Raw genomic sequence first — 55117 nt, forward strand, 5'->3', positions numbered from 1 at the left:
GCGGCCTGTCCCCGATAGAGTTTGAACGGCAGTACGCACTAAACGGCTGAAGAGTGTCTACAAAAGCCTGGGCGATTCAACCCGAAGTGGACGCCGGTTGGATTTCTGCACTAAGTTGAAAACCATATGCATCAGCAGCTGCAGGCGCTTGGCGTATCACTTGGCGTCCGCTTGGGGTAGAAGGATTGGTGGTGCGGACGCACTGGCTCGCACTTGTGGCACCAAAGGGAAGGTATGCAGCGTGATATGAACGGATGGTCGGTAATGGTGCTGGAGGATGAGGAGGAGCTGCGGGAGAAGTTCCTCATTCCAGGACTTAGAGATGAGGGTTTCGAGGTGGACGGTGTGGGCAGCGCATTGGCCCTGTACAGGGCCTTGAGCCTGCGCTCCTACGACGCGTTCGTTGTGGATGTCGGCCTTCCGGACGAGAGCGGCTTCGCGGTGACGCAGCATCTGCGCAAGTTGGGCAACGCGGGGATCGTCATGCTCACCGGACGGCGCGGTGCGGACGACCATGTCCACGGATTGGAGCAGGGCGCGGATGCCTATCTTTCCAAGCCCGTCGGAGTTGTAGTGCTCGCCGCGACGATACGCAGCGTCATGCGGCGAACGTCTTCAGCCGCGGCACTGCCGCCAGTGCGGGAGCCGAATACGACCGGTTGGTGCCTGACTGCCAATGGGTGGCGCATTGCCACGCCTTCCGGCGCCGATGTCGGCCTATCAACAGGTGAACGGCTGTTCCTGACGGTGCTGGCTGCCGCCGAGGGTGCAGTCGTGACGCGCGAGGCGGTCATTGGGCACCTCGGCCGCGATGAACAGGATTTCGACCTGCACAGGCTTGAGATGTTGATCTATCGCCTGCGACGCAAGGTGCTTGCCGGTACCGGGTGTGAGTTGCCGCTCACCACGGTACGTGGCATCGGCTATCTGTTGCTCCTGTAACCGCCAGCGACAGATCTGATGCCCGTGCGGGCGACGCAGATCAGCCGTCACTCCAGCTGCGTATGATGCTCGCCGGGGAGCATGGGCTGGTCGATCTGGCAGCCCACGATTTGGCGAAACGGGGAGAACAGGCAAGGTGGAAGACAAGGTCGTGGCGACACCCGTGAGCGTGTGGGCCTGGGGCCTGCAGCGATGGCGGAGAATGCAGCACTGGGTGCGGGATGTGCCCGTCGCCGATCCGGTGGATCGGCGCAATGCGCCAATGCTCCAGTTGGTTTCCCTGCTTCTGGCGGTGCTTCCGTCGGCCGCCTGGTGCTATCGGGCGTTGCTGGTGGACATCCCCTGGCGGCCGGGTGAGGTTACCGGGATGGTGTTCGGCTTGTCCGTCAGCGCCATCTCCGCGTTGAGCTTCGTGCTGGTGCGCAAGGGGAGATTCAAGGCGGCCTCCCATGCCTTGCTGGCCGTATTCGCAGCGACGGTGATCCCCGCCTACCTGGTCGCGGGTTTCGGCGGGCAGCGATTCGAGCAGCCTGTCCTGGCCATCTGGATGGCGATCGCCGCACTGGCCGTGGGGCGCACGGCCTTGTGGCTGATGTTCCTTTGCATCGCCGCGGCCTTCGGGCTGGGGATAGGCGTGGATATCGGGAAGCAGGGCAAGGCGGTCGAGCTTCTGGGGGATGCCGCTTTCAGCATGGCCATCTTCCTGATGATTGCCGTGGTGCTGGACCGGAGTTCGGTCGCGCTCCGCGAGAGCCTGCGCGAAGCGCGGGCACGCGGGGATGCATTGGACGTGGCCAACCGGCGCCTGACCGAGGAGATGGCCGAACGTGAACGCACCTTCGCGCAGTTGGTCCAGGCGCAGAAGATGGAAGCTGTCGGCCGGCTCGCCAGTGGCGTCGCGCATGACTTCGGCAATGTACTGGCCGTGGCGGGCGGGTATGTGCGCAGTGGGCTGCACTCCGGCAATGAGGCGCGGATGCGGGAATCATTGCAGGGCGTGGATACGGCGGTGAACCGTGCCAACCTGCTGACGCGCCGGCTGTTGTCGCTGGTCCGTGTCGAGGAGGGCGTGGAGGAGTGGTTTGATCCGGGCGAGGCGCTGAAGGCGCTCATGCCCATGATCCGGCAGTTGATGGGGCCGGGTGTAAAGGTCGATGTCACGGTCGCTGACGATCTGCCGCCGCTGTTCTTCGACCGGATGCAGTTCGATCTGCTGGTCCTGAACGTGGCCGCGAACGCGGACCATGCCATGCCCGATGGTGGTGGCTTCTCGCTGCGGGCACGCAGGGACAATGACCGTTTGGTGCTGGACCTTGCCGATACTGGGGTGGGCATGGAGGGCGACGTGCTGGTGCACGCCTTCGAGCCATTCTTCACCACCAAGCCGCGCGGACAGGGCAGTGGGCTTGGTCTTTCGGTAGTTCGTGACCTGGTCCAGCGGGCTGGTGGTAGCGTGAATGCGGAAAGCCAGTTAGGCAGGGGAACGACGATTTCCCTGCGTTTTGCCGACGCTTTGGCCGAACTGGCAGAGGTGGAAACGGAAGAGCGATGAACTTGCCGACCTAGGAGATGTAGGCGATAAGCCGCTTGCCGACGGCGGCAACCACGCTGGAGAGCAGGTCCACGTCGACGGGGTGCTCCAGGTCCAGCGCATGCTTGAGTGAAGGGGCGGGGATGCTCAGCGACCTGGCCAGCGCCTCGTGTGTCATCCGGCTCTTCACGATCTCGTTGTGCACCAGCACCTTGAGGGACTCGCCGGCTGATAGATGGATGTTGACGCCATTGCTTGGTTTGGTCCGCGGCAGCGGTACCGAGGCGCCCGCCTGGAACTTCTTTCGTATCTCCGACCTCAGCGCAGAGCCTAGGCTTCTTTCCAGCTGATGTGCATTCGAGGTGGAAATCTCCGGCCAATCCGTCAGGTGCATCACGGGATGGGTCGAGCTTCCCTCGGTTCTCACGGAATATACGAACATATGCTTATTCGGACGACGCAGTCGGATCGGCTGCGCGAGTCACGCACGGCAGGATGATTGTTAGCGGGTGTCCGGGAATATATTGGTCGGTATTGCGCTTTGCACGCACCCACTTTCACTCATTGCGTGAGTAATGGTGAGTGATGCATGGAATGGTCGACACCTTGGCGGCGAACGCATGGAGCGATTCAAGTGAAGGGTCTAGGCCAAGGTGATGTGCACCGGCACCGATTTGTAGGACGGCGTTCCACTTGTCGGGTCAATGTAGTTCAGGGGAATCAGGCAGTTTCCTTCAGGGTAGTAAGTTGCAACCGACCCTCTGGAGATCTTGTAGCTGACGGCGATCACGTTCTCAAGGATTCTGTCGCCTTCGTTGTCCAGCGCCGTTCTTATCCGGATTCGATCCCCCTGTTGGATGCCCCGGTCGTTCATGTCTTCTTCGTTCATGAAGACCACATCACGCCGACCGAAGACCCCGCGGTAGCGATCGTCCAGACTGTAGATCGTGGTGTTGTACTGGTCATGGCTGCGAATGGTGGCGAGTTTCAGGACAGCCTCATCCGCAGGCCTGGGATCCTCCGCGACACCCGAGAACCGGAGAAACTCCGCCTTGCCGGATGCAGTGGGCCATATGCGTTCAGTCGGGGGCAGCGGAAGGCGGAAGCCACCAGGAATGCGAATCCTGGCGTTGTAGTCCAGGAATTCCGGGAAAACCGCTTCGATGGCGTCGCGTATCAGATCGTAGTCGGCCAGCATCTCCATCCACCGCACGCGGCTTGCAGGCAAGGTGGCGCTCGCCATTCCTGCAACGATCGCCGGCTCCGAACGGAGCTCTTCAGACGCGGGTTTCAGCTTTCCACGCGACGCATGCACCATCGACATCGAATCTTCCACAGTAACCGCCTGGGGCCCGGTGCTCTGGATGTCCTGCTCGGTTCGACCGAGACAGGGCAGGATGAAAGTGTTCTTGCCCACCAGCAGATGGCTGCGGTTGAGCTTTGTCGCGATGTGGACGGACAGCTCCAGCCTGCGCATGCCAGCGAAGCAGGCGTCTGCATCAGGTAGTGCGACCCCCAGATTGCCGCCGAGGCAGATGAGCACGCGTGAGCGACCATCAATGATGGCCTGCATGGCGGCAACGGCGTCGTGGCCATGCTGGCTGGGAGCGCGGAATCCGAACCGTTGCTCGATTCGATCAATCATGCCAGCGCTTGGTTTCTCGGTGATGCCGACGCTGCGATCTCCCTGGACATTCGAGTGGCCGCGCAAAGGGCAGATGCCGGCGCCGGGCTTTCCAAAGTTGCCTCGGAGGAGCAGAAGGTTGGCAATCTGCTGGACATTCCTGGTGCCGGTGCTGTGCTGGGTGACGCCCATGCCATACGTGACAATGGTCGCGTTGGATTTGGCATAGGCTTGCGCGACCTTGCGCAGCTCCTCCTCAGGCAAGCCGGATTCAGCCACGATGCCTGCCCAGGATGTCGCGCGAAGATCCTCGGCAAAAGCATCGAAGCCGTTGGTATGGCCTTCAATGAATTCACGATCCAGGATGCCGGCCGCTTCACCTTGCTCGGCCTCCATCTCAAGTAGCGCCTTCATGATGCCCTTCAGGGCCGCAGCGTCTCCGCCAATCCGTGGTTGCAGATATGACGACGCAATCTCCGTTGCACCAAAGGTCGCCATCTCCAGCGCGTCCTGTGGATCGGCAAAACGCTCGAGCGCTCTCTCGCGCAATGGATTGAGGACGATGATGGGAGCGCCACGCCGTGCGACTTCGTGAAGCGTTCCCATCATGCGGGGGTGATTGGTGCCTGGGTTGTGTCCTATCGCGATGATGAGCTCACACGTGTCGAAATCATCCAGCGAGACGGTTCCCTTGCCGATCCCGATCGACTTGGGCAGGCCAACGCTGGTTGCTTCATGGCACATGTTGGAACAGTCAGGAAAATTGTTCGTCCCATACTCCCGGGCAAAGATCTGGTAGAGGAACGCGGCCTCGTTGGAGGCCCGTCCGGAGGTATAGAACTCAACCATGTTCGGATCGGGCTGGTCGCGCAGGATCTGCCCGATGCGACGGAATGCCTCATCCCAGCCGACGGCTTCGTAGATGTCCTTCTCGGCGTTGTAAGCCATTGGATTGGTCAAACGCCCCTGATCCTCCAGCTGATAATCCGTCCATTCCAACAGGGAAGAAACGCTGTTGGATGCGAAAAACTCTGGAGTGACGCGCTTCTTGGTGGCTTCCCACGTCACGGCCTTTGCGCCGTTTTCGCAGAACTGGAAGGTTGAGGTGTGGTGACGGTCCGGCCATGCGCAACCGGGGCAATCGAAGCCCTCGGGCTTGTTTGTCCGATACAGCGTAATCGCAGCCTCAGGGGCTGCCATCTGGTCACTGATTGCTTTGGCCGTTGCCCTGAGTGCCCCCCAACCACCGGCCGGAGCATCGTACTTCCGGATGCCGGGGACGTCCTTCTCGGTCATGGCGATGCCTCGCTTGTCTGGGTACTTCGAAGAAGGGGGGAGGAGGGTGAGCGGCTTGTCGCGGCTTCCTTCGCGAAAAACCGTTTCCTCACTTGCCATGACCTGGCACATTTGCTGCCGGCCACTATGGTGCTTCGCTACGGAGAAAGTTGCCGAAAACGGCGCCTGGATTCATCGCATCGGAAGGGCTTTGACCCATGGTGTGATGCCCCTCGCCATGGATGCAACACTGAGCGCCGGAATGTTGATTTCATGTGATTTTCCGTAGACGAACACCTTGTCTGTGGGCGCAGCTCCAGCGGTTCGCACGATGTCGCCAACGGGGCCCGGAGGGAGACATGCAGACGTCGAAGCGTTCGTGAGACTTCTTCTTGGGCCTCGACACCGGTAGCATTAAATGCGACAGAATCGGGAAGTATCGCCCGCTCAATAGATACGGTTGTCCGCTTCGAAACCCAGCAGGCGTTCGGGATGCGAGTACACATTGAATCCATCATGCCGGGCGAAACCCACCAGGCAGATGCCCGCGGCCTTGGCCAGATCAATGGCAAGGGCGGTCGGCGCGGAGACGGCAGCGACAACAGCCATCCCGGCATGAGCTGCTTTGCTTACCATTTCATAGCTGGCCCGGCTCGAGATCAGAAGCAGGCCCGCATCCGTCGAGAGAGACTGCCGACGCATCGCACCGGCCAGCTTGTCCAGCGCGTTGTGCCTCCCGACGTCCTCCCGAACAAGTGAGATTTGACCGTCTGGCTCCACCCATGCCGCTGCATGTGTCGATCCCGCTATCGCGTTCATCGGTTGCATCCCGCCAAGCGAAGCCAGGGCCAATCGCAGCGATGCGACGGGGAATGTCGAGGGGCTTTCTATCGGCGGCGTCATGCGCATGACATCCTCAAGTTGCCGGGCGCCGCAAAGCCCGCAGCCGCTGCGTCCCGGTAGCAACCGCGCTGCAGCCGCTGACAGTGACGCCGCGGGCGCCGTGCTGGATACCCGCATGTAAAGCTCGATGCCCTCGATGCACGGCCTGATTTCCACGCCGAGAAACTCAGACGCATGTTGAATCAGGCGTTCACTCATCGAAAAACCCAGTGCGAAGTCTTCGAGGTCCGATGGCGTTGTCATCATGACGGAGAAGGGAGTGCCGTTGTAGAGCATTGCAACCGGGACTTCCTCGGCAACGCTGTCAATGACCGGACGTCGCTCGCCACCGCGCCAGCGGATCGTTGCCCGACCTACGATTCCCGGGTGCAGTTTGTCAGCAGGGGCAGGATCAAACTCGGACATCGGGGCAGCGACCTGGCGGGTTGGCTAAACGCTGTGGGGCACGAGTGGTTGCTCTTTGACCGGAGGATAGCTCAAACGTCTGATTCAAGCCGAGCCCGCTTCGCGGCTCGGCGTAACATTGGTGTTGGACAGAACGCGGAGCATTATTTTGGCCGGAACAGATTTCACGATCATTGCTTGTCTTGCCGCGTGCGGCGCGCTGGTGGTCTCCGAATGTCGCGGCTGGAAAGCCAGCAGGGCCATATTCAAGACTGCAGCCAGTACGGCATTTTTGGCTCTGGCAGTTCAACTCGATGCAACGGCATCAGCGTATGGTCAGTTGATCCTGGTAGCGCTTGTGCTCAGCTGGGTGGGTGACGTCCTCCTACTGTCTCAAAAGAGCCTCGTCTTTCTGCTCGGCCTCGCCAGCTTCCTTCTTGCTCATGTCGTTTTTTCTGGCGCTTTTGCACTTCGCCCCATCGATGGCACGGCTTTGATCGTCGGGCTGGCTCTCATGAGCTGTATCGGAATCTCGGTTCTCGTATGGCTTTGGCATCATTTGAAGACCTTCTATCGCGTTGCCGTTACCGCATACGTGATGGCCATTGTCGCCATGTGCACTTTGGCGATTGCCGTAAGTGCCGCTTCCGGGGCGTGGCTGTTGGCGAGCGGTGCGCTGATATTCGCGCTCTCGGATATCGCGGTTGCCCGGGACCGTTTCGTGGCGCCGGGTTCCATCAACCGGGTCTGGGGTTTGCCGCTTTACTACATGGCCCAGATCATTTTCGCCTTGTCACTGGGTGGGGCACCTATCGTTGCCGCCTGAACGTCCGTTCAAGCCTCGGCTTTGCACGCATTGGGCGGGTTCTGTTGCTGTTGGGCATACCGACACTGTTGCTGATTGAATACCCATGGGCAGGCGTCGCCATGCTGTCTGTGCGGTTGCGCCTGTTCGCCGGCAGGTGCATGCGAGGTGCACACCGGGTGACCTGTCCTGATTTCGTGATTCGTCACTAAATTAGCTTGCTCTCGCCCTCGTTTCATTGCTGCTCGCGCCCAGCGGAGCAGGGGATGTAATGGGGAATCGTCGTTGTCGTTCCGTTGCGCTGGGCCGGCACCGCTTCACCGCAGAACATGGCATTCCCGCCGTTCGCCATCGGGGTGGGTCGGTTCCAACTCAGAGCACATCTCAATGCCTGCGGGACGCTGGTCGATTCAGGGCGAGGCATCTCGCCGATGCAGCGATAATGCGCCGCCGCACACCGTAGCGTGCCCGAGACGTATGGAAGGGGCATAGCGCTGAAACACCATTCCTGCTGCATCGAAACTGCGCTGGGATTCCTGTATCCGTGGCAGTATCCTGCCGCGATGCGCCTGCTTGTTCTAGAAGATCAGTCCGATTTGCGCGAGTCCGTTGCCAGCCGGCTGCGCGCGCAAGGCCATGCGGTCGACGAGGCCCGTGGCCTGGCTGAAGCGGAATCTTTCGTGCAGTCGTATGCCTACGATGTCCTTCTACTTGATCGCGGCTTGCCGGATGGCGATGCCCTGGACGCATTGCTGCGCTGGCGCCAGACTGGCATTGTTGCACCGGCACTGTTCCTGACGGCTCGTGACTCGATCGAGGACCGGGTTGATGGCTTCGCCGGAGGCGCCGATGATTACCTGGTAAAGCCATTCGCGATGGACGAACTGGTCGCCCGCGTCGGCGCAATCGGCCGTCGTGGCAATGCGATCCGGCCCAGCACGATCCGCATCGTCGATCTTGAAATCGATCTGGCACGGCGCGCGGCGCGCCGCGGTGGCATCGCATTGCCTTTGCGGCCAAAGGAGTTCGCGCTGTTGCAGCTGTTGGCCGAACGCGCGGGACAGGTGGTATCGCGACAGGACCTTCTCGCAGCCTGTTGGGGCGAAGACCAGCAGCCGGCCTCCAATGCCGAGGAAGTGCTGATCGCCGCCCTGCGTCGCAAACTTGGCGATCCACCGTTGCTGCGCACCGTACGCGGTACGGGCTATCTGCTGGAAAGCCCCGATGCCACGCGCGCGTGACCAGCTGCTGCGTCGGTTGCACCTGCGCCTGACGGCGATCTGGAGCCTGGCCTGGTTGTTCTGCGTGATCGCTCTGTGCGTGGTGGCGATCCTGACGCATGCCCGGCTGACCCAGCTCGATATCACCTCCACCCTGCGGCTTCGCGCGACTGCCGTCTACGGGCTCACCTGGTTCGATACCGACGGCAGATTCCATGACGAAGTGCTGCGCAAGGAAGCCGGCGTGCTGGATGGGCGCGCCGATATCTGGGTGGTGGGCAACGGTACGCCTGCGACGGTGCTGCTGCGCCCGGACCACCCGCAGTTCGAACTGGCCGATCCGGTTGATACCGCTGAAGCGGCGATACGCGACGGCACCGATGCGGTCCAGGAAGGCCGCGACGGGCGCGGCCGCCCGTTCCTGTTGTATGCCAAGGAAACCTACGACGAGCGTGATCGTCCTGCGGCCATCATCCTGGTGTTGGGCGACCCTACCGCGCGCGATGCGGCGCAGTCTGCTTTCGTGCGCTCGACCTTGCTGATTGCGCTGGGCTTTGCGGCGTTCGGAATAGTGGTCGGTTCTCTCCTGTCGCGGCGTTCAATGCGCCCGGCGATCGCATCCTTCCAGCAACAGGAACGCTTTCTTTCCGCCGCTGCGCATGAACTGCGCACGCCGGTCGCGCGATTGCAGGCATTGTGCGAATCGGCACGGGATGGGCGCGAAGCGCCCGCACAGATACTTGGCAAGGTTGAGCGCGTGGCTGGCCAGGCGACCCGCCTGGTCGACAAGCTGTTGTTGCTGACGCGGCTGGACACCGCTACCACGCCTGTATCGAAAGAGCCGGTGCGCTTGGACCTGCTGGTCGAATCCGTGCTGCCGGAGGATGCGCAGATCGAATTTCACGCAATCGAATCCGTGGTGAACGCCGACGTTCAGCTGGTGCAGACTGCCGTGCGGAACCTGATCGAGAACGCCTTGGTACATACGGCAAAAGCCGGGAACGGCGAGCCGATCCGCGTGACCGTCGCAGGGAGCACCGTGGTTGTCGAAGACCGCGGCCCGGGGTTCCCTGATGCGCTGCTGCAACGCATCGGCGAACCGTTCGTGTCCGGCCCCAACAGCCCCGGCAGCGGGCTCGGGCTGTCCATCGTCCGGCATATCGCACAACTGCATGGCGGCGAGCTACGCCTGGAAAACCGTGCTGGCGGCGGGGCGCGCACCGAACTGCGCCTTTAGCTAACGGCGGCGGGAGGCCGTCAGGTAGATATCAGGTTCGCTCTCTAAGGTAGGCCCTGCCCAACGGCGATACGCCGTCCGCAGCCCATTACCTGAGCGTTCCCCATGTCTACTTCCGCCACCACCCGCACCCAATGGCTTTCGCTGATGACCAGCATCCTCTTCGCTTCTGCTTTCGCCTTGCCCGCAACCGCCCATGCCCAGTCCGGCTACATGCCCGATGAAACCTCGCTTCATGAAGGCACCTGGCTGCAGTGGCCGCATGAGTACACCTACGGCCGTGCCTACCGCGACCGCATCGAGTCGACCTGGGTGGCCATGACGCGTGCATTGGCCACCAGCGAGAACGTTCACATCATCGTCTACAACAACGTCGAGAAAGCCCGGGTACGCACTGTCCTGCAGGCCGCCGGTGTGTCTTTGGCGAAGGTCGACTTCCTGGTCCGCCCTACCGACGACGTCTGGGTGCGCGACAACGGCCCCGTCTTTGTCTACGACCGCGATGACAAGCTGACCATTACCGACTGGGGTTTCAACGGTTGGGGCAACGACGCACCGTACCGGAAGGACGACAGCGTGCCCGGCGCAGTGGCGCGCAAGCACGGCCTTCCCAGCTTGGACCTCAACGACGTGGTGCTGGAAGGTGGTGCGATCGAGGTCGATGGGCGTGGCGTGTTGATGGCCACGCGCAGTTCCACGCGTGAGCCCAACCGCAACGCGGATCTGAGCCAGCCCGAGTTCGAGCAGGTACTGCGCGATCAACTGGGCGTGGCCAAGTTCATCTGGCTGGATGGCGCACCCGGCGGTAAGGAAGACATCACCGACATGCATATCGACGGCTTCGCCCGCTTCGGCACGCCGGACACCATCGTCACCATGAATCAAGCAGATCTGCGCGAATGGGGTCTGTCGGACACCGACGTGGCCGCGTTGTACCGCGCCACCGACATCGACGAGGCGCCGTATCGTTTCGTACAACTGCCGCTGACCCAGCGCGACGTGGTCACCAGTTACGGCTATGAACTCGGCTACAAGGGTTCGTACGTCAACTACTACGTTGGCAATACCGTGGTGCTTGTTCCCGAGTACAAGGACCCCAACGACACCGTCGCCAAGGCCATTCTCCAGCGCCTGTATCCAGGCCGCACCGTGGTGGGCATCGACGTGCGCAACCTGTACCGCAACGGCGGCATGGTGCATTGCGTTACCCAGCAGCAGCCTGCCGCGCTGTGATGGCCAAACGAGCAGTAGAAAATTCTCTGACGTGTTTGTCCGATGACATCGAGCGCACGCAGAAGTGAGGGTTCGGTTTGCTGCTCCGCAGCTTGGCTTGATTCAGCCGTTGTGTCCGTGTCCTTCACTTGCGAGTAGTAGAGGGTGGGGGAGGCGTTGGGGGTGTTTATCGAGGTAGTTTTGGGAACCCTACTTTCCGACTAGGGCGCGTTATCGCCGCTGACAATGCCACCTAGGCTCAACGGGTAATTAAGAATCGAAAGGCTCGTTATCGAAACGTAGCGGCAAAGGAATCCCCAATTGTGCCCGGCATGATTGCCACGGCGGACAACCGCACCGGCAGCAAAACCATCTGGCAATAGCTTGTAAAGCCATTGAATCGTGCCGGAGAAGCGTTGCGTGAGCGTCGATTCCATGTGAGCGCCTCTGAGGCGAAAGCGGGCATCGCCTCAGAGGCGATGCCGAGGTAGGCAGGGATCAGCAAGTGCTTGGGAAATTTCGACATCGTCGTGTTCAGCGCGGGCGGGTGAAGGAAGCGGCGGCCATGCGTACCTGGGGCCCAACGACTACTGCAAGTGCGATAGCGACCAGCAAGGTCGCGAGCAGGAACACCGCATGGGTGCCGGAGACCACCGCAGTCGTGCTGGCCGACGTGATGACCGATGTCCCGGCGGCATGCATGAAGACCGCCCCCATCAACGATGCGCCGCTGACCAGGCCCAGGTTGCGCGAGAGGTTGAGCAGTCCCGACACGGTGCCGCGCTGCCCCGGAGCGGTACCAGTGATGACGGCGGTGTTGTTCGCGGCCTGGAATGTGGCGAAGCCACCGGTCAGGACGACCAGGGCGATGACGTAGCCCGACGCACCGGCGTCGATCGTCATACGTGAGAGTAGGAACGCGCCCGCTGCCATCGACAGCAGTCCCACCACGGTCATGCGTAGTGCGCCGAAGCTGTCGACCGCTTTACCCGCCGGTACGCCGACTAGCGCCGCGACCAGCGGGCCCGTCGACATCACCAGACCGATCGTGGTGGCATCGAGGTGCAGAGCGCCGGACAAATAGAAGGGACCGATCACGAGGGTCGTCATCGCCACCGTCGTCGCCAACCCGCTGGCCACGAAACCGGTGCCGACCAAGTGCTCACGGAACAGTGCAGGTTGCACCAGCGGCGAGCGCGCCTTCGTTTCGACGATCAGGAACGCCAGCCCGAGGACGGCCGCGACCACTGCAAGTGCAAGGTTGACCGCGCCGAAATGCCCGCGTCGGATTGTCATCGCTAGCGAATATGCCGCGAGCGCGGAGGCAAGCAGCAACGAACCTGGCAGGTCGAAGCCCGAGGCCGTGGCAGCGCTCTGGTCGCGTGGCAGATAGCGCCAGGCCAGTGACGCGGCCAGCAGGCCCAGCGGCAAGTTGATGAGAAAAATCGCCTGCCAGCCGAAGATCCCAATCAGCACACCGCCTAACGACGGACCGAGTGCTGTGCCGACGGCTGAGGTCGTGCCGAGCAGTCCCATCGCGCGCCCCGCGCGCTCCTTCGGCACGGATTCGCCGACCAGCGCCATCGTCAAGGCCGTCATCATCGCTGCGCCCAAACCTTGGCCGGCACGCGCGGCGATCAGTACCCAAAGCGAGGGCGCCGCGGCGCAAGCCAACGAGGCAATGGTGAATGTTGCGATCCCGAGCAGCATGAGCCGACGCCGGCCGAACAGGTCGCCCAGCCGCCCGGCCGACACAACCTGCGTGGTGAGCGCCAGCAGATAAGCCAGCACTACCCATTGCACGGACTGGAAGGACGTGTCGAAAGCGCGGACGAAGGTTGGCAGGCCGACGTGGGCGATGCTCGTGCCCAGCGAGGAAAGCAGCATAACCAAGGCGAGACAGGCCAGCGCGCCGGAGGGGGCCGAGGAGGAGGGGGGGACGGACGGTTGGGTGTTCATGGTGTGAAAGCCTGAGCTCCTCACGGGCAAGGCGGAAGACGCACTGATCGAAAACAATCAGTGCATGGAGCGCCATGTCTGGTCGAGAAGGATCGTGCTATTCCTAGCGCCATGGACAACCTCGATCTGAATCTGCTCGTCACCCTCGACGCCCTGCTCGACGAGGGCAGCGTCGTCGGTGCAGCGAAGCGCCTGCGGCTGAGTAGTTCGGCCATGAGTCGGGCGTTGGCGCGCCTGCGCGAGGCGACGGGCGATCCGTTGCTGGTGCGTGCGGGACGCGGCTTGGTGCCCACGCCGCGCGCTCTGGAATTGCGGGGACCTGTCCGCCAGGTCGTCTTCGACGCGGAAGCGGTGTTGCGCCCTGCGCTGAAACTGGACTTGCCATCGTTGGCGCGGACCTTCGCGATCCGCAGCACCGAAGGCTTCGCCGAAACCTTCGGGCCCGAACTGATCGCACGCGTATCGAACGAGGCGCCACTGGTACAGCTTTCATTCCTGGCCAAGCCGGACAAGGACAGCACACCCTTGCGCGATGGTACGGTTGACCTGGAGACGGGCGTGATCGCCCAAGCGATGGGTCCGGAGATCCGCGCACTGGGCCTGTTCCGCGACCGTTTCGTCGGTGTCGTGCGCCGCGGGCACCGGTTGTCGAAAGGCCGGATGACGCCGCAGCGCTATGTGACAGCAGCGCATGTCGTTATCGAACGTCGCGGTCTGCGTGCGGCGGTAGTCGACGAGGCACTGGAACGGATGGGACTGGCGCGCAATGTGGTGGCGGCGGTCAGTGGCTTCGGGCCGGCGATCGCGCTTGCGCGTGGCTCCGACATCGTCGCGACGGTGCCGGAGAAGCACACCGCCGGTCTGAGCGATGGCATGCACTGCTTCAAGCTGCCTGTGCCGGTTGAGGATTTCACCATCTCGCTGTTCTGGCACCCACGGCTTGATGCCGACCCGGCGCATCGCTGGATGCGTTCCCTGGTGCGAGATGTCTGCAAGCTCCCGCGCTAGTGGAATCTATCCCTGTTGACTAGAGAGAAAAAACCGCTGAACAAGTTATTGGCGGTAATGGGCTGGACGCTGTCGTTGTCCCTGGTTCCATTGGCGTACTCGAACGCAGGTGAATTGTAGGTCGACCGTCCTGAGAATCACTTGGAGGCGGAACAGCTGAACGAGGCATCAGCCCGGTTGCGGCACCTTTTTCGGGTCTGCCTTACGGCATCCATTGGGATACTACCCGTGACGAGCACAGCTTTGCTCACGATTAGAGGGCGTTATCGGGGGTAGGAAGGGGGCAAGAAGGCCAGATGCACTTTTGTAAAAGTGCCCGGCAAGGGCTACAGCCCAGCGTATGCCTGGCTGGCGCAAAGCGCGGTGTGCGAAGGGTGTGGTCAACGTTGGCGATGGGCGTCGCCTTCCTCAACCTGTCGCCGTGGCTATCGCCCATGAAGCAGGTGGCGACGATGAATGAGCCGGCCGCCCATCTACTGCACGGCCTGTTGGTCACGGCGGACTTCCTGCTACCTGGCGCGCTGCTGACCTGACTGGTAAACCGTGCGGAAAAGCGCGCGGCCCCTGTGCGGATGGCGACTTGAGAAGCTGCATGGGAATCAACAACAGCCGTGGGTGAACCCATACCCGATTGGTCACTGTTTGCCCGCGTCACCGCGCAGCGCTACGCTTCACCGATGTCTACTTCATCCTCCGCAGCGTTCGACGCCGGGCGCGGCCCCGCTGAGCACGACGTGCGCACGCAGATCATCGAGGCGGCCACCGCGCACTTCAGTCACTACGGCTACGACAAGACCACCGTGTCTGACCTGGCCAAGGCCATCGGCTTCTCCAAGGCGTACATCTACAAGTTTTTTGCCTCCAAGCAGGCCATCGGGGAGGTCATCTGCACCAATTGCCTGGCGCAGATCGAAGGCGAGGTGCATGCGGCCCTGGAGGGGGTTCAAGCCCCGCCTGACAGGCTTCGGGTGCTGTTTACCGTAATCGTGGAGGCCAGTCTTCGCCTGTTCCTCCAGGATCGCCGCCTCTATGAAATCGCCGTGGCGGCCGCGACGGATCAATGGTCCTCGACCCAGGCCTACAAAGGCCGCATCCGTCAGCTTATCGAAGAGATCCTGAAAGAGGGGCGCGCGTCCGGCGTCTTTGAGCGCGCGACGCCGCTCGAAGCGACCAGCCACGCGGTCTATCAGGTCCTGGTTCCCTATCTGAACCCAGTGACGCTTCCACACCTGTCGGCTCTGCATGCGGAATCGCCTACGGCCTTGCAGGACCTGGTGCTCAGGAGTCTTGCCCCGCAACGAAAGTGACTATTGACCTAAACGGTCACTGGGAACAGAATGCCTCCGGATAACCCACTCCGGAAGACCGTATGCGGCGCCGTTTTGTACTCACAGCCATCTCCTGCGTTGTTCCGTTGTTCCTTGCGGCCTGCGGAACGTCGGATGACATCGATCCCCGGACCGCGCCGCCCATCGTCCGGGTTGCCCATGTGCAACCGGGCGGGGGAAACGCGCGCACGTTCACGGGGACCATCGCCGCACGGGTGCAGAGCGATCTGGCCTTCCGCGTGGGCGGCAAAGTCACTGAGCGCCTTGTTGAAACCGGCCAGACGGTCAAACGCGGCGATGTGCTCTATCGGATCGATCCCAACGACCTGAACCTGGCGGCGGCGTCCCAGCAGCAGGCCGTCATCGCCGCCCGTGCGCAGAGCGTGCAGGCCACCGCGGATGAAGTGCGCTATCGCGATCTGGCGGCTAAGGGCGTTGTCTCCCGATCGGCCTACGATCAGATCAAAGCGGCGGCGGACGCAGCATCGGCACAGCTCAAAGCCGCCGAGGCGCAAGCCCGGGTTGCGCGTAACGCCAGTCAGTACACCGCGCTCGTTGCCGATGCTGATGGGGTGATCATGGCCATCTCCGCTGAGCCTGGCCAAGTCGTGGCGGCGGGGCAGATCGTCGCCCGGCTTGCCCGTGCCGGCAATCGGGAGGCAGTGGTCCAATTGCCTGAGACGCTGCGTCCCCAGATCGGCTCCGTGGCCTCAGCGTCCCCTTTCGGGGGGAGCGGCAAGGTCCCCGCACGGTTGCGCGTGCTCTCTGAATCGGCAGACCGTGCCACCCGAACCTTCGAAGCCCGTTACACACTGGAAGAGGGCAACACCCCATTGCCGCTGGGTTCAACGGTGGCGGTCGAGCTTGCAGGCGGAATACCTGCCGGCGTCTCGGATGGCTTTGAGGTTCCGCTGGGCGCGCTGTTCGATCCCGGCACCGGAACCGGCGTATGGGTGATCAGTGGTGAGCCGCTCAAAGCTCATTGGACGCCGGTGGCCGTCAAGCAGCTGGGCGATGACCAAGCCTTGGTCGAGGGTACCTTGAAAGCCTCGGATCGCGTGGCGGCGCTTGGCGCACATCTGCTCCGCGAGGGGCAGATGGTTCGTCTGGCCGACACGGCCATGCGCTCCGCTGCAAACGGAGCCCGTCAGTGAGTGGGTTCAACCTGTCGGCGCTTGCGGTGCGCGAGCGTGCTATCACGGTCTTTCTGATCTTTCTGATATCCGTTGCCGGCATCGTCTCGTTCTTCCAGCTTGGCCGCGCAGAGGATCCCGCGTTCACCGTCAAAGTCATGACCATCGTGACGGCTTGGCCTGGCGCCACGCCGACGGAAATGCAGGACCAGGTCGCCGAGAAGCTGGAAAAGCGCCTGCAAGAGCTTCGCTGGTATGACCGCAGCGAAACCTACACGCGGCCTGGGCTGTCCTTCACCACGCTGACATTGCAGGACGGCACGCCCCCGTCGCAGGTGCAGGAGGAGTTCTACCAGGCGCGCAAGAAGATGGCGGACGAAGCGGAGAACCTGCCCGCAGGCGTGATCGGTCCGATGGTCAACGACGAATACGCGGATGTCACCTTCGCTCTGTTCGCACTGAAAGCGAAGGGGGAACCATTCCGCGCCCTTGCGCGAGATGCAGAGGCCCTGCGTCAACGGTTGCTGCACGTGCCTGGCGTGAAGAAGGTCAACATCATCGGTGAGCAGTCCGAGCGCATATATGTGGAGCTTTCCCACGAGCGGTTGGCGAACCTGGGCATCACGCCGCAGGAGGTGTTTGGGGCGCTGAACGCGCAGAACGCCCTGACGCCGGCAGGCTCGGTCGAGGCCAAAGGCCCGCAGATTTTCATTCGCCTCGATGGCGCGCTGGATCAGCTGGAAAAGATCCGTGATACGCCGATCGTTACACAGGGAAAGACCCTTAAATTACAGGACATTGCCACCGTCAAGCGTGGCTATGAAGATCCCTCGACCTTCATGATCCGCAACGGTGGTGAGCCAGCCATGCTGCTGGGCATCGTGATGCGCGACGGCTGGAATGGCCTGGATCTGGGCGCCTCACTCGACGCGGAGGTCAAGAAGATCAATGACGGGCTCCCGGTCGGGATGGCGCTGGACAAGGTGACCGATCAGGCGGTGAATATCAGGGCGTCGGTCGACGAGTTCATGATGAAGTTTTTCGCCGCGCTGCTGGTAGTGATGCTGGTGTGCTTTGTCAGCATGGGCTGGCGAGTGGGTGTGGTGGTGGCGGCCGCGGTGCCGCTGACGCTGGCTGCTGTGTTCATGGTCATGGCCGCAACCGGCAAGAATTTTGACCGCATCACGCTCGGCTCGCTGATCCTGGCGCTGGGCCTGTTGGTGGACGACGCGATCATCGCCATCGAAATGATGGTGGTGAAGATGGAAGAGGGCTACAGCCGGGTCAAGGCATCGGCCTACGCGTGGAGCCATACGGCAGCGCCCATGCTGGCCGGCACCTTGGTGACTGCAGTGGGCTTCATGCCCAATGGCTTTGCCCGGTCCACCGCCGGCGAATACACCAGTAACATGTTCTGGATCGTGGGCATTGCGCTGATCGTATCTTGGGTGGTCGCGGTGTTCTTCACCCCCTATCTGGGCGTGAAACTTCTGCCTGAACTCAAGATCGTGGAAGGCGGGCACAGCAGTCTCTACGACACGCCGCGCTACAACCGTTTCCGTTCGATCCTGACGCACGTGATTGCGCGTAAGTGGCTTGCGGCAGGTTCGGTGATTGGGCTGTTCGTGCTCTCGGTGGTGGGCATGGGGTTGGTCAAGAAGCAGTTCTTCCCCATTTCCGATCGCCCGGAGGTGTTGGTCGAAGTGCAGATGCCCTACGGCACGGCCATCGAACAGACCAACCTGGCCACCAGGAAGGTGGAGCAGTGGCTCGCTGGGCAGGAAGAGGCGAAGATCGTCACGGCCTACATCGGTCAGGGCGCGCCCCGGTTCTATCTCGCAATTTCGCCGGAACTGCCGGATCCCGCGTTTGCCAAGATCGTGGTGCGCACCGACAGCCAGGAACAGCGCGATGCCTTGAAAGCAAGGCTACGCCAGGCGGTTGCCGAGGGCTTGGCGCCTGAGGCACGCGTTCGCGTGACGCAGCTGGTGTTTGGCCCTTACTCGCCCTATCCGGTGGCCTACCGTGTCAGCGGTCCGGATCCGGACGTCATCCGTGGGATTGCAACCAAGGTCGAGCAGACGCTGCACGCGAGCCCGATGATGCGCACGGTCAACACTGATTGGGGCGTGCGCACACCAACGCTGCACTTCACACTCGATCAGGACCGCCTGCAAGCCATGGGAATGACGTCTGCGTCTGTCTCGCAGCAGTTGCAGTTCTTCCTGAGCGGGGTGCCCGTCACTGCGGTCCGTGAAGACATCCGCACCGTCGAGGTTGTCGCTCGGTCAGGTGGGGACACACGCCTGGATCCTGCGCGGATTGCGGACTTCACGTTGGTCGGTGCTGCTGACCAGCGCGTGCCGCTGTCCCAGATCGGCACGGTAGAGGTTCGGATGGAAGAGCCGGTGCTGCGCCGTCGTGATCGGGTGCCCACCATCACCGTGCGTGGTGATATTGACGATGCATTGCAGCCACCGGATGTATCCACCGCAATCAGTAAGCAGCTTGAGCCGCTCATTGCCTCGCTGCCTGAGGGCTACGCCATTACCCAGGCTGGTTCCATTGAGGAATCGGGCAAGGCAATGAGCGCGATGCTGCCGCTGTTTCCGATCATGCTAGCGGTCACCCTGCTGATCATCATCCTGCAAGTCCGGTCCATCTCCGCGATGATCATGGTCTTCATGACCAGTCCGTTGGGGCTAATCGGCGTGGTGCCGACACTGCTGCTGTTCCAGCAGCCATTTGGCATCAACGCGCTGGTGGGATTGATTGCGTTGTCGGGCATCCTGATGCGCAACACGCTCATCCTCATTGGTCAGATCCACGAGAACGAAGACGCTGGGATGGACACCTTCCACGCCATCATCGAGGCGACGGTTCACCGAGCGCGACCGGTGATCCTGACCTCCTTGGCAGCGGTGCTTGCGTTCATTCCGCTGACCCATTCGGTGTTCTGGGGAACGCTTGCCTACACGTTGATTGGCGGCACCATCGCCGGCACTGTGATGACGCTGGTCTTCCTTCCGGCGATGTATGCCATTTGGTTCAAGGTACGAGCGGAGAATAACCTCGGTGCCTGATATTCGCCCGGACCCTTTTATATGAGAAGTGACACATGAGCATTGCTGACAAAGACCGCATTGTGGTGACCGGAATGGGCGTGGTCAGCCCACTCGGCTGCGGTGTGGGAACCGTCTGGTCTCGCCTCTTGGCAGGACGCTCGGGCATCGGGTTGCTGGATGCCGATATCTCGGCGGGAACCGGCTGCGAGGTCGGTGGTCGGGTGCCGGATCTCCTTCAAGATCCTGAGGCAGGCTTTGATTCCAGCGGCATCATCGCGCCGAAAGATCTCAAGAAGATGGATCGTTTCGTTGAGTTTGCGTTGGTCGCTGCGCACGAAGCGCTTGCGCAGGCGGGTTGGCGGAATGCTGATGAGCGCGGGTTGCTGCGAACCGCCACTGTGATCGCGACGGGAATCGGTGGGTTTGGATCTATTGTCAATGCGGTCCACACCACTGATAGCCGTGGGCCTGGGCGATTGTCGCCATTCACCGCGCCCACCTTCCTAGCCAACATGGCGGCGGGGCAGGCTTCGATCCGTTACGGGTTCAAGGGCCCGCAGGGCGCGCCCGTGACGGCATGTGCAGCGGGCGTCCAGGCGATCGGGGACGCAGCGCGCCTCATTCGATCCGGTGAGGCGGACATCGCGTTGTGTGGTGGTGCCGAGGCGGCAATACACCGGGTCAGCCTCGGCGGCTTCGCCGCTGCCAAGGCGCTAAGTACGTCATTCAATGACACGCCGCAAGCAGCGTCTCGCCCCTTTGATGAGCAGCGAGACGGGTTTGTCATGTCCGAAGGGGCAGGGTTGCTGGTGATTGAGCGGTTGGACCACGCCTTGGCGCGTGGCGCCAAACCGCTGGCCGAACTGGTTGGCTACGGCACAACGTCCGATGCCTACCATCTTACGGCGGGTCCAGAGGATGGCAGCGGGGCGCGTCGGGCGATGGAGATCGCGCTGGCGCAGGCGGGCATTACTCCGGCGCAGGTCGATCACATCAACGCGCATGCGACATCTACGCAGGTCGGTGATCGGGCTGAACTTGCCGCGATGCGTGCGCTGTTTGGGTCCCGCCCCGATCTTCTGATCTCTGCCACCAAGTCCAGCACCGGACACCTGCTTGGGGCGGCTGGCGGCATCGAAGCAATCTTCACCGTGCTCGCCCTGCTCGATCAGGTCGCGCCAGCCACGCTCAATCTCGATCGGCCAGATCCGTTGGCCGAAGGACTTTCGATCATCGCCGGCGCGCCGCGGAGGGCCGCGATGGAGTTCGCCATGACCAATGGATTTGGGTTTGGCGGCGTGAACGCCAGTGCTTTGTTCAGGCGCCTGTGAGCAAGGCGGCCTCCCGTCCCTTTCCAAGCAAAACTGCTCTGCGCTGGGAAGGCGCGCGGGCATTGAGCCGACGTTGGATACAGGATGCGGCCGGCACTGTATTTGCGGAAGAGGGATTTGAGAGCGGGGCCTGTCCTAGATTTTGTGTAAACGGGTCACCGGCAGGAAACTGCCATCTGACCTGGAGACACCATGAGTTCACGCAAACATGAAGTACCCAGCGAGTTGCTGAGCAGCTTGTTGGCTAACTACAGGAGACCTTAGGACCTGATCGGCGAGAGCGGCCTGCTAAAGCAGTTGACCAAGCTGCTGGTTGAGAATCCAAAACCCGCTTACACGAAAGTCTGCACACGCTCATCCGTGATTGGAAGGCAGCCCTGAACCGATTTACCATCCAGTTTGAGGGGCGACTCCCTCAGCTGTAATCCGAATCCCGTTTACACAAAAATCTGCACACGCTCAATTCTCACAGGGTCGGGGTGACCATCATTTTTCCGAGGCCCCATCGGAGTGTCGAACGAAAGCGGCGCGAACAAGACCAAGTGACTGAACGATCGCCTGAAACTCAAGCTGTGAGCCCTCCTATTTCTTGCTGCCATAGGCGCCGAGGATCACAGCAAGTTGCAACCAATGGATGCGTCAGCGATTCCAGTAGCCCTTCGCCGCGTACCAGGTTGATGAATAGCCCCGCGGCGGTCTCGGCGCTGACGGCCTCCCAAATCTTTAGTCGATCGAAGGTGGGAGGCGGTCAGTGTGTGGAACCCGGCGAATTTTGCTCAGGTCATAGCCCATATCCTTGATGCGTTCCACCGCGCGTTGGTAGTCCGTCTCCGAAACTTGTGGGGTACGCGCCATGTACCAGACGTAGTCGCGCTTAGTACGAGCGACGATGGTTTGGCTGTAGCCATCGTCCAGCCAGGAGATGATGTATTCGGCCTGGATCGGCCAGAAGAACTGCATCCCCCAGACTGCACCATTGCCTTCAGCCTCCACCTTGCCGATGGGGTGCATTGATTCTAGCGGCGCCTGGAAACTGCCCTTGCGATAGGTGAAGGTGGTCTGGATTCGGCCATCAGGTCTCAACGCGTAGTTCTCCACTGCATCGAAGGCTTCGCGCTCGGGTGGCGATGGGATATGTGCGATCACATACCAGTCGCCCATGAAACGCGGCACGTCCACCGATGTAGGGCGCGGTAACGGCCGCGTGTCCAGGTTGCTGCAACCAGTGCCGAACAAGGCGATGGACAGCATCGACAGAAGCGGGAGGTTTCGCATGTGCGTGTCCTTCTTCAGCGGGGACGGAACAGGTAGTGCGCCACCAGCCATTGCTGGCCGTCGTCGTAGCCGAACAATTCCGCACAGGCCATCCAGAAAATCCGCCAGCGCTGCCACCAGATGCGTGCAGCGGCTTCGCTGCCGTAGGTCTGCACCAGCACAGGCATGATGCGCACGCGTGCGGCGTCCTGGCGTTGCAACCAATGATTGGCGGTGCGTTGGTAATGACTTCCATCCAGCAGCCAGCGCTGCTGCAACTGCAGGTCGCGCTGGAAATGCAGCAATGTGTCGGCTGCGGGCATCAAGCCACCGGTGAAGAAATGACGCCCCATCCAGTTGTCCTCGCCCACCGTGTCGAACGGATACATATGCGTGCGATGGGCGAATATGTGTACGAACAGGGTGCCATCAGGCTTCAGCCATCGTGAAATATTGCCCAGCAATCGTCGGTAGTTGCGGATGTGCTCGAACATCTCCACCGACACGCAGCGGTCGAAGGCGGCGGACGGAAGTTCCAGCTGGTTGACGTCGACGGTCTGCACGTTGACGTTGTCCAGGCCGCGCGCGGCACACTCGGCCAGGATATGCTCGCGTTGGCTACGGGAGTTGGAAATCGCGGTGATGCGCGCATCAGGGTAGCGTTCGGCAATCCACAATGTCAGTGAGCCCCAACCGCAACCGAGTTCGAGGATATGCTGGCCATTGGCAAGCCCGGCGCGCTCCCCGTACAACTCCAGCATCGCGTCTTCTGCTTCATCCAATGTCTCGGTGCCGATGCGGTAGTAGCAGCTGCTGTACTTCAAACGATGGCCAAGACAGGCTTGGAAGAACGCTGCGGGCACTTCGTAGTGCTGGCGGTTTGCGGCATCCACATGCAGCGCCAACGGACTGCTGGCCAGTTCGGCGATGCGCCGGCTGAAGCGCTCGGAATGCGCCTGCATGTCCTCTTCCGATTCCTCGGCAAGACGTTGTGCGCACAAGCGGCGGATACCCCAGCGCAAGGCTGCATCCGGCAGCCAGCCGCGCTCGGCCCAGCCGGTCAAGCCGGCTTCTGCGTCGGAAACAGGGTCCAGAGGCGTGACTACGTTCATGGCGATTACTCCTTGGCAGGGCGAGGGAACCAGGGGAAGAACATCGGTGTGGTGCGCTGGTAGGCGCGGTAGTCTTCGCCGCGGCTGCGCAGCGCCTGTTTCTCGGTGAACGGAATGCCGCTCAGGTAACGCAGGAACAGGTACATCAGCACCGGACCTGCCCAGGCCAGCGACCAAAGCGGCGAGCCAACTGCGAGCAGCACATAGGTGAACCAGTGCAGCCATTCAAAGAAATAGTTGGGGTGGCGTGAGTAGCGCCACAGACCCTGCCGGCAGGTGCGGCCTTTGTTGGCTGGGTCGGCGCGGAAACGTGCAAGCTGGCGGTCTGCCACCGATTCGCCGGTCACGCTCAGCAGCCACACCGCCACTGCTGCGATCAGCCATCCATATCCGTCGGAGCTTGGATTGACGGCCACCGCGACGAAGGGCAGGGCGAACAGAACAACCAGCAGCGCCTGGGCAATGAAATAGCCGAAGATCTTTCCCTGATGGCTGTGCCAGTGCTCGCGCAGATACTTGTAGCGACCGTCTTCGGCCTCATGCCGCACCCGCTGCCATAAATGCAGGGCGAGCCTGCTGCCCCACACCCCGCCCAGCACCGCCAAGCTGATACGTGGCAATGCCGCACCGTCGCCAAGCCACGCAAGCAGCAAGGCTGCAGCAGCCAAGCCCTTGGCCCAGAGCACATCGACGATGCCAATATTGCGGTGGAGGCGTTGCCAGGCCCAGCCAATGCTCATCACCACGACGGCGTACAGCAGTACCCACAGTAGCTTGCTCATGGCGATGTGCCTACCAGCGTCTGTTGATTGGTGCGGGACCAATGCCGCGCGCACAGTGTCAGCAGTGTCAGAGCCACGCTCCAGCCGACGCCGAGCAGCAACACGCCTTGCCATGCCGGTGCGGCGAAACGCACAGCGTCGAAACCGCGCGCGGCGGACAGATAGGCCAGTGGTGCCAGCAGTAGCCCAAAAGTCACCGGCAACAGCCAATTCCGCCGCAGGAAGGCCATCGACGAGGTCAAGGTCATCGCAAACGCAGCCCAGAGCGCCATGATCCACGGCGGCGGTATCCAGCCAAGTGGCGCAGCGGCGTAGTCGACGCGGCCACTGGCCGCGGCCACGCCGTCCACCAACCAGGCACAGACTAGTGCGAGCAGCAGCAGACGCAGCTCGACCCGTGGCTGGCTGGCGCTGGCAAACTGGCTGACAACGTACAGCGCCGAGGCGAGCAACGCGGGCCATTGCCAGCCGCGACCGGCGCCGGCCACCGCGCACAGCCAGACCAGTTGGTTGCCGAGCAGATTGAGCAGGGGCCGGCGCATCTCAGCCGATCCGCCCGGAGTTGCCGGCAGGGCGATAGCTGGGCCGCGCCAGCAACAGATGCGACACACCGATCGAGCGTTCAAGGAAGCCGCCTTCGCAGTACGCGAGATAGAACTCCCAAAGTCTGCAGAAGCGCGCATCGAAGCCTTGTGCATGTACTGCCTGCAGCTGCGCCATGAAGCGCTGCCGCCACGCACGCAGCGTCAACGCATATGAGTAGCCGAAGTCCTGCTGGGCAAGCAATTGCAGATCGCTGGCACGCGTCTTGGCCGCCAGGATGGCGGTGAGCGACGGGATGAAGCTGCCGGGGAATACGAAGCGCTTGATGTAGTCAACGCTGCGCCGTGCCTGCTCGTAGCGGTGGTCCTCGATGGTGATGGCCTGCAGTAGTGCCACGCCCTCTGGCTTGAGCAGACGCTGCAAGGTGCCCATGTAGGTTTCCAGGTACTCGGCGCCGATGGCCTCGATCATCTCGATCGAAACGAGCTTGTCGAACTGGCCTTCAAGATCACGGTAGTCCTGCATTAGCAGGGTGATCCTGTCCTGCAGTCCGGCCTCGGCTACCCGTTGCGTGGCCAGTGCATGTTGCTCGGCTGAGATAGTGGTGGTCGTTACATGGCAACCGTAGTTGCGCGCCGCGTGCACGGCGAAGCCGCCCCAGCCAGTACCGATCTCGATCACACTGTCGCCAGGCTGCAACTGCAGTTGCTCGCAGATGCGGTCGAGCTTGCGCCGTGAAGCCGCTTCAAGGGAAGTGTTCTCATCGGCAAACAAGGCCGACGAGTACATCAGGTCCGGCGACAGGAACAGTGAGAAGAAATCGTTGCCAAGGTCATAGTGCGCAGCGATATTGCGGCGGCTGCCTTTGCGGCTGTTGCGACGCAGCCGGTTCCAGCCACGCAGCAGCCAACCGCCGATGCGCGCCGGGCCGCGCTCCATGCCGTCGAGCAGATCGCGGTTGCGTACCAGGATGCGCACCAGCGCAACCAGGTCGCTGCAGCGCCAATCGCCGTTGATATAGCTTTCGCCCGCGCCGACGCTGCCCTGCGCGGCAACTTTGCCATAGAAGGCCGGGTCATCGATGGTCACCGTGGCCTGCAGTTCTGCGGCTGCATCGCCCAGCACCACCTCACCCAAGGCATCGCGAACGCGTAGGCAACCCGCATGCAAGGGTGCCAACTCGGCAAGCAGCCGGCGTCGCAGCAGGGCATCCAGCGCGCCCGGTTGCGGCAGGACGACCGAGGAGCTCATCTGGTTCATCGGGATTTCTCGGCAAGGGAAGGATGGTCGTGGACCGGGTTGCGTTTGAGCCACAGGCGCAGCGCCTGCCAATGGATGGCAGCGACGACCTGCACCGTCATCAACGGATAACAGGCCAGTACCTTGGCCAGCCCGACGCCATCCAGCGGCTGGCGTTGCATGGATTGGGTAGCGTCGAACTGACGCTCACCGTTGCGCCAGACCTGCATATGCACGCGCAGGTCGTCGCCGGGCGCGGTGAAGCGCCAGTCGTAGCAGCAATCCATTGGCATGAAGGGCGAAACGTGGAAGCACTTGTCGAACTGCCAGTGCAGCGCATGGCCCTTTGTGCCTGCCGTTGCGAGGGGCAGGACGTATGCGTGGTGTTCTTTCCACGGCGTGTTGGTGATGTCGGCCACGATACAGTCGAGGGTGACGCCGTCGGCGTGATAGCAGTAGTAGAAGCTGACCGGGTTGAACACATGGCCGGCCACGCGCAGATGCGTGAGCAGGCGCACCGGCCCCTGTGGCCGATAACCAAGCACTGGCGCTGCGTGGTCTCTCACTGCGTCCGCCAGCGGTTGCGCCGGATCGCCGAAGTAGTCGCTGCGACGGAATTGAGCCAGGTTGGGGCGGTTCACCGACCACAGCCAACGTCCCGCGAAGAGCTGGTCCAACTCATCCAGGTCCAGCAACAGCTGGGCGATGGGATAGCGGAACGCATGCGGATGCGGCAGATGCCGACGATGTACGACATGGCCTAGATAGATCGCACTGTTGCTCATGCGGTCGCCTCCGGCTGTGTCAGCCAGAATGCGTTCGACCTGCACTCGGCCAGCGCATCCACCACGCGGCGGGCACTGCGGATGCCATCCTCATGGAAGCCCCAGCCCCAATACGCACCGGCGAACCAGGTGTGGCGCTGGCCCTGGATATCGGCCCAGCGCCGTTGCGCGGCCACGGCGGCATGGTCATGCACCGGGTGCGCATAGCGCATGTGTCGCAGCACCTTGGCAGGATCGATCCGTGCGCTGTCGTTGAGCGTCACCACCAGCGGCGTATTGCCCGGAAGCCTCTGCAGCAGGTTCATGCAGTAACTGACCGTGCAGGGTGCGCCGGCGGCTTGCGGCACGTGCGCGTTCCACGCCGCCCACGCCTTGCGATTGCGTGGCAGCAGTGAAGCGTCGGTATGTAGTACCACTTCGTTGTGCTGGTAGCCGATGGCGCCCAGAACCTGCTGCTCAAACGGGTCCGCATCGTCGAGCAGGCGCAAGGCCTGGTCGCTATGGCAGGCCAGGATTACTTCGTCGAAGCCTTCAACACCTGCGGTGCTGTGGACCCGAACGCCGTCCGGTTCGCGTTCCACCTTCCAGACCGCGCATTCAAGCCGTTCGCGTACCTGCCAACGCGCGCGCATGGCGTCGATATAGCGCGCCGAGCCGCCTTTCACTATACGCCATTGTGGACGCCCGCTGATCTGCAGCATCTGGTGGTTGGCCATGAACTGGACCAGGTAACGCGCCGGAAAATCCCGCACGGTTGCGGTCGGCGAAGACCAGAGTGCAGATGCCATCGGTAGCAGGTGTTCCTCGACGAAGGCCTCGCCGTAATGCTGGTCGCGCAGGTAGTCGCCGAGGGTTGGGCCGTCGCCACCCTCCAGCAACGCCGGTGCATCACGGTAGAAGCGGCGCAGGTCACGCAGCATGCCCCAGAAGCGTGGCGACAGCAGGTTGCGGCGCTGGCAGAACAGGCCATCAAGGGTGGTCGCGTTGTACTCCACGCCACTGCGCTCGCTGCGCATCGAGAAGCTCATCGTGGTCGGTTGTGATTCCACCCCAAGCTCATCGAACAGCGCGCCCAACAGCGGGTAGTGCAGCGGGTTGAAGACGATGAAGCCTGTATCCACCGCCATCGGCACCCCGCCCACCTGCAGTGCATGGGTGTGGGTGTGACCGCCGAGGTAGTCATTGGCTTCGAACAAGGTGACTTCATGCTCGCCATCCAGCCACCAGGCGCTGGCCAGCCCAGAGATCCCCGAACCTATGACTGCGACACGCATGTCAGTTCCTCGCCTTGGCCAGCACCCAGGCCGGGATCGGCTTGAGCTCTTTGACCAGGCCCAGCATTGCCATCGCGCGCAGGCCATACCAAGTCAGGTCGATCTCCCACCAGCGGAACCCTTGCCGCACGGTGCCGGGGAAGAAGTGGTGGTTGTTGTGCCAACCTTCGCCAAAGGTGATCAGCGCCAGCCAGAAGTTGTTGCGGCTGTCGTCGCGGGTGTCGAAACGACGGCGACCGAAGCGGTGCGCCAATGAATTGATGGTGACGGTAGCGTGGAACAGCACCACCGTGGAGACGAAGAATCCCCACACCAGTAATTGCATGCCCGAGGTCTGCAGGCCCGGTGCCCAGCGTTCGAGTGCTGCGCCCAGCGCATACAGGGAAATGCCAAGGAGCAGTGGCACGACGGTGTCGAAACGGTCCAGCCAGCGCAGCTCCGGAAAACGCGCAAGGTCCGGGATGCGCTGCAGGTCGGTGGCGAAGGCACCACGGGTCAGGAACCAGCCCATGTGGCTGCGCCAGAAGCCACCGGTGTGTGGCGAGTGCGGGTCCAAGGGCTGATCGGCATGGCGATGATGATGCCGGTGGTGCGCGGCCCACCACAGCGGCCCGCGCTGCACGCTGGAAGCTCCAATCACCGCGAACACGAACTGCACCGGACGAGATGCCTGAAAGGTGCGATGGGAGAAGTAGCGGTGGTAGAACCCGGTGATCGCAAACATCCGGATTGCGTATAGCGCAAGCGCGACGGCAACCGCTGTCCACGACACGCCCACCCAGATCACGCCCAGGCAGCCGATGTGCAGCGCCGCGAAGGGCAGGGCGCGCATCCAGTCGATACGTTCGCTTTGCTGCGCGGTGATTGCCGCTTCGTCAGCGCTGGCGCTATCGAACCAGCGGCGGACAGTGCGCAGCAGGACCAGACGGCGGCGGGGAAGGGGCGCTGCGGATGACATGGAAGCGTTCTCGACGAGTTTCCTTGCATCCTCTACGCAGCGCGGCTGCGATTGGATGCAGTGATCTTCTGATTCGGTGCTGGTCATCCCGGCACCGGCCCGCAGCGTGGCACCAGCGCTTGCTGTAGCTCGGCCTGCCATTGCGACGCGGGGCGCTCTACCGCCGGCTGCGCGAAGCGCACCGTTACCTGCGGGTAATCACCGCGGGCATCGCGCAGATTGCTGGTGCCGCGGAACTCCAGCAGGCGCCGGTCGGCATCGGCGTACACCAGCGACAGGCGCGGCGCGATCTCCCCGTACCAGGCATCCAGCTGCACCTCGATGGATTGGGCTGGCATGCCCTGCCAGCGAACCGCACCGGTACGTTGCACCTGCACCGGGTAGTAACGCTGCCGGCCGGGCACCAGGAACTGCAGGGCCAGGCGCTCGCCCTGCATCAGCCGCTGCCAGTGGCTGCGTACGGCAGCGTCGAAACCCGCATCGATCACTGCATCGGCCGGAAGTGGCAGCCGCTGCGTGCGCGTTCTTGCCTGCGTGTCCTCCTTCCAGCTCAGTTGCACGCCGCTGTCGGTTATCTCGATGCTTGCCGCCTGGCCGCTGCGGCGGTCTTCCAGCCGATAACCGGGTGCCTGAACCGGGCCGCTGACCCTCAACTGCTTGCGCGCGAAGGGCTCGCCGCCGGGGCACAGGTACTGCACCCAGCGCTCGCCTGCTTCACCGGCGCCGCGCTGCCAGTGCACTTCCCGGTAGGCGACGGTGCCGGCCGTGGTGGTGGCAACGCCTTCGCTGCGCAACAGCGGCGTGGCCGATGCCGCCAAGGGCGGGCACAACAACAGGCAGAGCATGCGCATGGTGGCATCCGGCGTCGAATGCACTGCCTACGCGCGGGGCCGGCGATTGGATGCAGGCAGCGAGTGCATCCAATTGCCGCCGCCGTGCGTAGCAAGGACACCACATTCACTCCAACGCCGCCCACGCAGATGTACCCTGACCCCGGCAAAGCCCCTTCCCCTTTCGACACCGCGCGGATCGTGTCCAGTTCACAGCAGCTGAGCAAAGAGCCAATGAACTGGACCGGCGACATGGACGGTGTGGCGCGGCTGCGTGACCGCGACTGTTTCATGCGCATATACGACCATTTCATGCCGCGCCTGTGCGTCTACCTGCGTGGCTTGGGCGACCCCGCGGCAGTGGCCGAGGAGCTGGCACAGGAATGCCTGTTGCGGCTGTGGCTGCGCGCGGCTGACTACGACCCGGCGCAGGGCGCGCTGAGCACCTGGCTGTACCGCATCGCGCGCAACCTGCATATCGACCGCGTGCGCCATGAGCGCAGCTGGACGCTGGTGCAGGCAGCCGTGGAAGACGCCGCTGCCAGCGACGTGCTTGAGCGCAGCAGTGCCGAGCAGTTCGCCGACCACGCACGGCTGCGGCAACGCATCAACGAACTCTCCGCCGTGCAGGCGCGGCTGGTGCGGATGTCCTATTTCGAGGCGAAGAGCCACGGCGAGATCGCACAGGCGTTGGGGATGCCCTTGGGAACGGTGAAGTCACATCTGCGGCGGGCGTTCGTGCTGCTGCAGTCCAAGGTCGGGGGTGCGGCATGAATCCGCATCACCACCTGCACGAATCGACCTTGATGAGCTATGCCGCCGGTGCCCTGCAGGCGCCGTTGAGCATCGTTGCCGGCGTCCATCTTGAGCAGTGCCCACACTGCCGCAAGCGCCTGCGTGAAGCCGAAGCGGTCGGCTCGGCATTGCTTGAACAAACCCAGCCCGTGCTTGAGGAAGCGCGGCGCGAAACGCTGCGTGCTGCCATACTGGCGCAGCTGATGGAGCCCAGCACGACCGCGATGCCGGAGCAGCCGCCAGAGCGCCCCTTGCCGCCAGAGCGCCCGCAGGCCGACCCGGAGTATCTGCCGGCATCGCTGCACCCTTACTTCGGTGATTCGCTGGGTAGCCTGCGTTGGCGTTGGATGGCGCCGGGTGTGCATTGCATCCGTGCGAAGCAGATGCCGTCCCTGATCATGCTGAAGATCGCGCCGGGCAAGTGCCTGCCGATGCACAGTCATGGCCGCAGTGAACTCACACAGATCCTGCGCGGCTCGTACAACGATGCCTTGGGCTTGTTCGCACCCGGCGACGTGGCAGACCTGGATGGCGACGTCGAGCACCAGCCGGTAACGGCACCCGGTGTGCCATGCATCTGCGTGTCGGCGCTGGATGCACCGTTGGTGTTCAGTGGCTGGTTGGCGCGCAAAGTGCAGCGCTTCGTCAAACTCTAGTTCGCACGGGACGCAAGCGATGAACGATGCCGGACGCCTGAAGATCGTGTTGACCGGGGCCAGTGGGCTGGTCGGTCAGGGCGTGGCATTGGCCTGCGCCGGTTCCGCGCACGTCAAGCGCACGGTCGCGCTGGTGCGGCGTGCGGGCGGGCTGGTGACGGCGACCGAGGAGTTGGTGCTGGAGGACTTCCAGCAGGCACACCGCCGGCGCGCCGATCTGGTTGGCTTCGATGCCTGCTTCTATTGCGCAGGTGCGGCACCGGTTGGCACTGCGGAAGAGGAGTACCGGCGAGTCACGCTGGACACCACGCTGGCGGTTGCGCAGACCTGGTTTGCAGCCAATCCACAGGGCATGTTCCTGTATGTATCAGGTGCCCACGCCAACCCTGAAAGCCACATCATGCCGCTGCGCATCAAGGGCGAGACCGAACAGGCATTGGTGCAGCTGTCAGGACGGACGGTGATGCTGCGGCCGGGTGGCGTGTGCCCGGTTACCGGCACGGGCACCCGCCATAGGCTGTTGAAGCCACTGTATGTGCTCGGCGGGCCGCTGATGCAGCTGGCAGGCGCTGCGCTGCCGTCGATGGTGACCAGCAACCTGAGCGTTGGCCGCGCGATGATCGCGCTGGCGCGCATGCGTGATCCACCGGATGTGGTGGAATGCGCGCAGATAAACCAGCTTGGAGATGCCAACGCGGCGTGATCCTGCAAGTGCAATGCAGTGCATAGGCTGCAGAATTCGCTTGCTTACAACAGCCCTGGATTCGCCTGCCAGACCGCATGGTTGAGCACGCTGGCAAAGCTCACCCACGCGAGGTAGGGCAGCAGCAGGCAGGCCGCCAGCTTATGAATGCGCCAGAACGCAATCAGCGTGGCAACGATCAACACCAGTAGGAGCAGGATGTCGGCAAAGGCTAGCGCACCTTGTTTCCAGCCGAAGAACAGCCAGCTCCACAAGGTGTTGAGGCTCAGCTGCAGCAGGTACAGCATCAAGGCCGGTGCTGCCGCGCCCCAACCGCGTTCGCGCCAGACAAGGAATGCCGCCAGCGCCATCAGTGCATACAGTGCGGACCACACCGGCCCGAACAGGCTAGCCGGTGGTGCCCATGCAGGCAGCGCAAGATTGGCGTAGAAACTGGCGGCAGAGATGGAGGCGCGTGCGCCCAGCGCAGCGGCAAGGAAGGTGATCAAGGCCCAGCCCGAAAGTCCAAGTAGTTGTCCGCGCATCTGCATGTCTAGTGCTTGTCTCTTGCTTCGTGATCGTGTCCAAGTCATACGAGGCAGCGAAGGGTTTGGATGCACTCATTAGGACTAGTGACGGCACCGCTCTTTCAAAATACTTACTCAGTGGCCTTTGAGGGCCGGTAAACTTTGCAGAGGAAGGGCCCCGTGATCCAGTTCCTAATGAGAAGCGCTGTCTTATGCGCAGAACGGGCCTCGCCGATGCCAGGATTCGAAGATGGTTTGGTTTTTTTGGCGTGAGGGACGATGTGAGTAATACATCCTTGGGTAGGTTTATTAACCTTAAATTTCAAATAGATATGTTTTATTTGTGATTGATGGTGGGGAGCAGGGGCTGACCAATTCGGCAGCCAGCAAGTGGGTGCAATGGGGAGAGCAGGCAGAGTGGAAAACAACGTCTTGGTGTCGCCTGTAAGTGCGTGGGCCAGGGGCCTGCAGCGATGGCGAAGCATGCTGCACTGGGTGCTGGATGTGCCAGTAGTCGATCCGGTGGATCGACGTAATGCGCCGATGCTTCAGTTGGTTTCCTTCCTGCTGGCGGTGCTCCCGACGGCCGCTTGGTGCTATCGGGCGTTGCTGGTGGATATCCCGTGGCGGCCGGGTGAAGTCACCGGCATGGTGTTCGGCCTGTCCGTCAGTGCCATCGCCGCATTGAGCTTGGTGCTCGTGCGCAAAGGGAAATTCAGGCCAGCCTCCCATGCGTTGCTGGCAGTGTTCGCAGCGACAGTGATTCCCGCCTACCTGGTCGCAGGTTTTGGTGGGCAGCGGTTCGAGCAGCCGGTCCTGGCCATCTGGATGGCGATTGCTGCGCTAGCGGTGGGGCGTGTGGCTTTGTGGCTGATGTTCCTCTGCATCGCCGCGGCCTTCGGGCTGGGGATAGCAGTGGATATCGGAAAGCAGGGCAAGGCGGTCGAACTCTTGGGCGATGCGGCTTTCAGTATGGCCATCTTTCTGATGATTGCTGTCGTGCTGGACCGAAGCTCTGTCGCCCTCCGCGAAAGCCTTCGGGAAGCGCAGACACGCGGGGACGCATTGGATGTCGCCAACCGGCGCTTGAAGGAAGAAATGGCGGAGCGCGAGCGCACCTTTGCACAGTTGGTCCAGGCGCAAAAGATGGAAGCCGTCGGTAGGCTCGCAAGTGGGGGCGCCCACGACTTCGGCAATGTCCTGTCAGTGGCAGGCGGGTACGTACGCAGGGGGCTGCACTCCGGCGGCGAGGCGCAGATGCGTGAATCGCTGGTCGGTATCGATTCGGCGGTGAGCCGGGCCAACCTGTTGACTCGCCGGCTGCTGTCGCTCGTTCGACAGGAGGAGGGCGTGGAGGAGTGGTTCGATCCGGGCGAGGCGTTGACTGCGCTGATTCCGATGATTCGGCAATTGATGGGGCCGGATGTGAGAGTCGAAGTCACGCTCAATGAGAATCTGCCTTCGATATTCTTCGATCGGATGCAGTTCGACCTGATGATTTTGAACGTCGTCGCGAACGCGGATCACGCCATGCCCGATGGCGGCTGCTTCTCCCTGCGGGCACGTAGGAACGGCAGCCGGTTGGTGCTGGATCTGGCCGACACCGGGGCAGGCATGGAAGACGATGTGCTGGCGCATCTTTTCGAGCCATTCTTCACTACCAAGCCACGCGGGCAGGGCAGCGGGCTTGGGCTCTCGGTCGTTCGTGACTTGCTCCAGCGGGCAGGAGGCACGGTTAGTGCCGAGAGCAGTGCACGCATCGGAACAACGATTTCCATGCGATTTGCCGACGATCTGGCGGAAGTGTCTGAGGCAAGAGCTGAAAGCTGTTAGTGATGGCTGTCCAGCATCTGCGGTCGGCCTGGCTGCGATGAATCAGATGGCGATGGGCTTGCCGGTTTAGGAGATGTAGGCGACAAGCCGCTTGCCCACGACGGCCACCATGCTGGAGAGCAGGTCCACGTCCACGGGGTGCTCCAAGTCCAGCGCCTGCGCGGGAATGCTCAGCGACTTGGCCAGCGCCTCGTGCGTCATCCGGCTCTTTACGATCTCGTTGTGCACCAGGACCTTGAGGGACTCGCCGGTCGATAGATGGATGTTGACGCCGTTACTCGGTTTGGTACGCGGCAAAGGGACGGGAGCGCCAGCCTGTAACTTTCTTTGTATCTCCGACCTCAGCGCGGAGCCGAGGCTTTTTTCCAGATGATTTGCATTCGATGTGGAAATCTCCGGCCAATCTGTCAGATGCATCACAGGATGGCTCGAGCTTCCTTCGAATCTCACGGAATATACGAACATATGCTTATTCGGGCGACACAGTTGGGTCGACTGCGCAGGCCACGCTAGACAGTGCAGGGCAGGTTGATTGTGATTTTGCGCCTCGGACTATATTGATCGCTATTACGCTTTGCACGCACGCAGCTTCACCCATTGCGTGGAAGAAGGATGCGTGCAGCGGTTCATGACGATCCTGGTGCTGGTTGGGTGTAACCCACCGAACGGCTGGGTATTTCAGTACTCAACTGGAAGTGCTGGCAACCGATTTCCACGGATTCGGCAACCGACCATTGAGCACAGCGTAGGCCACCAGTCCAATCATCAGTCCCCAGAACGCACCGCCAACTCCCAACAGGCTGATGTTCGCAGCCACCGCCAGGAAGGTGATCAAGGCCGCTTCGCGGGTCTTGGCGTCGGCCATCGCATTGGCGAGGCTGCCGCCGATGGCGCCCAGCAACGCCAACCCCGCCAACGTGGTGATGAACGTCGCCGGGAAAGCCATGAAAACAGCCGCCAGCGTCACTCCAAATACGCCAACCAGAATGTAGAACACGCCAGCGGCAATGCCGGCGATCCAGCGCTTGGAAGGATCTTCCTGCGCTTCGCGTCCTGTGCAGATGGCAGCCGTGATTGCGGCAATGTTGAAGGCGTGCGACCCAAACGGTGCCATTAGCAGGGAGCCGAGACCGGTCGTCGTCACGATGGGATTGGCGCTGGTCTTGAAGCCGTCACCACGCAGTACAAGCATGCCGGGCATGTATTGGCCGGTGAGGGTGATCACGAACAGCGGCAGCGCCACGCTCAGCAGTGCATTGAGCGAAAACACCGGCATGGTGAAGACGGGCGCGGCCAGCTTGAGATGCAGTCCTGACAGATCGGTGCGATCTTGAATCAGCAGAAAGGCCAGCCCCAGCACCAGGATGCCCACCACTGCATAGCGTGCAGAGAAGCGCTTGAACACTACGTAGGCAACGATTAACAGCCCAACCAGTAGCGGATCAATGCTCATGCCGCCGAACGCGCCGATGCCGAACTGCAGCAGGATGCCTGCCAGCAGTCCAGCGGCGACACCTGACGGGATCAGACGGATGACACGTTCGAACCAACCCGACAACCCCAACACCACAAATGCCGCTGCTGAGATCAGATAGGCACCTACCGCCTCTGCATAAGGCGTAGTTGCCAGTGCTGTGACCAGAAATGCCGCAGCCGGCGTAGACCAGGCGGTGATGATCGGTTCGCGATGCCTCCAACTCAGGAGAATCCCTGTCACGCCCACGCCGATGGAAATCGACCATACCCAGGAGGCCGTCAGCTCCGGACTCAGGCCAGCGACTTTCGCAGCCTGGAACACCAGAATGAATGTGCCGCCGTAGTTGACGATGACCGAGATCAGTCCGGCCACGATGGGATGGGTGAGATCTTTCCAATGAAGGGATGAGGGTGAAGATGACATGGGTTGACGCTGACTCCTGGCAAATCGGTCAAGTGGCTTGTGAAACGTATTTATAGGTTCAAAATGGCTGGATGTTCCCCGCCACTTTTACGATTAGGCGCCGGCCAATTGTTCAAGCACGCTCAACTTGAATCCGTAAAAGCCTGGATCGGTGACCCTGTGCATGGGGCGCTGCCGCTGCACGCGCGTCTCCAGCGAGCCCTTCGCCAATTGATCCTCGACGGCGCGCTTGCTTTGGGTAGGCCGTTACCCGCATCGCGTGCCCTGGCCAAATCGCTGGGTGTTTCCCGCGACACCGTGGAGGCGGCCTACAGCCAATTGCATGCCGAAGGTTTCATCGAGCGTCGGGTGGGCAGTGGCAGCTTCGTGTCGGAGCGGGTTCAACACTTGCCGGGCTCTGGCAGACGTCGGCGATCCGCTGTGGATGACAGGACAACACCGCGTCTCAGCCAACGGGGCAGCGCGATGTTTGGCGGCGGTGGTGTACGCGATTTCGTGACACCACGCCCCTTCGCGCCCGGTGTGCCGGAAACACGCAGCTTTCCGCTCCAGACCTGGGAGCGTCTGGGGCGTCAGGTGTTGAAGGAATACGGCACCGCATCCCTGTTGCACAGCCCGCCACAGGGCATGGAGCCGCTGCGGCAGGCAATCGCTGATTACGCCAATCTCGAACGCGGTGCGCGTGCTACTCCCGATCAAGTGCTGGTGCTGACTAGTTCCCAGCAGGCCTTGACCCTGTGCGCCACCGTGTTGCTCGACCCGGGAGACAAAATCTTCGTCGAAGATCCCATGTACCACGGTGCGCGCAAGGCGTTCGACGCTGCTGGATTGAAGTGCGTGCCGATACAGCTGGATGCCGCTGGCATGCAGGTCGAGCTTCTGCTCGAAGCAAGCAAGTTATCCGGCGAGCCGGGCAGGGCGGTGTTTCTGACGCCATCACACCAGTTCCCAACCGGAGCGACATTGGCGCTGGATCGGCGCTTGGCCATCATTGAATGGGCCAGAGCGTGCCAGGGCTGGATCATTGAAGACGACTACGACAGCGAGTTTCACTACGCAGGAAAACCCACCGCTTGCGTGCAGGGACTCGATCCGCATGCGCGGACGATCTACATCGGTACCTTCACCAAATCGTTGTTCCCCGGTCTACGCATTGGCTACATGGTTTTGCCGCCGCAACTGGTGAGGCCCATGACTGTGGCCCGCACCTTGCTGGATGGTCATAGCGCGCCGATTCCGCAGCTGACATTGGCGCGTTTCATCGAAGGCGGCCACTTCGGCGCACATGTACGTACGATGCGCGCCGTCTATGCCGAGCGGCGTGACGTGTTGGCGCGGTTGGTGCGGGAGCATCTGGCTGACTTCGTGGAGCCACTGGTTCCCACCGGCGGAATGCAGATGCCGTGCGTTTTCGTTCGTGACATCCCCGAGCCTGAGGTCGTGGAGACTGCACGCAGCGCCGGCATCGATTTGTTGGGGTTGACGGCACTGTATGCGTCGAGCTGCCATAGGGCGGGCTTTCTCATGGGATTCGCGGCCCATACACCGCACGAACTGGAAATCGCGGTCGAAAAGCTGGCAAATGTACTGCGCGTGCTTTGCCGCTGATCGTCACCAATGGCGCTGGTGAAACTCGGAGATGAAGTCCTCCGTACTGGGCGCTGAGTGCCTCGGTATACGACATCGTAGAACCACCGCCGGCGTACACGCCGGCGGCGTCCGAGAGACTCATCTAGCGTTGCGATGGGCCTGCCAGGCAACGATCAGATTGATCTCGCGGTTGGAGATCAATTCTCGACCGGGGGTGCCGTGGTTCCCTGTGCACAAGGGATGCGCTCCCCGATGTCGGGCAGGAATGCGGCATTGAATACCTCGTTTAGCTGCGGAAGACGGGAGAGCTTGCGTTGTGCTGTGGTCAGTGTGAGACCAGCACGCATGCGTTCCGGATCAATGTCACCCACACCCTGCTTGACGATCCACTCAGCGCCGCCCATGTCATCCACGGTGTCCATCAGTCGGCCGAGTTCGACACTGGCGTTCTGTTCCGGTTCGTGTGCGACCAGCAGGTCGATGGCAGCCTGCGGCTCGCAGAGCGTGTCCATGACGCCACGGTTCACCGCGCGCACCAGCCCACGTGCAGTTTCCGGCTGTTCACGCAACAAGGTCGGCGAGACCATCAGCGAGCTGCCATACAACTCGGGAACAGCGTCTCTACAACCTCAGTCCGGGCAGCGGCGGCGTTGGCTTTGCGAGCGGAGCGAGTGAGGCCGGCGCCGTTGCTGTCCCCGGTTCCGTCATTGGATACACGTCCGGCCAGCGCGGCGATCAGTTCCCGCGTAATCCGGCAACTACGATCAGCGGATACACGCCTCCGACGACGACGCTATGATTCCCCTTCACGTCCAGCATGGAGCAGGGGATGTACAGGGGAATTTTTGGGGTTGTTTTGTTGGTTTTCGCCGGTAGCGCGTCAGCTCAGCAAATTCATAGTGCTGCTGGCCGGGGAACACCGCGCGTCACCGAGACGCCCAGAGCAGCTCACAATTCTATGGCTAAGGGTACCGAGCCAATGAACTGTGAGCAGTACAGAAATCATCCTCATCCGGCCATCCACAGCATGTGTCAAGGGATGGAGGCTCGTTTGATTCAGTCGGAGGCCGTACGTGTGGGCAGGCCGTCCGCATCAACTGAAGTTGTGACGCTTCCCGGTCTCGGTACCTCAGGCGCCAAGGCGCTGGGATTTGCTTGCGTGGGTGGTCAGGCCTTTAGGAAACTGCCTAACGGTTGGGCTCAGGTTTCTTCACCGCACGGAGGCTGGCAGCGCTGCCGCGAAGGTTGATTCGGGGTGCAGGGGCGTTGCCCCTGCGGTGGCGCCGAAGTGGCGTTCGCACCATTCGCCCAGGTCTACGACGACGACTTTCACCATCGACCGCTGACCGGCTTTTCGTGCCGCATTCCTTTTTCGTGACGAGTCACGTAAATCAGCGGCATGTGCGTGCCAGAGCAGGCCGCGCAGCCTGCGTTCTGGGATTCTTTCGCCGCTTGGGGCCACCAGATCTCGTCCTGCGAGCCGCCACCCAGCCCATGGGCCAGTCAGCACGACGTGGTTCTCGATCACACGCCGGTAGTGGTCGCTCGCACAGCTGTTCGGGCATTGCGTTCCCGGTTCCCAGCACGGTGGGCGGTTGTCCAGGTTGTAGGTATCGCTCATGCCTCAATTTCCCCCTGATCCTTAGGAGGCCGCGATGGTAGGTGAGAGGTGATCCATAGCCAGATCCAGCTGAGCCGCGCTATGGCATGGGAATATGCAATTTCGCATAATGTATAAACGGTGCAGCTGAAACACCGGTTTCCGATGCCTGTACGTGCGCAGGGGAGGCGAGGCCGACTCCTATCACTAGGGCCATCGCGGTAGCGGCCAATTTGCGCCATACAGCCTTTTCTTTCTGATCCGTGGCGCGTGCTTCGCCCACGATGCCCAACACCTTTGCCAGCGGTACGCCGGTAATACCGGCAATCGTCGCGCACGTGATCGTGTCGGGGAATTTATTGCTGTTTCGCCAGTTGCTCACGGACTGTCGGGATACGCCCAGCTTGCGGGAAAGGTCGCTGTCAGACGTTGCACCGGACGCCTGCTTAGCCAGGTCAAGAAGCTCTGTGAAGTCCATCGTGTCCACCCTGTGTTGACTACTGTCCACCCCCAGTGTACTTTCCGCACTGTCCACCGATAGTGGACACCCGCCCCGGCCTCCCCTAGAGCCGGGTGCGGGCTTCTAGGGTGTAGGGGAGGGGGCAGTGGCCGTGACGGACAGAGATCGCAAGACCATCATCCATCCCGAGCTCGTTAGGCGTAGTGCCGCGGGCCGGAACGATCTACTTCTTTCTGATCAGTTGCGTCTCAAACAACCTTTGCTCCTCGTTCAATGCTTCGATACGCGTATCAATCCGCGACATTACGGCAGTGACGGTTGCTTCAAGGCTTGTAGCCTTCTCTTTGAGTCCTTTCAGACCACCATCGATAGCAGCATCGTAGATATCGATCTTCGCGCGATCGTCGATTTTGGTCGTCGCGCTCTCTTCGTCGTACTTGTAAAAAAAATCGGGACCTTTGAGGTCATCGATGTGGCTTTGCGCGGACTGCTGGTACGCCTGCAGCTCGACCTCAAGCCTCTGGATTTGCTCCAAGTCACTCATTGCAAGCTCGGACTTGAACTCATCGCTCCATTGAACCAGCTTGATTCTCGACAGAGTGAGTTCGATGCGAGTACGCATTGCGCGGCGTCCCAACATGAAGGCGTTCGGGATGGCCTCTGGCAACTCAACTCCTTTACTACGCATCTCTATGCGCCGATCGACCTGCCTGAGTACCTGGGCTGGATAGGTGCCAATACTCGCCTTGTTTCGAATAATCGCCAAACGGGCGCAACTACCGTCGACCTTTGCGCGGGATTGCCGAACGCTTTCCGCCCGTCGCGCAACCTCAGACAATCGCGAAAACTGAACGGCTTTCCAGCTGATTATGCCTGCAGCGATACCGGCCCCGATCGTTCCGAACGCCGCAAGCCAAGCAGCTCTCTTCTCAGAGTTAGAGTCGGAAACGAACGATACGTCCAGGTTGAAAATGATCACTGCGCTGATCATCCCGATCGCATACACAAATGCAGTGGCTACTACAACTGTGGTAGTGGGAATCCACATGCCGGATTGTTTTACATCCATACCGCCCCCTTTGGCGTCCGTTCCATTGGGGGGATTCTGGCATGACCAGCATCCTCCTTGCTCTCTGCGGTGTGTGCGGCTTCTGCCTCGGTCGCGGATCCGTCCTGCTGATTTCATGGATCCTTGACCGCCGCGATTCGCGTGTTGATTCCGCGTACCGCGCTGCTCGCCTCGTTGCCGTCTCCAGGGCGGAGGTGAGTCGTGATTGAGGTTGCCGCGTTCCTGCTGTGCGGCATCTTCTTTACGGTCGTGCCGCTCGCGTTGTTCGGTCTGCTTGGAAAGGGGAAGCGCGGTGGCTGATCCCTCCTGCTTCGTCATCACTGCCAATGAGTGGCACCGCTTCGCTGGGGTTCTGGCTTTCATGGCCGTTCTTTACCCAGTGTTCGGCGCTTTGATCTTTGCCGATTGGCAGGGCTGGCTTGAGTACTTTCGCCGCCGCGCCCGTCGCCGCCGCATCCGCGCCATTCGGCGGGCCCGCTCATGAGCCGGCAGATTCCTTACGGCGTGCGCAGCGCCAGCCCGCGCTTCTACCAACCGCTGCCGCCGTCATCGCACCTGGACGCGGAAGTCGATGCGCTCCGCGCCATGCCGGAACCGGAATACGTCATTGAACAGCGCATCGGTGATGGCGATTGGCAGCAGAAGTGCCGCTACGGCGATGACGTTGCATGGGCTGTAGAGCGCGTCCGCTGGTGGAACGCGCTGCTGCGTGGCCGTCGCTCGTATCGCGTTGTTGCCGTCCTCGGCAACAGCCGCTCTGTCGTTTTTGGGGAGGGCATGCGCCATGGTTGAGGCCGGGGCTGTAGGACTCCCCTCGTCTAACAGGGGAGTCAGTGAAAATGAACAGATCGGGGTAGTGATCGACTGGCTGGCTGCCTCTTTCGATTTGATTTCCGTTCTTGATGTTCATGGCTTGGTCGATGACCGCAAGGCGGTTTTGGATGATCTCGACGGCCCGGTAGGTTCCTGCGTGCGACCTGTCGCCCAGGCATTGGCCGATCACTTCTTCCCCGGCTTGTTTGAATTGGGCGATCCATCGCGTGGCCGGTTCTACAACTGGCGCGTCGCGCTGCGTGCTGGTGGTGAGCATGTGGGCCTGTTGGAGTTCGGTGGCCTAAACACCATTCGGCAGGATGGAACCCACACCGGTCGTCTGGAACTGACGGGTGATGGCTGCCGCCTATTTGAAGCCAGCAGTGGCGATGACCATGCGGAGCGGTGGTCGTCGCTCGCTTCACTGCTGGGCATCTGCGATGCGCGCATCACGCGCGTCGATATCGCGGCAGACGATTTCCTCGGCCAGTGGCCCGTTCAGTGGGCTATCGATCGGTACAACGAAGGCGGTTTCGATCGTCGGGGTCAGCGTCCAAAAGCCCGCCTGATCGACGATATGGGCAACCGCACCGGTAAGACCTTCTATGTCGGCAGTCGCAAGTCTGAGCAACAGCTGCGCGTATACGAGAAGGGCAGGGAACAGGGGGACATGGCGTCCGAATGGGTGCGCTATGAGGGCGAGTTTCATGCCAGCAATCGGCGTGAGCTTCCGTTGGACATGCTGATTGATCCAGCGCCGTATCTCGTTGGTGCTTACCCGCTGCTCGACTTCGTCGGCGGTATCGGTCAACGCCTGCGGATTGCCACCGAAAAGCTGCTTGCCAACTGCACGCGCGCCGTCATGCATTTCCGCCGCCAGTACGGGCCAATGATCAACGCGATGTTGCATGCCAGTGGTGGCGATGAAGCAACGCTCTCGCGCCTGATCGTCGGCACTGCACGGGCCAAGTTGCCGCCGTGGTGTCCGCGTCCTGAGGACACGGCCCAACTGCTCACCGCAATTCTTTTCGCCCCATCGGGGCATATCAAAAGCCCGTAATCGCGGGCGTAACCCAAGGGAAAAACCATGGAACTGATCAAAGTAACCATCCTCACTGCCCAGGTCGAAGAACGCAGCGGCGTTTTCGAAGATGACAGCGGCAAGGAGCGCAAGTACACCACGCGCAAGCAGAAGGCGAAGGTTGAGGCGGGCGGTTTCGCCTACCCGTATGACGTGCGCTTGGAAGATGGTCAGCCGGCATGGCCGGTGGGTGAGTACGTCATGGATACCGCCGCGATGGTCGGCATCAACAAGGGCGTGCACAACTTCTCGAAGTACGCCGCGCTGGTCAAATCTGCTTCGGCGAAGCCCTGACCGATGCCTACGCAGCCCCACGTCTTGCAGTGCGTCGAATTCGACCCACAGACCGCCACATGCGCGGTGCAAGCGTGGGTGCCTGCCCCAACCCTGCTGCCGGACATTCCGATGGCCGATGTTCTGCAGCTGCTCGGCGCTGCCGCTGTTCCATTGGCGGTGGCGTGGGGAGCAAAACTCCTAGGCCGTACAACCCGTGATTGACGAAGAAACAAGGAGCCAGAAATGGACGTTGGTGATGCAGTTGCTGCAATTGCTTTGATCACTGCAGGTGTTGGCGCAATCGGTGCGGCAAAGCTGCTCCCGGCCGCCACTGCTGTGGGCTGGAAGTGGATGAAGGGCGCGATCTTCGGCTGATGCCAGGACGCAGGGGAGGGGGCCGCTTGGCCCCCTTTTTCTTGGGAGGTCATATGTTGGGATGGTTCGTCTTATGCGTCGGAATTCTCGCGCTGTACATCACCTTCTCGGACTGAGGTGGTTCGTTCTGGCGTTCCTGCTGGTTGTTGCGTTGGGTGATGCCCTCGCGGCTGGCAAGGTGCGTGTTACGCCTCAATCCAATGGGTGGCATCGGCAGGGTCAGAACGCAGATGGCAGTACGCGTTGGGTGCAGACACCCGAGTTCAATGCGACATGGGATAAGTGGTTAGGGGAGGCAGGTGCTGTAGCTGCGGGGAGCGAGTACTTCAAGTCCAGCGGCCCGGTCAGTTCAAGCACGATCGGCAGCATGGGCCGCAAAGCCATTCGTGGTGGCGTATACGGCACTGCAGTTGCGCTTGCCGTCGAAGGCATCATTGATGGCGCCGGGTGGGCGATTAACGAACTGAAAGACCAGGTCATCGATCCCGGTACGAAGGAGCAACTTGACCGCCAAGGCTGGTGTCGGGAAAAGGTCTGTGCCCCCACCATTGATGGCCTGATTCCCTACGCTCAAAGTCGATACACCGGCACTGCCTATCCTGATAGCAGGTGGATTGCTATCGAGCAGTCACCTTCCAATGGATTGATCTGTTATCGAGTCATTGGCACGGAAAGCTGTCGTTTTTCCATGCCCGTGCAGCTAGTGCTGCGCCCTACCACTGGCTGGGATGGCTACACCAATGTATCGCCGGGTACCGATGCAGGCCCTGTTTCTGATGAACGCTTGGGCGACGCCATCCGACCGCATCCTGACGTCGTGAATTCGTTGTTGACCGATCCCCGAACGGGTCGACCGGTCATGACGCCTGAGCTTCAGCAGATGATGGACGACATTAAGCAGCAGATTGAACAGCGCGAAGGGATGCCGGGCTCCGATCCGTCGCCGGCTCCGGATATGGAAGATGACACGGCCAAAGACGATGGTTCACCGTGGCCTTCGTTCTGCGGCTGGGCAACGGTCGTTTGCGACTTCATCGAATGGGTAAAGACCGATGACCCAGACACTCAAAACCCTGAGGTTCCATGGGAGGAAGAGATTCCGGCCGATGTGACACAGACGTGGAGCTCCGGTCTTGGTGGAGGCTCCTGTCCATCTGCGGCTTCCTTCACTGTTTCGCTCGGTGGATTCAGCGCATCCCCCGAATTTTCCTTTGAAGGGATCTGCCAGTTCGGCACGATCATGCGCCCTGTAATCATCGCCCTGGCAGCCATCATTGCCGGGTTCATCATCGCGGGCGTGAGAGGGACAAAGGATGCTTAAGTGGCTATCGCTTCTCCTTAAAAACTTGCTTGGTGATGGTGTTGGCCGTGTGCTGGGCGGGGCAGGGTTGTCACTGGTTACCGGTGCCGTGGCATTGCCGTTGATCACTACTGCGATGAACACAGCAGCTTCCAAGATCGGCGGCATCGGTGGTGATGTGTTGAATGTTGCGTTGCTGTTTGGGTTCGGCGAAGCGTTGTCGATCATGGGTACAGCAATGCTCACGCGTGCGGCGATGGGTGCCACGCGTGTTGGAATCAAGAGGGCAACGAAATGATGTATTTGATTTCCGGGCAACCGGGAAACGGCAAGTCCCTGCGCGCCATGTTCATCATGCGCGAGGAGTACGAGCGCAATAGCAAGGCGCATGCTGAAGGAAAAGAGCCGCTGCGCCGCTTCTTTTCCAACATTGCTGGTTCAACTACTGAAGAAAATCCGGATGCATTTCCGTGGGTAGAAAAGCTGCCGGAACACAACGACTGGACCAAGCTTCCGGACGGCTCATATGTCGTCTATGACGAAGCGCACGCCGACGGCAATACGCCGGGGCTTGAGCGCTATGGCAGCTTGTTTCCTTCGACGGGCAAGCCGGGAGAGTCCGCAGACCTCCGTATTCGTGCAATGTCAACGCATCGCCACCGGGGCTTTGACCTCGTATTTCTGACGCAGTGGCCGAGCAAGATCCATCATCAGGTGCGCACGCTTGTGGGGTCACATACCCACATGAATCGTGGCATGGGTCTGCAGGCTGCGGGCGTGCTGCAGTGGCCGCGTGTCCAGGTCGATCCATACGATGAAAACCAGCGTGAGAAGGCGGAGGAAGAGATCTGGTCCTATCCGAAGGATCTCTATGGCAAGTACAAAAGCGCCACGCTTCACACGGCCAGCCACAAGTTCAAGATCCCAAAGAAGGTGCTGGCTGGTCTGTCGAAACTGGTTGTCACCCTTCTGGTTTTGTGGGCGTTGTGGCATTTCCTTGTGCCTAAGGGGAAGGAAAAGCCGGAGGAGGGGCCGGCACAGAAGGAGGCCAGCTTGCTGGCCCCTGTGCCGGCCTCTCCGGCGTCTACCGATGCTGTCCTCACTCCCGGTGCGCAAACCTACGCCGCGCTCAACACAGAGCCTGCACCAGCGTTGTCGGGCTGTGTTTCAAGTGATCGGGGTTGCCGATGCTTCAACACTGAGGGTTTTCAAATTGACATGTCGCGTTTTCAGTGCGAATTGCTGCTGGAAAAGCCGCTGCCGTTCAACGTCTACCATGAGTACAAAGCCCCTGCTGGCACCCCTGCCGGTTCGTCAGATCGGGGCGCAGTACAGGGGCAGGGTGGTGGTTCTGTGATTGGGTATCAGCCAGGTAAGCGCGCCGATCAGTTCGCCCGCTCGCCCGCGTATACCGGCGAGACGTGGACGCCACCAACCACCACCTTGTAGAGTCCGGCCTTTCTTCTAGGGGGAGAAAGGCATGCAGTTTGATGTTTCAGGTGTCGTTGGCATGTTCGCCAAGGTGGCTATGGTGGTGGTTGTCGCAGGCGGTGTTGCTATCGGTGTGGGGCTCTATCTTCGGAATATGCCAAAGCCTCGCAAGATGGCCGCGATCAATTTGACCTTTGCGCTAGTCCTCATTGTTGGCGGGCTGTTTGTCTTGCGATAAGGGTGCAGGGGCGTTGCCCCGATCTGACGGCGCCGTGGATCCGCTCTGCAGAAAGTCGACTTTTAAAACCCTTGTGCCGCAAGGGTTTCGAGGCGTCGCGACCAGGCACTTGAGGGTGTAGGGGCATAGCCCCTACGGTGACGCTGTTACCCGGCGCTGGTTCCGAAGTGGCGTTCGCGCCATTCGCCCAGGTCTACGACAACGACTTTCACCATCGACCGCTGACCGGCTTTACGTGCCGCATTCCTTTTTCGTGACGTGTCACGTAAATCAGCGGCATTGGCGTGCCACAGCAGGCCACGCAGTCTGCGTTCTGGGATTCTTTCGCCACTTGGGGCCACCAGATCTCGTCCTGCCAGCCGCCATCCAGCCCATGGGCCTGTTAGCGCGACGTGGTTGTCGATCACACGCCGGTAGTGGTCGCTGGCACAGCTGTTCGGGCATTGCGTTCCCGGTTCCCAGCACGGTGGACGGTTGTCCAGGTTGTAGGTGTCGCTCATGCCTCAATTTCCCCCTGATCCTTAGGAGGCCGGGATGGTAGGTGAGACGTGATCCATAGCCAGATCCAGCTCAGACGGCTGATAAGCAATTTCGCATAATGTATATTATGTCAACGAAGGATCGGCTTTGGCTCTGCCGATTCCAGCACGATGCCCCCTCCACGCGATCGGCGTGACCAGGGGCAATCATGAAAGACAGGAAGTTGACCGGCTCTTGGGCCGGTTTCGCGTTTAAGGGAGGCCGATTGGTAACCCCTGAAGGCCGTGAACTTTTTCCGGAAGATCTGGCTTGGATCAGTCTGACTGCGCAACTTGCGCAGGAATACAGGCGACTGCTTGAAGCTGACAGGCGCGCTCGAGGCCTGATCACACCGAGCCTAAAGCCGATGAAAGGCGGCATTCGTCAGTTGCCCACGCGGCACGCGGAACCATGCCCGGTAGTCCCATTGATGCCGACGCTGAGGCGATCCGGGCGCGGGTGAAGCATGGAGCGTCACCGTAGGGGCTATGCCCCTACACCTGGTGTTTCCTCGATCGGTACTTTTTTGAAAGCCTTTCAGCGCAATGGTTTCCAGCCAGTTTTTTCTACAAGGTGGATCCACGGCGCCGTCAGATCTGGGGCAATGCCCCTGCACCCCGGCTAGAATCCGCTCAGGATGAAGCCTGGGGGATTCCATGGAACGAGAACGCCAAGAACCTACGCTCGGCAAAGCTGACCTGAGCGACGTCAATTTCAGGCCCCGAAGTAAGAATGGGCCGCGCTCATCGGCCAATGGCCAACCTTCCGAAGAATCGAGATTTTGGCTGCGCGCCATCGTCCTGGTAGCTGCTGCGGTGCTAATTGCTATGGGCCTGATCGAATGGAATGCCCGACGACAGGTCGCGGCACTGGAACGAGCGCTTACACCGACGCCTGCGCAACAGGCTCAAATTGAAGCCGCGCTGCGCGAGCTTGAAAAGGCCGGCAAAGAGAACGAAGCAATTGTCAGGAAAATACGCCTCGACCCGAACAAGTTGCTCGACACCAGCGGCATTGATTGGCGCGCTCCCGTCGAACCGATGCGCCCTGGACAACGCTGCATTCAAGGTAGGCGCCTCGAACGTATCGAAGGCGGATGGCGCGATATCCCAAACTCGCCCTGCTGATTTAGTGACGCATCACGAAATAATGGCGAGCAGCCCAATGTGCGCCACGTAGTAGCCATAGAACGCCCAGCGCGTGCGTGGCACCTGAAGTTCGACCTGCCCCAGCGCCATCACCGGCAGCGCCAGCAATGCCCATGCGTTGCCGTTGTAGAAGCACAGCGGCGCGAATGCGGCCGCACCCAGCCAGAAATGGCTATCGACGCGCCTGGTGGCGAACAACCACCACCACACCGTCACTAGAACGATGCCTGCCCACTGGTAGTCCACCAGCAACGGCATCGGTATGGCCAACACCACCAGCCACCAGCGTCGATTCTGGGCGCACAGCACGCACGCAGCGGCCAGCGCGAAGCTCAGCAGGACGTTGACCGGCAGCATAACGTCGAAAGCCCAAGCGTAGACCGGTTGCGCGATCAGCCCCCACATCGCCAGCCGCTTCACCGACTTGGAAACGTCAGCACCCGGTTGCGCGAGGTTGTAGGCCATCACCAAAGCGAACACAGGGAACGCGATGCGGCCCAGCTCGCTGACCACTGGAACGTAGCCGCCATAAAGCAGCTTTGCGGCGTGGTCACCGGTCATCAACAGCACTGCAACCCATTTGAGAATTTCACGTCCGGCGCTGGTCATAGCTGGAAGTCCGTCGACGGCGTAACTGTGCTTGTGCTGTAACCGGGCGATCCCGGAAACGTGCCCTGGGCACGCTGACCGCGACTAATCACTGCCCCACCCTGCGAAGCCCGGTCAGCAACCGCTTCCCTGCCCCGCTCTATCTGTGCCGGCCCGTCCACGAAGCGGTCATCACGATCATCACGAAAGGGCTCGTACTGCCCGCGCCGTGCGACGAAGCGGCAGGTAGGTTCATCGATCACGTAATTGGTGCCCTGCTCGGTAATGCAGGTACACGACGGCTCTGCATGCTTGCCCTGTGCATTGGTTCCACCCATCGACGACATGCAGAACAATCGCGGCGGTTTGCTTGGCAGCGACAGGGCATCATCGTATGCAGGTGCACTCCACGGCTCCGATGGGATACGCGGCAGAAATTTTCGGGCGTATTCGGCAGCGGTCATTTGCTTGCCAGCGCCAGCCGCGCCCCCCGCCGTCGCTTGCGCTCCGTCGTGTGACGCAGCTGCGTTGGCCGCCTTTATGCTGGCGTTTGCGTCCTCACCACCAAGCCGCTTCCCCATGTTGCCGAACGTGTAATACATCAGATACAGCCCTAGTACTAAAGCAATCGGCAACGCGATGTAGTACCAGGGGATACGCCGCTCGGTGGTGTCCAACTCCGTGGACTTGTACGTGCCCATCGGCCGCTTGGGCAACGCCTTGCGCCTAACTACCAACGGCGTGGCCTTCTCGGCCTGCGCCTCAAAACGGTCGAACTCACGCAGGTGCACGAACTTGGTGCCAAAGCGACGGCGGACGTGAATATGGCGCTCGATCAGGTCGTGCACGAATTGATCGCACTGCTTGTCCGGCGACTGGCTGACGAAGATGAAATCCAAGCCACGATGCCGATGCTTCGCCAGCTGCTCGACGTGGTGCGGCACCTTCGAGCCGGGCGGGCGCTTGGGCAGCATGCCGTGCTCATATGCCTCATCTACCAGGGCGACAGCACCGTCTGGCAGAAAGTTCGGCCAGTCATTGAACTGCTCCGGCGTCATCTCCAGCACGCCAGTCTTGCCGTAGTCGAACTCGCGGATATTGCACGCGTAGACAATGCGACCCTGATCCTTGAATTCCAGAAGGCGCTCAATCGCGTGCAGCGTTTTGCCGTGTCCAGGTTGGCCGGTGAACCAATAGATCATGACCCACCCCCGGTGAGCTGATCGGCAATCGATTTCGGCACGATGAAGACCTTCCATGCCATGCGCACGGTAAGCGCGGAAAGGATCATGGAAATGGCAGTACCGACGCCGAGATAGCCCAACAGATCGGCGGCTTGTCCCGTGATGCCACCCGTGTACTGCAGAACGAACGCCTTGAGGTTCGGCAGCACAGCCTCAAGCGTGATCGTGGTCAGGCCGAAGGTGGAAAGCACCTTGCCGACGATGCCTGAGGCAGCATCCTTGAACTTGCCAAGGAGGTGCTTGACACCATCAATGATCCAGCCCCAGACCATCGCGCCCGGATTGAAAATGCCCATATCAGAACCCCCATCCCATAAGAATTTTCAGCGCAGTAAAGGCGCCGAAGATCAGGATCAATCCACGAAGAATTGCCATTGCCTGGCACCAGTAAGGAAAATCGGAACCGCTGACGGTTGCGCCCATGTACTTGAACGTCGGCGGCTGCGGACAGGAGCCAGAGCCGAAGATGTTGTCCTGACTCAGAAGGCTTGTTGAAACACCAATACCGAATCGCTTGGCGCCCTGTACGTCACCGTCGCCATCGCCAACACCGCCAACCTCGCCCGTACCCTCCAAGGCATCCGGAACACCGTTGCCGTTGCCGTCGGTACCGTCACTACCTTCCTCACCCGGCTTCTTGTTCGCGAGCTTGTCCAGGGCGCATGCGGCCTTCCATTGCTGAATCAAAGAGGCGTATTCCATGGCATCACAACTCTTGCCGGTGCACACCGGTAACGCATCGCAGCTGCCGCCGCTGATGTTCGCTGCACGACGCGTGTTGCAATCAATGCGCCACTGGATCTTGACCTGAATGCACGCGATGGCACTGCCCTAGCAGGATGGCGGCGCATCGCAGCTATCACCGCCTGATGCACTGTCCTTGTCGGGATCATTGTTGGGATCGTCGTCGTCTTCATCGGCCTTGCCGTCGCCGTCCGAATCCTTGCCGCAGGTGCCGTTGTCACGCCGTGCTTCACCGGCAGCACATTGACCTTCTCCCGGGATGCACTTTCCGGTGGCCGGCGCCTTGATCGTGCCAGCGGGACATTCGCTCGCCTCAGCCTTACAGAACAGTTCCCCCTGCTGCACTGCGCCCGGGGTGGAGCCCTGCACAGCGACCATTCCCTGGGGACATTTGTTATCGGGAGCGCAAACCCCTTCCTTTTTGATCTGTCCAGCCGGACACGTCGGGTCTATCGGCTGGCACAACGCCATCATGCCGTTCCAAAACGAACCGGTCGGGCAATTGTTCTTGAAGTCCGGCCCGCACATGGCACCGGTAACGCTCACCGTGCTGGTGTCGTCGCCGTTGTTTCGATACGTCACAACACAACCGGTGTTACAGCCCAGCGAACCACTCAACGGAGAACGCGGCACGGTTGATGATGGCCTGTCAGTAACCGTACACGGCTTCTGGCATCCGCCATTGGATTCATTCCAGACCTCACCACTCGGGCAGCTGGTATAGAAAATCGTGTACAGCTCAAAGATGCTCGAGGAGGTATTCGGGTTGGAAGGTTGGCATTTGATCTTTGCCAAGTACTGGTTCGACCCACTTAAGTACGGCGATGTCATGTACGTTGCGGTCGCGCCGGAAGACCAACGATTGCAAAACCCAGCTCCATCATTGATCGCAGCTAACGCTTGTGCGCGTGTGCAGTTCTGGCCGTAGTCGCACACACCCATCGGAGAAGCCGCATGCGCCCGTCCAATACCGGCCCATGCAAGGATCGCAGCAACAACGACATATGCAACGCGGCGCGCAACGGCGCTGGCAAAGATGCGCCCAAGGTTCATCACATGCCCTCAAACGCAAGCCAGCATGCGCCGCACACTGCAATAATCACGAAGTAACCCATACCCCCTCCTTTCGCTCAGAAAAAAGGGGCGACCATGACGGTGCGCCCCTCCCGATCCCCTGCCCCGCCGATCAGCGAGCCTTCTTGACGTAGCCCCACAGGATGATCGCGCCGAGGATGATTGCCGCCGCAGCGACCACCAGCATCACATCGGCCTTGCCGCCCGACAGCTCACCGGCGATGGCAGCACCCGGTGAACCACCACTGGCGAATGCGGCACCCGAAGCCATCAGGGCCGATGCACCGGCAGCGACCTTGCCACCCGTGGTGGCAGCGAAACGACGACCCGTATTGAGAACCTTCTTCATAAAACACCTCGCATGATTGGTTGCCCCTATGTACGCGCCGCGCGGAATACGAGACGCGCTTTCAAGCCGATGACCCACACGCCAACAATGGCGAAGGCCACCAAGCTCCCATCTGCCAAGTCCAGGGGCGGAAGAATTGGCTGGTGGTATGGCATCCAGACCGGAATCGCGCACACGCCATCGGGCTGCACGTGTTCTGGTGCGCAGCCAACGACGTAGAGCGATTCCGGCTGGTCGGACATGGGTTATGCCGCCTTGGTGACTGGTGCCGCCTTGACGGCGTCCCAGTGCTTGGCGCGGGTGCTGATCGACAGTGCGCCGAAGTCGCCCACCCAGTAGGCCGAGGGCTTGGGCTCGTACTTGCCCACCGGCAAGGCTTTGTCGCCTTCTTCGTGCTGCAGGGTGATACGGCGCGTTTCGCCGCTGGGCAGCGACACGAACGCCATCTGTTCGTAGATGCTGTACGGCTTGCCGGTCTTGCGGCTGGTGCCGTGCTTGCCTTCGATTGCTTCGTTGCGAATTTCGATCAACAGACTCATGACTTACTCCTGCCCTTTCTGGGCTTCGATATGCCCCGAAGGGGCGAAAAGAATTGCGGTAAGCAGCTGCGCAGCGTCCTCAGGACGCGGGCACCACGGCGGCAACTTGGCGCGTGCGGTACCGACGATCAGGCGTGAAAGCGTTGCTTCGTCGCCACCACTGGCGTGCAACATCGCGTTGATCATTGGCCCGTACTGACGACGGAAATGCATGACGGCGCGCTTGCAGTTGGCAAGCAGCTTTTCAGTGGCAATGCGCAGGCGTTCGCCGATGCCGCCGACAAAATCAAGAATGGGATATGACCCGACCAAGTACGGCGCCGGATCCACGAGCATGTCCAGGGGAAGCTCACGCCGGTTGCTGGCATGAAACTCGCCCTCATACCGAACCCACGGCGACAGCTGGTCGCCCTGCTCTTTCCCCTTTTCGTACACCCGCAGCTGCTGCTCTGACTTCCGACTGCCGACATAGAACGTCTTGCCGGTGTTGTTGCCCATGTCATCAATCAGGCGCGCTTTTGGACGCTGGCCACGACGGTCAAAACCGCCCTCGTTGTAACGATCAATGGCCCATTGCACGGGCCACTGACCAAGGAAGTCGTCTGCCGCAATATCGACGCGCGTAATACGCGCATCACAGAGACCCAGCAGTGAAGCGAGCGACGACCACCGCTGCGCATGGTCATCGCCACTGCTGGCCTCATACAGGCGGCAACCGTTGCCCGTGAGTTCCAGCCGCCCAGTGTGGGTACCGTCTTTGCGAACCGTGGCAAGGCCTCCAAACTCCAACAGGCCCACATGCTCACCGCCTGCCAACAGCGCCACGCGCCAGTTGTAGAAGCGGCCACGGGATGGCTCACCAAGCTCAAACAACGCCGGGAAGAAATGATCGGCCAATGCCTGGGCGACAGGACGCACGCAGGAACCAATAGGGCCATCCAGATCATCAAGGATCGCCTTGCGATCATCGACCATGCCGTAAACGTCAAGGACGGAAATAAGATCGAAAGCGGTAGCCAACCAGTCGATCACCACCCCTATCTGTTCAGTTTCACTGACTCCCCTGTTAGACGAGGGGAGTCCCAAAGCCCCGGCTTCAGACATGGTGCATGCCCTCCCCAAAAACGACGGAGCGGCTGCTGCCGAGGACTGCAACGACGCGATAGGAGCGACGGCCACGCAGCAGCGCGTTCCACCAGCGGACGCGCTCTACGGCCCATACAACGTCACCGCCGTAACGGCACTTCTGCTGCCAATCACCATCACCAATGCGCTGCTCAATGACGTACTCCGGTTCCGGCATGGCGCGGACCGATTCAACTTCCACGTCCAGGTGCGACGAAGGTGGCAACGGCTGGTAGAAGCGCGGGTTGGCGCTGCGAACGCCGTAGGGAATCTGACGGTCAGCCACGGCTGCGACCACGGAGATAGACAAACAGGGAGACGACCCACGCAACAACTGCAAAACCGAAAAGGAAATCAAGCACGACCCACCTCCGCCCTGGACACGGCAACGAGGCGAGCAGCGCGGTACGCGGAATCAACACGCGAATCGCGGCGGTCAAGGATCCATGAAATCAGCAGGACGGATCCGCGACCGAGGCAGAAGCCGCACACACCGCAGAGAGCAAGGAGGATGCTGGTCATGCCAGAATCCCCCGAATGGAATGAGCGCCTAGGGGGGCGAGATGAGCAATGGAGACCACAAAGTCTCGACGATCGAGATATGGAGTGCCGGTGTATTGCTGTTCTGCGCAGGCGCGATGTTTGGAGGCTGGGCCACCGGAACATTCAGCACGAAGGGCAATGCAGCTGATTGGGTTGCAGCACTCGCAGCTGCAGTGGCGGCTGCGGGCGCTTGGGTGATCGGCTTTATGGCTTGGCGCATATCGCAGCGCTCCCAAGAACACAATGAGTATGTTCAACGAGAGGACAGGGAGCGGACTGAGAGACGCGATCGAGCGCTTATTAGGAATCTGAGATATCAGCTCAGAAACATAGTTGCGGGTGCACAAGTCATTCTTCAGAAGGAAAGCATTAGCACGCTCCCTAGGTCGGCCGTACTTAGAACGGTCGGCACATTCGCCGGCAACTTCCTTCACACAGATCGAATGATTGACGTACTTCCGCTGCTGAGACCAAAACAGGTGACCTCGTTGGAGCGGATTCAATCTCTTGTCTTCGTCACCACTGCGGCCAGGAGAAGCTTTGAGGAGAGCGCCAATAGTCGGGACCTCACTCAACCGTTGAACGAAGTCGACATGAAGTACTTCGGCAACCTCATCACTCAGCTGACTGAGCTCAAAGCTACTGCGGAAGCGTTTTTGGCACTGCTCGCGGATGAGGACGCAGATGGTCAGAACGAGAAGGCGAAGACCGCTCCGCGTCCGGGCTAGGAACATTGCTCGCAACAGTAATTGACCCATCTCGCAGCCCTCCCCTAGCGCCCTAGAAGCCCGCATCCGGCTCTAGGGAGACCGGGACAGGTGTTGAACGACATTCGACACTGGGCGGATGTAAACTGATGCTCGACACTCCTGTCAAGAGACATT

Annotated in this window: 59 protein-coding genes; 28 read left to right on the top strand and 31 right to left on the bottom strand. The window is 61.3% G+C overall.

What is annotated here, in order from left to right; genetic code table 11:
• Positions 1-246: 246 nt before the first annotated feature.
• Positions 247-942, top strand: a complete 696-nt coding sequence (locus ABB26_RS08480) for a response regulator transcription factor (protein ID WP_161809022.1) — start codon at positions 247-249, stop codon at positions 940-942.
• 136 nt (positions 943-1078) lie between these two features.
• The gene (locus tag ABB26_RS08485) at positions 1079-2494 is read left to right on the top strand and encodes a sensor histidine kinase (protein ID WP_152982595.1); all 1416 of its coding nucleotides are present in this window, start codon (positions 1079-1081) and stop codon (positions 2492-2494) included.
• Between the two features lie 10 nt (positions 2495-2504).
• Here the strand turns inward: ABB26_RS08485 and ABB26_RS08490 are convergent, their stop codons facing one another.
• From ABB26_RS08490 to fdhD, 3 genes are all read right to left on the bottom strand, one after another.
• The gene (locus ABB26_RS08490; RefSeq protein ID WP_152982596.1) at positions 2505-2915 is read right to left on the bottom strand and encodes a hypothetical protein; all 411 of its coding nucleotides are present in this window, start codon (positions 2913-2915) and stop codon (positions 2505-2507) included.
• 201 nt (positions 2916-3116) lie between these two features.
• Complete coding sequence (locus ABB26_RS08495; RefSeq protein WP_338062617.1) at positions 3117-5492, bottom strand: FdhF/YdeP family oxidoreductase; 2376 nt, start codon at positions 5490-5492, stop codon at positions 3117-3119.
• Between the two features lie 327 nt (positions 5493-5819).
• Positions 5820-6680 carry a formate dehydrogenase accessory sulfurtransferase FdhD gene (fdhD, locus tag ABB26_RS08500; protein WP_083490741.1) on the bottom strand — a complete coding sequence of 287 codons (861 nt, stop codon included), beginning with the start codon at positions 6678-6680 and terminating at the stop codon, positions 5820-5822.
• A gap of 148 nt (positions 6681-6828) precedes the next feature.
• On the opposite strand from fdhD, the gene ABB26_RS08505 reads away from it, so the two are divergent.
• The 4 genes from ABB26_RS08505 (at position 6829) to ABB26_RS08520 (ending at position 11154) form a co-directional block, all read left to right on the top strand.
• Entirely contained in the window at positions 6829-7485 is a 657-nt protein-coding gene (locus ABB26_RS08505) for a lysoplasmalogenase (protein ID WP_161809023.1), read from the top strand.
• A 542-nt stretch (positions 7486-8027) separates the two neighbouring features.
• Positions 8028-8705: a winged helix-turn-helix domain-containing protein gene (locus ABB26_RS08510; protein WP_057633251.1), complete on the top strand. Its 678-nt coding sequence runs from the start codon at positions 8028-8030 to the stop codon at positions 8703-8705.
• Positions 8689-9921 (top strand): sensor histidine kinase, encoded by a 1233-nt coding sequence (locus tag ABB26_RS08515; RefSeq protein ID WP_057633252.1) that lies wholly within the window; start codon positions 8689-8691, stop codon positions 9919-9921. The genes ABB26_RS08510 and ABB26_RS08515 overlap by 17 nt, the downstream gene beginning before the upstream one ends.
• 105 nt (positions 9922-10026) lie before the next feature.
• The gene (locus ABB26_RS08520; RefSeq protein WP_083490743.1) at positions 10027-11154 is read left to right on the top strand and encodes an agmatine deiminase family protein; all 1128 of its coding nucleotides are present in this window, start codon (positions 10027-10029) and stop codon (positions 11152-11154) included.
• A 200-nt stretch (positions 11155-11354) separates the two neighbouring features.
• Here the strand turns inward: ABB26_RS08520 and ABB26_RS18925 are convergent, their stop codons facing one another.
• Together ABB26_RS18925 and ABB26_RS08525 are read right to left on the bottom strand one after the other, a co-directional pair.
• The gene (locus tag ABB26_RS18925; RefSeq protein ID WP_152982597.1) at positions 11355-11570 is read right to left on the bottom strand and encodes a hypothetical protein; all 216 of its coding nucleotides are present in this window, start codon (positions 11568-11570) and stop codon (positions 11355-11357) included.
• A 97-nt stretch (positions 11571-11667) separates the two neighbouring features.
• On the bottom strand, positions 11668-13092 hold the full coding sequence (locus tag ABB26_RS08525; RefSeq protein ID WP_057633253.1) for an MFS transporter: 1425 nt from the start codon (positions 13090-13092) through the stop codon (positions 11668-11670).
• 111 nt (positions 13093-13203) lie between these two features.
• Here ABB26_RS08525 and ABB26_RS08530 point away from each other — a divergent pair, with 111 nt between their 5' ends.
• The 6 genes from ABB26_RS08530 (at position 13204) to fabF (ending at position 20957) form a co-directional block, all read left to right on the top strand.
• Entirely contained in the window at positions 13204-14100 is an 897-nt protein-coding gene (locus ABB26_RS08530; protein WP_057633254.1) for a LysR family transcriptional regulator, read from the top strand.
• Between the two features lie 374 nt (positions 14101-14474).
• Positions 14475-14633 (top strand): hypothetical protein, encoded by a 159-nt coding sequence (locus ABB26_RS19150; protein WP_161809024.1) that lies wholly within the window; start codon positions 14475-14477, stop codon positions 14631-14633.
• A gap of 144 nt (positions 14634-14777) precedes the next feature.
• Entirely contained in the window at positions 14778-15407 is a 630-nt protein-coding gene (locus tag ABB26_RS08535) for a TetR/AcrR family transcriptional regulator (protein WP_057633255.1), read from the top strand.
• A gap of 62 nt (positions 15408-15469) precedes the next feature.
• Positions 15470-16582, top strand: coding sequence for an efflux RND transporter periplasmic adaptor subunit (locus ABB26_RS08540; protein ID WP_057633256.1), 1113 nt, complete (start codon positions 15470-15472; stop codon positions 16580-16582).
• The gene (locus ABB26_RS08545; RefSeq protein WP_057633257.1) at positions 16579-19644 is read left to right on the top strand and encodes an efflux RND transporter permease subunit; all 3066 of its coding nucleotides are present in this window, start codon (positions 16579-16581) and stop codon (positions 19642-19644) included. The genes ABB26_RS08540 and ABB26_RS08545 overlap by 4 nt, the downstream gene beginning before the upstream one ends.
• A 35-nt stretch (positions 19645-19679) precedes the next feature.
• Positions 19680-20957: a beta-ketoacyl-ACP synthase II gene (gene fabF / locus ABB26_RS08550; RefSeq protein WP_057633258.1), complete on the top strand. Its 1278-nt coding sequence runs from the start codon at positions 19680-19682 to the stop codon at positions 20955-20957.
• 723 nt (positions 20958-21680) lie between these two features.
• On the opposite strand, the gene ABB26_RS08555 is transcribed toward fabF, so the two are convergent.
• The 9 genes from ABB26_RS08555 to ABB26_RS08595 form a co-directional block, all read right to left on the bottom strand.
• Complete coding sequence (locus ABB26_RS08555; RefSeq protein ID WP_425477251.1) at positions 21681-22208, bottom strand: lipocalin family protein; 528 nt, start codon at positions 22206-22208, stop codon at positions 21681-21683.
• 38 nt (positions 22209-22246) lie between these two features.
• Positions 22247-23323 carry an SAM-dependent methyltransferase gene (locus tag ABB26_RS08560; RefSeq protein WP_057633260.1) on the bottom strand — a complete coding sequence of 359 codons (1077 nt, stop codon included), beginning with the start codon at positions 23321-23323 and terminating at the stop codon, positions 22247-22249.
• Between the two features lie 5 nt (positions 23324-23328).
• Positions 23329-24105 (bottom strand): DUF1295 domain-containing protein, encoded by a 777-nt coding sequence (locus tag ABB26_RS08565; protein WP_057633261.1) that lies wholly within the window; start codon positions 24103-24105, stop codon positions 23329-23331.
• Positions 24102-24647, bottom strand: coding sequence for a DUF2878 domain-containing protein (locus ABB26_RS08570; protein ID WP_057633262.1), 546 nt, complete (start codon positions 24645-24647; stop codon positions 24102-24104). The genes ABB26_RS08565 and ABB26_RS08570 overlap by 4 nt, the downstream gene beginning before the upstream one ends.
• 1 nt (position 24648) lies before the next feature.
• The gene (locus ABB26_RS08575; protein ID WP_057633263.1) at positions 24649-25908 is read right to left on the bottom strand and encodes an SAM-dependent methyltransferase; all 1260 of its coding nucleotides are present in this window, start codon (positions 25906-25908) and stop codon (positions 24649-24651) included.
• Positions 25905-26672 (bottom strand): DUF1365 domain-containing protein, encoded by a 768-nt coding sequence (locus tag ABB26_RS08580; RefSeq protein ID WP_057633264.1) that lies wholly within the window; start codon positions 26670-26672, stop codon positions 25905-25907. The genes ABB26_RS08575 and ABB26_RS08580 overlap by 4 nt, the downstream gene beginning before the upstream one ends.
• Positions 26669-27946, bottom strand: coding sequence for an NAD(P)/FAD-dependent oxidoreductase (locus ABB26_RS08585; protein WP_057633265.1), 1278 nt, complete (start codon positions 27944-27946; stop codon positions 26669-26671). The genes ABB26_RS08580 and ABB26_RS08585 overlap by 4 nt, the downstream gene beginning before the upstream one ends.
• Position 27947: 1 nt before the next feature.
• Positions 27948-28904, bottom strand: a complete 957-nt coding sequence (locus ABB26_RS08590; protein WP_057633266.1) for an acyl-CoA desaturase — start codon at positions 28902-28904, stop codon at positions 27948-27950.
• A gap of 83 nt (positions 28905-28987) precedes the next feature.
• Complete coding sequence (locus ABB26_RS08595; protein ID WP_057633326.1) at positions 28988-29755, bottom strand: hypothetical protein; 768 nt, start codon at positions 29753-29755, stop codon at positions 28988-28990.
• Between the two features lie 129 nt (positions 29756-29884).
• Between ABB26_RS08595 and ABB26_RS08600 the strand changes: the two genes are divergently transcribed.
• From ABB26_RS08600 to ABB26_RS08610, 3 genes are read left to right on the top strand one after another with little or no spacing between them, the layout of a single operon-like run.
• Positions 29885-30508 (top strand): sigma-70 family RNA polymerase sigma factor, encoded by a 624-nt coding sequence (locus ABB26_RS08600; protein ID WP_057633267.1) that lies wholly within the window; start codon positions 29885-29887, stop codon positions 30506-30508.
• Positions 30505-31185: a ChrR family anti-sigma-E factor gene (locus ABB26_RS08605; protein ID WP_057633268.1), complete on the top strand. Its 681-nt coding sequence runs from the start codon at positions 30505-30507 to the stop codon at positions 31183-31185. The genes ABB26_RS08600 and ABB26_RS08605 overlap by 4 nt, the downstream gene beginning before the upstream one ends.
• Positions 31186-31204: 19 nt before the next feature.
• Positions 31205-31888, top strand: a complete 684-nt coding sequence (locus ABB26_RS08610; protein ID WP_057633269.1) for a Rossmann-fold NAD(P)-binding domain-containing protein — start codon at positions 31205-31207, stop codon at positions 31886-31888.
• Positions 31889-31932: 44 nt separating this feature from the next.
• Here the strand turns inward: ABB26_RS08610 and ABB26_RS08615 are convergent, their stop codons facing one another.
• The gene (locus tag ABB26_RS08615; RefSeq protein ID WP_057633270.1) at positions 31933-32418 is read right to left on the bottom strand and encodes a TspO/MBR family protein; all 486 of its coding nucleotides are present in this window, start codon (positions 32416-32418) and stop codon (positions 31933-31935) included.
• 459 nt (positions 32419-32877) lie between these two features.
• On the opposite strand from ABB26_RS08615, the gene ABB26_RS08620 reads away from it, so the two are divergent.
• Positions 32878-34227, top strand: coding sequence for a sensor histidine kinase (locus ABB26_RS08620; protein ID WP_161809025.1), 1350 nt, complete (start codon positions 32878-32880; stop codon positions 34225-34227).
• 66 nt (positions 34228-34293) lie between these two features.
• Here ABB26_RS08620 and ABB26_RS08625 read toward each other — a convergent pair whose 3' ends face one another.
• Both ABB26_RS08625 and ABB26_RS08630 read right to left on the bottom strand, forming a co-directional pair.
• Positions 34294-34524: a hypothetical protein gene (locus ABB26_RS08625; RefSeq protein WP_152982598.1), complete on the bottom strand. Its 231-nt coding sequence runs from the start codon at positions 34522-34524 to the stop codon at positions 34294-34296.
• A 388-nt stretch (positions 34525-34912) separates the two neighbouring features.
• The gene (locus tag ABB26_RS08630; protein ID WP_057633273.1) at positions 34913-36127 is read right to left on the bottom strand and encodes a benzoate/H(+) symporter BenE family transporter; all 1215 of its coding nucleotides are present in this window, start codon (positions 36125-36127) and stop codon (positions 34913-34915) included.
• Positions 36128-36235: 108 nt separating this feature from the next.
• Here ABB26_RS08630 and pdxR point away from each other — a divergent pair, with 108 nt between their 5' ends.
• On the top strand, positions 36236-37735 hold the full coding sequence (gene pdxR / locus ABB26_RS08635) for a MocR-like pyridoxine biosynthesis transcription factor PdxR (protein ID WP_057633274.1): 1500 nt from the start codon (positions 36236-36238) through the stop codon (positions 37733-37735).
• A gap of 179 nt (positions 37736-37914) precedes the next feature.
• On the opposite strand, the gene ABB26_RS08640 is transcribed toward pdxR, so the two are convergent.
• The 4 genes from ABB26_RS08640 to ABB26_RS08650 all read right to left on the bottom strand — a co-directional run bounded on the left by ABB26_RS08640 (position 37915) and on the right by ABB26_RS08650 (position 41209).
• Positions 37915-38304, bottom strand: a complete 390-nt coding sequence (locus ABB26_RS08640) for a substrate-binding domain-containing protein (RefSeq protein WP_152982599.1) — start codon at positions 38302-38304, stop codon at positions 37915-37917.
• 623 nt (positions 38305-38927) lie between these two features.
• The gene (locus tag ABB26_RS19155) at positions 38928-39338 is read right to left on the bottom strand and encodes a hypothetical protein (RefSeq protein WP_161809026.1); all 411 of its coding nucleotides are present in this window, start codon (positions 39336-39338) and stop codon (positions 38928-38930) included.
• Between the two features lie 79 nt (positions 39339-39417).
• Positions 39418-39795, bottom strand: coding sequence for a DUF3693 domain-containing protein (locus ABB26_RS08645; RefSeq protein WP_152982602.1), 378 nt, complete (start codon positions 39793-39795; stop codon positions 39418-39420).
• Positions 39796-40000: 205 nt separating this feature from the next.
• Entirely contained in the window at positions 40001-41209 is a 1209-nt protein-coding gene (locus ABB26_RS08650) for a hypothetical protein (protein ID WP_152982603.1), read from the bottom strand.
• 117 nt (positions 41210-41326) lie between these two features.
• Between ABB26_RS08650 and ABB26_RS08655 the strand changes: the two genes are divergently transcribed.
• From ABB26_RS08655 to ABB26_RS08685, 8 genes are all read left to right on the top strand, one after another.
• On the top strand, positions 41327-41638 hold the full coding sequence (locus ABB26_RS08655; RefSeq protein WP_057633278.1) for a hypothetical protein: 312 nt from the start codon (positions 41327-41329) through the stop codon (positions 41636-41638).
• Positions 41639-41702: 64 nt separating this feature from the next.
• Positions 41703-42719 (top strand): replication initiation factor domain-containing protein, encoded by a 1017-nt coding sequence (locus ABB26_RS08660; protein ID WP_057633279.1) that lies wholly within the window; start codon positions 41703-41705, stop codon positions 42717-42719.
• Positions 42720-42746: 27 nt separating this feature from the next.
• The gene (locus tag ABB26_RS08665) at positions 42747-43034 is read left to right on the top strand and encodes a single-stranded DNA-binding protein (protein ID WP_057633280.1); all 288 of its coding nucleotides are present in this window, start codon (positions 42747-42749) and stop codon (positions 43032-43034) included.
• A 225-nt stretch (positions 43035-43259) separates the two neighbouring features.
• Positions 43260-43391: a major capsid protein gene (locus ABB26_RS19425; protein ID WP_245626174.1), complete on the top strand. Its 132-nt coding sequence runs from the start codon at positions 43260-43262 to the stop codon at positions 43389-43391.
• Between the two features lie 367 nt (positions 43392-43758).
• On the top strand, positions 43759-44712 hold the full coding sequence (locus ABB26_RS18935) for a virulence factor TspB C-terminal domain-related protein (RefSeq protein ID WP_152982604.1): 954 nt from the start codon (positions 43759-43761) through the stop codon (positions 44710-44712).
• Positions 44705-44989, top strand: coding sequence for a DUF2523 family protein (locus ABB26_RS08675; protein ID WP_057633282.1), 285 nt, complete (start codon positions 44705-44707; stop codon positions 44987-44989). The genes ABB26_RS18935 and ABB26_RS08675 overlap by 8 nt, the downstream gene beginning before the upstream one ends.
• Positions 44986-46140, top strand: a complete 1155-nt coding sequence (locus ABB26_RS08680; protein ID WP_057633283.1) for a zonular occludens toxin domain-containing protein — start codon at positions 44986-44988, stop codon at positions 46138-46140. Before ABB26_RS08675 ends, ABB26_RS08680 begins: the two co-directional genes overlap by 4 nt.
• Positions 46141-46171: 31 nt before the next feature.
• Complete coding sequence (locus ABB26_RS08685; RefSeq protein ID WP_057633284.1) at positions 46172-46360, top strand: hypothetical protein; 189 nt, start codon at positions 46172-46174, stop codon at positions 46358-46360.
• Between the two features lie 146 nt (positions 46361-46506).
• On the opposite strand, the gene ABB26_RS19290 is transcribed toward ABB26_RS08685, so the two are convergent.
• Positions 46507-46860, bottom strand: a complete 354-nt coding sequence (locus ABB26_RS19290; protein ID WP_211261946.1) for a hypothetical protein — start codon at positions 46858-46860, stop codon at positions 46507-46509.
• A gap of 188 nt (positions 46861-47048) precedes the next feature.
• Between ABB26_RS19290 and ABB26_RS18630 the strand changes: the two genes are divergently transcribed.
• Together ABB26_RS18630 and ABB26_RS18940 are read left to right on the top strand one after the other, a co-directional pair.
• Positions 47049-47342 carry a DUF3653 domain-containing protein gene (locus ABB26_RS18630; protein ID WP_083490746.1) on the top strand — a complete coding sequence of 98 codons (294 nt, stop codon included), beginning with the start codon at positions 47049-47051 and terminating at the stop codon, positions 47340-47342.
• Positions 47343-47535: 193 nt separating this feature from the next.
• Complete coding sequence (locus tag ABB26_RS18940; protein ID WP_152982605.1) at positions 47536-48006, top strand: hypothetical protein; 471 nt, start codon at positions 47536-47538, stop codon at positions 48004-48006.
• Positions 48007-48018: 12 nt separating this feature from the next.
• Here ABB26_RS18940 and ABB26_RS08695 read toward each other — a convergent pair whose 3' ends face one another.
• The 9 genes from ABB26_RS08695 to ABB26_RS08735 form a co-directional block, all read right to left on the bottom strand.
• Positions 48019-48636 carry a TraX family protein gene (locus ABB26_RS08695; protein ID WP_057633286.1) on the bottom strand — a complete coding sequence of 206 codons (618 nt, stop codon included), beginning with the start codon at positions 48634-48636 and terminating at the stop codon, positions 48019-48021.
• A complete protein-coding gene (locus tag ABB26_RS08700) occupies positions 48633-49817 on the bottom strand; it encodes a zonular occludens toxin domain-containing protein (RefSeq protein WP_057633287.1) in 1185 nt (394 codons plus the stop codon). Before ABB26_RS08700 ends, ABB26_RS08695 begins: the two co-directional genes overlap by 4 nt.
• A complete protein-coding gene (locus ABB26_RS08705; RefSeq protein ID WP_057633288.1) occupies positions 49814-50155 on the bottom strand; it encodes a DUF2523 family protein in 342 nt (113 codons plus the stop codon). Before ABB26_RS08705 ends, ABB26_RS08700 begins: the two co-directional genes overlap by 4 nt.
• A gap of 1 nt (position 50156) precedes the next feature.
• Positions 50157-50561 carry a virulence factor TspB C-terminal domain-related protein gene (locus ABB26_RS19430; protein WP_245626175.1) on the bottom strand — a complete coding sequence of 135 codons (405 nt, stop codon included), beginning with the start codon at positions 50559-50561 and terminating at the stop codon, positions 50157-50159.
• A gap of 129 nt (positions 50562-50690) precedes the next feature.
• Positions 50691-51656, bottom strand: coding sequence for a hypothetical protein (locus ABB26_RS19435; RefSeq protein WP_245626176.1), 966 nt, complete (start codon positions 51654-51656; stop codon positions 50691-50693).
• A 133-nt stretch (positions 51657-51789) separates the two neighbouring features.
• Positions 51790-52026: a hypothetical protein gene (locus ABB26_RS08715; protein ID WP_057633289.1), complete on the bottom strand. Its 237-nt coding sequence runs from the start codon at positions 52024-52026 to the stop codon at positions 51790-51792.
• 245 nt (positions 52027-52271) lie between these two features.
• Complete coding sequence (locus ABB26_RS08725; protein WP_057633291.1) at positions 52272-52565, bottom strand: single-stranded DNA-binding protein; 294 nt, start codon at positions 52563-52565, stop codon at positions 52272-52274.
• A gap of 3 nt (positions 52566-52568) precedes the next feature.
• Entirely contained in the window at positions 52569-53669 is a 1101-nt protein-coding gene (locus ABB26_RS08730) for a replication initiation factor domain-containing protein (RefSeq protein WP_083490747.1), read from the bottom strand.
• Positions 53662-53976, bottom strand: coding sequence for a hypothetical protein (locus ABB26_RS08735; RefSeq protein WP_152982606.1), 315 nt, complete (start codon positions 53974-53976; stop codon positions 53662-53664). Before ABB26_RS08735 ends, ABB26_RS08730 begins: the two co-directional genes overlap by 8 nt.
• 277 nt (positions 53977-54253) lie before the next feature.
• On the opposite strand from ABB26_RS08735, the gene ABB26_RS08740 reads away from it, so the two are divergent.
• On the top strand, positions 54254-54961 hold the full coding sequence (locus ABB26_RS08740; protein WP_057633294.1) for a hypothetical protein: 708 nt from the start codon (positions 54254-54256) through the stop codon (positions 54959-54961).
• Positions 54962-55117: the final 156 nt, after the last annotated feature.

Source organism: Stenotrophomonas humi (genome assembly GCF_001431415.1).
GTDB classification, from domain to species: Bacteria; Pseudomonadota; Gammaproteobacteria; order Xanthomonadales; family Xanthomonadaceae; genus Stenotrophomonas; species Stenotrophomonas humi.

Bases quoted from the DNA above. Each gene is read 5' to 3' on its own strand.
- ABB26_RS08680 (WP_057633283.1), top strand. From the start codon at position 44,986: ATGATGTATTTGATTTCCGGGCAACCGGGAAACGGCAAGTCCCTGCGC.
- ABB26_RS08535 (WP_057633255.1), top strand. From the start codon at position 14,778: ATGTCTACTTCATCCTCCGCAGCGTTCGACGCCGGGCGCGGCCCCGCT.
- ABB26_RS08525 (WP_057633253.1), bottom strand. From the start codon at position 13,092: ATGAACACCCAACCGTCCGTCCCCCCCTCCTCCTCGGCCCCCTCCGGC.
- ABB26_RS08630 (WP_057633273.1), bottom strand. From the start codon at position 36,127: ATGTCATCTTCACCCTCATCCCTTCATTGGAAAGATCTCACCCATCCC.
- ABB26_RS19155 (WP_161809026.1), bottom strand. From the start codon at position 39,338: ATGAGCGATACCTACAACCTGGACAACCGCCCACCGTGCTGGGAACCG.
- fdhD (WP_083490741.1), bottom strand. From the start codon at position 6,680: ATGTCCGAGTTTGATCCTGCCCCTGCTGACAAACTGCACCCGGGAATC.
- ABB26_RS08605 (WP_057633268.1), top strand. From the start codon at position 30,505: ATGAATCCGCATCACCACCTGCACGAATCGACCTTGATGAGCTATGCC.
- ABB26_RS08705 (WP_057633288.1), bottom strand. From the start codon at position 50,155: ATGGGCATTTTCAATCCGGGCGCGATGGTCTGGGGCTGGATCATTGAT.
- ABB26_RS08540 (WP_057633256.1), top strand. From the start codon at position 15,470: ATGCGGCGCCGTTTTGTACTCACAGCCATCTCCTGCGTTGTTCCGTTG.
- ABB26_RS08730 (WP_083490747.1), bottom strand. From the start codon at position 53,669: ATGTCTGAAGCCGGGGCTTTGGGACTCCCCTCGTCTAACAGGGGAGTC.
- ABB26_RS08480 (WP_161809022.1), top strand. From the start codon at position 247: ATGAACGGATGGTCGGTAATGGTGCTGGAGGATGAGGAGGAGCTGCGG.
- ABB26_RS08675 (WP_057633282.1), top strand. From the start codon at position 44,705: ATGCTTAAGTGGCTATCGCTTCTCCTTAAAAACTTGCTTGGTGATGGT.
- ABB26_RS08595 (WP_057633326.1), bottom strand. From the start codon at position 29,755: ATGCGCATGCTCTGCCTGTTGTTGTGCCCGCCCTTGGCGGCATCGGCC.
- ABB26_RS08645 (WP_152982602.1), bottom strand. From the start codon at position 39,795: ATGGACTTCACAGAGCTTCTTGACCTGGCTAAGCAGGCGTCCGGTGCA.
- ABB26_RS08565 (WP_057633261.1), bottom strand. From the start codon at position 24,105: ATGAGCAAGCTACTGTGGGTACTGCTGTACGCCGTCGTGGTGATGAGC.
- ABB26_RS08560 (WP_057633260.1), bottom strand. From the start codon at position 23,323: ATGAACGTAGTCACGCCTCTGGACCCTGTTTCCGACGCAGAAGCCGGC.
- ABB26_RS19425 (WP_245626174.1), top strand. From the start codon at position 43,260: ATGGACGTTGGTGATGCAGTTGCTGCAATTGCTTTGATCACTGCAGGT.
- ABB26_RS08585 (WP_057633265.1), bottom strand. From the start codon at position 27,946: ATGCGTGTCGCAGTCATAGGTTCGGGGATCTCTGGGCTGGCCAGCGCC.
- ABB26_RS08510 (WP_057633251.1), top strand. From the start codon at position 8,028: ATGCGCCTGCTTGTTCTAGAAGATCAGTCCGATTTGCGCGAGTCCGTT.
- ABB26_RS08530 (WP_057633254.1), top strand. From the start codon at position 13,204: ATGGACAACCTCGATCTGAATCTGCTCGTCACCCTCGACGCCCTGCTC.
- ABB26_RS08570 (WP_057633262.1), bottom strand. From the start codon at position 24,647: ATGCGCCGGCCCCTGCTCAATCTGCTCGGCAACCAACTGGTCTGGCTG.
- ABB26_RS08580 (WP_057633264.1), bottom strand. From the start codon at position 26,672: ATGAGCAACAGTGCGATCTATCTAGGCCATGTCGTACATCGTCGGCAT.
- ABB26_RS08640 (WP_152982599.1), bottom strand. From the start codon at position 38,304: ATGGTCTCGCCGACCTTGTTGCGTGAACAGCCGGAAACTGCACGTGGG.
- ABB26_RS08695 (WP_057633286.1), bottom strand. From the start codon at position 48,636: ATGACCAGCGCCGGACGTGAAATTCTCAAATGGGTTGCAGTGCTGTTG.
- ABB26_RS19290 (WP_211261946.1), bottom strand. From the start codon at position 46,860: ATGAGCGACACCTACAACCTGGACAACCGTCCACCGTGCTGGGAACCG.
- ABB26_RS19430 (WP_245626175.1), bottom strand. From the start codon at position 50,561: ATGGAATACGCCTCTTTGATTCAGCAATGGAAGGCCGCATGCGCCCTG.
- ABB26_RS08715 (WP_057633289.1), bottom strand. From the start codon at position 52,026: ATGAAGAAGGTTCTCAATACGGGTCGTCGTTTCGCTGCCACCACGGGT.
- ABB26_RS19435 (WP_245626176.1), bottom strand. From the start codon at position 51,656: ATGAACCTTGGGCGCATCTTTGCCAGCGCCGTTGCGCGCCGCGTTGCA.
- ABB26_RS08725 (WP_057633291.1), bottom strand. From the start codon at position 52,565: ATGAGTCTGTTGATCGAAATTCGCAACGAAGCAATCGAAGGCAAGCAC.
- ABB26_RS08650 (WP_152982603.1), bottom strand. From the start codon at position 41,209: ATGAAAGCCAGAACCCCAGCGAAGCGGTGCCACTCATTGGCAGTGATG.
- ABB26_RS08700 (WP_057633287.1), bottom strand. From the start codon at position 49,817: ATGATCTATTGGTTCACCGGCCAACCTGGACACGGCAAAACGCTGCAC.
- ABB26_RS08590 (WP_057633266.1), bottom strand. From the start codon at position 28,904: ATGTCATCCGCAGCGCCCCTTCCCCGCCGCCGTCTGGTCCTGCTGCGC.
- ABB26_RS08575 (WP_057633263.1), bottom strand. From the start codon at position 25,908: ATGAACCAGATGAGCTCCTCGGTCGTCCTGCCGCAACCGGGCGCGCTG.
- ABB26_RS08740 (WP_057633294.1), top strand. From the start codon at position 54,254: ATGAGCAATGGAGACCACAAAGTCTCGACGATCGAGATATGGAGTGCC.
- ABB26_RS18940 (WP_152982605.1), top strand. From the start codon at position 47,536: ATGGAACGAGAACGCCAAGAACCTACGCTCGGCAAAGCTGACCTGAGC.
- ABB26_RS08685 (WP_057633284.1), top strand. From the start codon at position 46,172: ATGCAGTTTGATGTTTCAGGTGTCGTTGGCATGTTCGCCAAGGTGGCT.
- ABB26_RS18935 (WP_152982604.1), top strand. From the start codon at position 43,759: ATGGGCCGCAAAGCCATTCGTGGTGGCGTATACGGCACTGCAGTTGCG.
- ABB26_RS08515 (WP_057633252.1), top strand. From the start codon at position 8,689: ATGCCACGCGCGCGTGACCAGCTGCTGCGTCGGTTGCACCTGCGCCTG.
- ABB26_RS08620 (WP_161809025.1), top strand. From the start codon at position 32,878: ATGCTGCACTGGGTGCTGGATGTGCCAGTAGTCGATCCGGTGGATCGA.
- ABB26_RS18925 (WP_152982597.1), bottom strand. From the start codon at position 11,570: ATGGAATCGACGCTCACGCAACGCTTCTCCGGCACGATTCAATGGCTT.
- ABB26_RS08520 (WP_083490743.1), top strand. From the start codon at position 10,027: ATGTCTACTTCCGCCACCACCCGCACCCAATGGCTTTCGCTGATGACC.
- fabF (WP_057633258.1), top strand. From the start codon at position 19,680: ATGAGCATTGCTGACAAAGACCGCATTGTGGTGACCGGAATGGGCGTG.
- ABB26_RS18630 (WP_083490746.1), top strand. From the start codon at position 47,049: ATGAAAGACAGGAAGTTGACCGGCTCTTGGGCCGGTTTCGCGTTTAAG.
- ABB26_RS08615 (WP_057633270.1), bottom strand. From the start codon at position 32,418: ATGCAGATGCGCGGACAACTACTTGGACTTTCGGGCTGGGCCTTGATC.
- ABB26_RS08655 (WP_057633278.1), top strand. From the start codon at position 41,327: ATGAGCCGGCAGATTCCTTACGGCGTGCGCAGCGCCAGCCCGCGCTTC.
- ABB26_RS08490 (WP_152982596.1), bottom strand. From the start codon at position 2,915: ATGTTCGTATATTCCGTGAGAACCGAGGGAAGCTCGACCCATCCCGTG.
- ABB26_RS08610 (WP_057633269.1), top strand. From the start codon at position 31,205: ATGAACGATGCCGGACGCCTGAAGATCGTGTTGACCGGGGCCAGTGGG.
- ABB26_RS08555 (WP_425477251.1), bottom strand. From the start codon at position 22,208: ATGCTGTCCATCGCCTTGTTCGGCACTGGTTGCAGCAACCTGGACACG.
- ABB26_RS08600 (WP_057633267.1), top strand. From the start codon at position 29,885: ATGTACCCTGACCCCGGCAAAGCCCCTTCCCCTTTCGACACCGCGCGG.
- ABB26_RS08495 (WP_338062617.1), bottom strand. From the start codon at position 5,492: ATGGCAAGTGAGGAAACGGTTTTTCGCGAAGGAAGCCGCGACAAGCCG.
- ABB26_RS08665 (WP_057633280.1), top strand. From the start codon at position 42,747: ATGGAACTGATCAAAGTAACCATCCTCACTGCCCAGGTCGAAGAACGC.